The sequence below is a fragment of the Ferrovibrio xuzhouensis genome, from assembly GCF_042648965.1.
GTDB classification, from domain to species: Bacteria; Pseudomonadota; Alphaproteobacteria; order Ferrovibrionales; family Ferrovibrionaceae; genus Ferrovibrio; species Ferrovibrio xuzhouensis.
In genome coordinates this window covers 164728-220134 of the sequence record NZ_JBHRYJ010000003.1, presented here as the reverse complement: position 1 = coordinate 220134, position 55407 = coordinate 164728, and the positions used below count along the sequence as shown (strand labels likewise).

Here is a 55407-nt window from a genome sequence, read left to right as displayed (position 1 = left end):
AATTCCCGGTCGTTGCCGGCGTCGCCTGGGATCCGGTCATCGCCGACTGGCAGGGCTTCCGCGAACACACGCTGAATGCCGGCGTGTTCGGCCGCAACAACGAGGCGGCGCTGAAGCTGATGGACCGCGCCGGTTGGAAATAGGGCCGGTTGGAAATAGCCGGTTGGAAATAGCCGGCTGGAAATAGCCAGCCGGGACCCGTCCGGCGCAATCAGTCGCGGCGGGCCAGCACCATGAAGCAGGGCACCGGCTGGCCCATTTCCTCGCGGCCCTGGGTATCGTCCCAGCGCACCACGCTGTAGCCGGCCTGCTGCAGGGCGGCGCGCACATAGGCGGCGTCATGCTGGTAGCGGCCGGTCGGGCCGAGGCGATAGCCCTCCGCCGGCCCGGGGACAGACCCGGCACCCGGCATGGCCTCGACGGTGAAGCCGAGCAGGCCGCCCGTCGCCGTCTTGCCGGCCAGCGCCGCAAAGGCGGCGTCGAGCGCGCCGAAATAGCAGAATACGTCGGCGGCGACGGCGAGGTTGTAGCGGTCCGGCGTGCCTGTGAGGAAGGCGCCAAGCTCGGCCTGTTGCAGATCATCATACAGGCCGCGGGCCTGGGCCTTCGCCAGCATGCCGCCGCTGAGGTCGACGCCGACCAGCCGGCGCGCCACCGGCTTCAGGTACGGCGCGCAGAGCCCGGTGCCGCAGCCGGCATCGAGAATGGCGAGATCGCGGCGGTCCGGCATCGCTTCCAGTGCCATGGCGCAGAGGCGTTCGGGGACCTGGTAGCCGAGACCGGCCAGCACTTCCTCGAACTGGCCGGCGAAGCGGTCGAAGGTTTCCCGTACATAGTCGTCGCCGGCCCGTTCGGGCGGCTGCTCGCCCAGCACCGCGGCGGCCATATGCTGGGCGGTGGCATTGTCGGGATAGGTCTGCCGCCACCATTGCGCCAGACCGCGCGCGGTGTCGGCCTTGCCCTCGCGCACCAGCCCGTAGAGCATCTCGCCCATGGTGTAATGCAGCATCACCTCGTCGGGCCAGGACTTCAGCGCCCGCACCGTGACTTCGGCGCCTTCGTCGAAGCGACCGGTGCGATACAGGCAGAGCGACAGGTTGCGCAGGGCATGGAGGTGCTCGGGCGCCAGCGCCAGTGCGCGGTGGCAGGCCGCCATCGCCTCGGCATAATCCTGCTGTTCGGCCAGCACGCCGGACAGATTGACGAAGGCATCGGCGAAGCGCGGTTCGATGGTGGTCGCCTGACGGTAGGCGGCAACCGCCTCGGCCGCCATCTTCTTGTCGCGGCAGGCATTGCCGAGGCTGAAATAGGCCTGGGCATAATTGGCATGCAGCGCGATCGCCTTCTGGAACTGCGCGATGGCGCCATCGATGTCGCCGGCCTGGCGCAGGCCGACACCGAGGTTGAAGTTCAACAGCGCATCGCCCGGCTGGTGGACGAGGCCGTTGCGATAGACTTCGATCGCCTGGCTGACGCGGTCGATGCGCAGGTAGGTGTTGCCGAGATGCACATAGCCGTCCGAGGCATCGGGGGCGGCCTGGATGACGCGCTTGTAGGCCTTGGCGGCGGCGCGCAGATCACCGAGCCGGGTGCGGACCTGGCCGAGGCCGAACCAGGGCTCGGGGCGGTTCGGAAACTGGCGGACCAGATCCTCCAGCATCTGCACGGCGGCCTGGCCGTTGCCCTGGTCGAGCAGGGCGAAGGCCACCTGCACCGGGTCCTTGCTGACACCGGCCTGCTGCAGCAGCGCATCGCTCAGGGGATTCGTCATCATACCGTTCCTGTCAGTCGCCCATTCTATCACTCACGGGGGCGTGACCGTATCGCCGCGCGGTGCAGCCAGATTACGGGAATCAGGCTGACCGCCACAATGATCACGGAGCCCGTCGAGGCCTCGGCGAGTCGCTCATCACTGGCCAGTTGGTAGACCCGGACGGCCAGCGTGTCAAAATCGAAGGGCCGGACGATCAGGGTGGCCGGCAGTTCCTTCAGTACCTCGACGAAAACCAGCATCGCCGCCGTCAGCAGGCTGCCGCGCAGCATCGGCACATGCACCCGGCGGATCACGCCGAAGGGCGTCTCGCCGAGCACCCGGGCGGCATGATCGAGGCTGCCGCGGATCCGCTGCAGCCCGCCATCCGTGGCATTGAAGGCCACGGCAAGGAAGCGCACCAGATAGGCATAGAACAGGGCGATCACGCTGCCGCTCAGCAGCAGGCCGCTCGAAATGCCGAAATGGGCCGTCAGCCAGCCGTCCAGCGCCTGATCGAAGGCGGCGAGCGGCAGCAGGACGCCGATGGCGATCACCGAACCGGGTACGGCGTAGCCCATGGTGGCGAGCTGGATCAGCCAGCCCATGGCCGGTCGCCGCACCAGCCGTTCGGCATAGGCCAGTGCCAGCGCGACGACGACCAGCAGCGCCATGGCGCCGCCGGCCAGCCAGAAGCTGTTGCCGGTATAGCCGGCCAGCCGCATGAACCCCGACGGATCGCCGTCGCGCAGTGCCAGCCACAGCAGCCAGCCCGCCGGCGCGACGAAGCCGGCCAGCACCGGCAGGGCGCAGGCGAGCATGGCGAGCATGGCCGGCAGCGGCGCCAGCGGCTTCGGTGCCAGCGGCCGCTGGCGCGCCGAGGTATGGTGGAAGCGGCGCGCCCGCCGGCTGGCCCTCTCCAGCATCACGGCGGCCAGCACGAAGACCAGCAGCACGGCGGCAAGCTGGGCGGCGGCGACGGCGTCGCCCATGCCGAACCAGGTGCGGTAGATCGCGGTGGTGAAGGTCGGCACGCCGAAATAGCTGACGGCGCCGAATTCGGCCAGCGTCTCCATCAGCACCAGCGCCAGACCGCCGGCGATCATCGGCCGCGCCAGCGGCAGGGCGATGCGGCGGAAGCGGCGCCAGGGCCCCAGCCCCAAGGTGCGGCCGACCTCGAGCACGCAGACCGACTGGTCGATGAAGGCGGCGCGCGCCAGCATGAAGACATAGGGAAAGAAGGCGAAGGTCAGCAGGAAGATGGCGCCGCCGAGCGAGAGGACGTCGGGGAACCAGTAATCGCCGCGCTGCCAGCCGAACAGCCCGCGCAGGCCAGCCTGTACCGGCCCGGCGAACTGCAGCAGGTCGCCGTAGACGAAGGCCGTCACGTAGCTCGGCATCGCCAGCGGCAGGAACAATGCCCAGGACAGCCAGCGGCGGCCGGGGAATTCCGTCATGGTGACGAGCCAGGCACAGCCGGTGCCGATCACCAGCGTGCCGGCGCCGACGCCGGCCATCAGCATGGCGGTATTGGCGATCATCTCGGGCAATACCGTGGCGATCAGATGCTGCCAGACGCCGGCGGCCGGCCGGAACAGGTTCACGAGGATGGCAAGGACCGGGGCGCCGATCGCCAGCGACAGCAGCACGGCAAAGCCGGTCCACAGCAGGCGCTGGTGGTTGCGGCTGGCGGCTGCGGTCGATGACGGTGCCGGCGAAGGCGGAAAAGCGGGATGATCGTTTACGGCCATGGCTGCCTGCGGGATACCGGCCCTGCTTAACGTATTTGCAAGCGAGTCGCAAATCCCGCCGGTGGCATGCCCGGGATGTGACCGTTGCCCGGCAAGACTGGATTGCCGCCGGCGCCCGGCTTTCTCTATGCTGGGGAGGGCAGGAGAGACAGGAATGACGCAGGCATTGCCGGGCGAACAGGCGCACAAGCCGACAATGGCGCAGTTGCGCTATCTTCATCGTGGCCTGCGCCAGCCCGGTGGCAAGTTGCCGCTGTTCGACGAGCATGGCCAGCAGATCAGCCCGCAGACCATCCAGTCCTGTATCCGCGCCGGCTGGGCCGAACCCTGGTTCGAGAACCCGATCAAGCCGGAGTGGCTGGTCTGCAAGCTGACCCCGGCCGGCCGTGCGCTCCTGGACATCCCCGTGTAGAAATTCCGTGTAGCAGAGTATCCGATGACCCGTTGTCCCGTGCATTACCGACCGCTGCTGGCGGCCGGTCTCGTTTCCGCCTTCGCGCTGGCTTGGCCCGGTGTGTCGCAGGCGACGCCCGGCGACCAGTTTTCCCAGCCGATCGAACGGCCGCAGACGCCGCTGCCCGATCTGGATGCCGTGCGCCAGCGCGCCGGCGCCGGCGACCGCGAGGCGCAGTTCCAGCTCGGGCTGGCCAATCAGCTTGGCATCGGCCTGCCGCGCAATCTGGTGCTGGCGCGCGACTGGTTCGGCAAGGCGGCGGCGCAGGACCAGCCGCGCGCCATGGCGGCGCTGGGTTTCATGCTGCTGATCGGGCAGGGCGGGCCGGTCGATCTGGACCAGGCGGAGCGCCTGCTGCGCCGGGCCGGGGACCTCGGCGAGCCGACCGCCTATGCCAATCTTGCCGAACTGCTGCTGGCCCGCGAGGGTGGCGGCAGCACGGCGGATGACCGGGCTGCGGCCGAGGCCATGCTGGAAAAGGCCGTCGCCGCCGGCGCCATCAATGCCAGCTACCGGCTCGGCCGCCTGCTGTTCGAGGGCACGGTGTTCAGGCAGGACCGGACGCGCGGCCGCCAATTGCTCGAAAAGGCCGCCGCCGCCGGCAATCCCTACGCGCAGACCTATCTTGCCGACCTCTATGCGCTGGGCACCATCCTGAAACCTGACCCCAGGCAGGCTTTCGCCCTGGCACAGGCCGCCGCCAAGGCTGGCCTGGCCGAAGGCGTCAACGAGCTCGCCGTGCTGTACTGGAGCGGCATCGGTACGGCCAAGGACGTGCCACGGGCGGCGACCCTGTTCGACGAGGCCGGCAAGCTCGGCGACCCGAACGGCTGGTACAATCTGGCGCTGATGCACCAGCAGGGCGTTCTCGGCCGGCCCGACCTGACGGCGGCCCGCCGGTTCGCGGGCCAGGCGGCCGAGGCCGGCCTGCCCGTGGCCAGCGCCCTGTATGGCCAGATGCTGCAGCAGGGCACCGGCGGCCCGGCCGATCCGGCCGGCGCGGTGCCGTTCCTGCGCCAGGCCGCCGCGGCCGGCGTTGCCAACGCCCAGAATTTCCTGGCGCTGGCGCTGTTCAACGGCGAGGGCGTGCCGGCCGACAAGGCCGCCGCCATGACCTGGTGGGAAAAGGCGGTGGCGCAGAAACACGGCCCGGCCACCAACAACTTCGTGCTGCATCTGGCAGCCGGTGACGGTGGCCGTCCGGCCGATCCGGCCCGGGCCCGCAAGCTGCTGACCGCCATGGCCGAGAGCGGCTATGCCGGGTCGCAGTTTCGGCTCGGTGTCTGGTACGAGCAGGCCTGGTTCGGCACGCCGCGCAACCTCGATACGGCCGAGGCGTGGTATCGCCGGGCCGCCGAGGCCGGCCATGCCGGGGCAGCCTACAAGTACGCCAGCTATCTCGAAGCCGGCCGGCCCGGCATGCCACCCGATGCGGCCAAGGCGCTGCAGTGGTACCGGACGGCCGCCGAACGCGGCAGTGCGCCGGCGCAGTTCGAGACGGCCCGGATGCTGTTCAACGGCGAAGGGGCGCCGGCCGACCAGGCGGCGGCTCTGACATGGCTGCGGCGGTCGGCCGGGCAGGGCTTTCCGCAGGCGCTGTTCGTGATGGGCGACCTGCTCTATCGCGGGGACGGCATGGCGGCCGATCCGGCTGCCGCTTGGGCCTATCTGCGGCTGGCCGAACAGGCCGGGTTTGCCGAGGCGGCCGGTAACCGGCAGGTGGTCGAAGGACAGCTCGACCCGGCGGCCCGCCAGCGCGCCATACAGGTATTGAAGACCGTGGTGGCGGCATTCCATCGGGAGGAAAAAGACGAATGACAACGATGATCATCGCGGCCCTGATCTGGGTGCTGCTGCATGTCGTGGTGGCCGGTCCGCTGCGCCCGGCGCTGGTCGGACGGCTCGGGCTGCCGGCCTACCGGGGGTTGTTCTCGGTGCTCAGCGCGGTCTGCCTGGGCGGGCTGATCTGGGCTTACCAGTCGGCCCCCTACATGGAATTCTGGCCCTCCGCCGGCTGGGTCTCGGCCGTGCCGGTGGTCGTCATGCCGGTCGCCCTGCTGCTGCTGGTCGGTGGCCTGCGGCCGACCAACCCGACCCTTGCCGGGCCGGACATGGTGCTGAAGGGTGAACTGCCGGTCACCGGCTTCACCAGGATCACCCGGCATCCGATGCTCTGGGCGTTCGTGCTCTGGGCGGCCTCACACATGATCGCCAACGGGGATGCCGCCACCCTGCTGCTGGCCGGCGCTGTGCTGGTGACCGCGCTGAACGGGATGGTTTCCATAGACCGCAAGCGTGCCGCCGAATTCGGCGAGGCATGGCAGAGGTTTAAAGGTAAAACCTCGATCATTCCGTTTGCCGCGGCGGCGGCCGGACGCATCCGGCTGCGGTTCAGCGATATCGGCTGGCTTAATATTCTTGCTGCAGCAGCGCTTTACGCGATTATACTGTGGGCGCATGCCAGCCTGTTCGGCGTGCCAGCCTATCACCCAGCATAGCTCAAAATGAAGTTTATGTTTCACGTATTTTTCTAATAAAATCATGATATTAATCAGTATATATAACCTTATTTCGAGGATCTGATGGCGCGCCGTGCCGGCGGACGTTTCGTGGCCTGGTTCCGTCCCGACCGGCAGGCCGGCAGCGGTGGGCTGCAGGCCCAGCTTTACGGGGCGATCAGGCGCGCCGTGCTGGCGGGCGAGCTGGTCCCCGGCGAACGCCTGCCGTCGAGCCGCAGCCTGGCTGCCGACCTCGGGCTGGGGCGCAATACGGTCACCGCCGCCTGCGACCGGCTGGTCGCCGAGGGCTATCTGGAGGGCCGCCGCGGCGCCGGCCTGTTCGTCGCCGCCGACCTGCCGGCGGATGGCGTGTCAGGCCTGCCGGCCCGGGCCGCCGGCCCGGCCGGTCAGCCTCGCGTAAAAGTAGAGTCGCCGCCGGCGCCTTTGCCGCTGACTCCCGGGGTGCCGGCGCTCGGCGACTTCCCGCTGGAGACCTGGCGGCGGCTGACCGGGCAGGTGCTGCGGCGGCAGGGCAGCGCCCTGCTGGGCTTCGGCAGCCCGGCCGGCCTGCCGGCCCTGCGCCATGCCCTGGCCGAATACCTGACGGCCACCCGGGGGCTGGTCTGCGGGGCCGAACAGATCGTCGTGGTCTCCGGCGCCCAGCAGGCTCTCGACCTGGCCGGCCGGCTGCTGCTGCGGCCGGGCGATGGCGTGGTGATGGAGGATCCCGGTTATCCGGCGGCACGGGCCGCGTTCACCGCATTGGGCGCCCGGCTGCAGCCGCTGGCGGTCGACGGGCAGGGGCTCGATCCGGCGCAGCTGGCGGCCCTGTCGCCGGCGCCCCGGCTGGCGATGCTGACGCCGTCGCACCAGTTCCCGCTCGGCATGACCCTGCCGCTGGCCCGCCGGCTCGCGCTGCTGCAGCTGGCCCGCGACCGCGACCTCTATCTGGTCGAGGATGATTACGACTGCGAATACCGCTATGCCGGTCCGCCGCTGCAGGCCCTGCAGGGCCTCGATGGCGACGGCCGGGTGCTCTATGTCGGCACCTTCAGCAAGGTGCTGTTTCCCGGCCTGCGGCTTGGCTATCTGGTGCTGCCGCCCGGCCTGGTCGGCCGCCTGCTGGCCCTGAAGCGGGTCGCCGACGGCTTCGCGCCGCTGATGTCGCAGGCGGTGCTGGCGGCCTTCATCACCGAGGGCCATCTCGCCCAGCATGTCCGCCGCATGCGCATGCTGTACCGGCGCCGGCGGGCCGTCCTGCAGGACGCGCTGCAGCAGCAGGCCGCCGGCCTGCTGGCGCCGCGGTCCTCCGAGGCAGGCTTGCATCTGGTGGCGGATTTCACCGACGGGCGCGACGACGCCGCCGCGGCGGCACAGGCCGCCGCCGCCGGTCTCGGCGTCACGCCGCTGTCGCGCTATGCCATCGATTGCCGGCTCAGCGGCCTGCTGATCGGGTTCGCCGGCGACCGCGAGGCGGCGATCCCGGCCGCGGTTCAGCGCCTGGTCAACGCCCTCAGATAGGCCGGCAGCGGCGTGCCCGGCGCGAGCAGGGGATCGGCTTCCGGGGTGCCGTAGCCCTGCGCCAGCGGCAGGACGCCGGCCCAGACCGGCAGGGTCATGTCCTCTTCATCGTCCTTCGGCGGGCCGCGGCGGATTTTCGCCGAGGCCTCGTCGAGCGGCATGCGCAGCACCATGGTGCCCTTGGCCTCCTGTTTGTTCGGTGCGCGGATTTCGGCCCAGCGGCCGGGCGCCAGATGCTCGGTGAAGGTCCGCAGCGCGGCGATCTTGGCCGTATCATCCAGTTTTTCGAAGCGGCCAAAGGCCACCACCGACCGGTAGTTCATCGAATGGTGGAAGGCCGAGCGGGCCAGCACCAGGCCGTCCAGCAGGGTGACGGTGACGCAGGCGGGTAGGCCCCCGGCCAGGGCCAGGGCCATGCGGCTCTTGGTCGAGCCGTGGATATACAGATGCTCGCCCTCGCGCCAGCAAGCGGTCGGGATCACCACCGGCTGGCCGTCCTGGATGAAGCCGACATGGCAGAGCCATGCCGCATCGAGGATGGCGTGGATGGTGTCGGCGTCGTAATGGCCGCGGTCGGGCACGCGCTTGACCCGGCTGCGCCGGCTGGCCGGGGTGGCGGTTGTCTTGCTTTGCGGGGATGGCAATGTGGACATGGGACCTCCTGTGCCGCCCGGATAGGCGATTTCAGGTCCCTGAATAAGCGCCAGAACTGTGCAAAGTGATGGAGCCAGATAGGCAGGGCCCATCGGTTTACCTGCCGCAAGCCCCGTGCTACAGGCGTTTCTCCAACACGTATCGGAGCATGGGGACGGTGGACAGCCTGCTGATGCTGGTCAAGGGGGCCTTGGCGGGCTTTGTGATTGCCGCCCCGGTCGGCCCGGTGGGTGTGCTGTGCATCCAGCGGACCCTGCATGAGGGCCGTCTCAGCGGCCTGACCTCGGGTCTTGGCGCCGCCTTCGCCGATGCCTTCTACGGCTGCATCGCCGCTTTCGGTCTCAGTCTGGTGTCGCACTGGCTGGAGTCCCATGAGCTGATCTTCCGGCTCGGCGGCGGCCTGTTCCTGCTGTTCATGGCCTCGCGCATGCTGCGGGTGGCATTGCAGCCCACGCCGGAGACCATCATGCCGGTGCTGCGCCACGAGAGCCTGCCCGGCCATTTCATGTCGACCTTCCTGCTGACCGCGACCAATCCGATCACCATCGTCGCCTTTCTCGGCATCTTCGCGTTTTTCGGTATTGGCGCCTTCGGCCTGTCGAATGCCATGGCGGCCTGGCTGGTCGCCGGCGTCTTTGCCGGCTCGTCGATCTGGTGGCTGTCGCTGGCGGGGCTGGCCGGGGCCTATCGCCATCGCCTCGGCAATGGCGGCCTGCGCTGGATCAATGGGGTTTCCGGCGTGCTGATCCTGGCCTTCGGGCTGTATGGCATCGGCAGCGTGCTTTGGGCCTGGAGTGGATTGTGACTGGGAGTGGATTATGACGGACCAGCGGATGGCTTTGCCGCCCATCGAACTGACCCCGAAAGACCTGTCGTCCTGGCGCACCGGCAATCGCGGTGTCGATTACGTCCACACCTTCGATTCCGGCCGCCCGGGACCGCATGTGATCGTCAATGCGCTGACCCACGGCAACGAGTTCTGCGGCATGATCGCCGTGACCCATCTGCTGGAACAGGGCATCCGCCCGCTGCGCGGCAAGCTGACCCTGTCGTTTGCCAATGTCGAAGCCTACCAGCGGTTCGATGCGGCGACGCCGTTTGATTCGCGTTTCGTCGAGCGTGACTTCAACCGCCTGTGGGATGCCGCCACCCTGGACGGGCCGGACCAGACCGCCGACGCGCGGCGGGCCCGGGCCCTGCGTCCTATCTATGCCGAGGCGGATGCCCTGCTGGACATCCACTCGACCACCTATGCCGTGCCGCCGATGCTGATCCACGAACCGTTGGACAAGATGCAGCCGCTGGCGCGGCATCTGCATTCGCCGCTGCATCATGTGCTGCTGGCCGGCGTCAAGCATCCGGGCCGGCCGCTGATCCAGTATGGTGCCTTCAGCGATCCGCAGGCCACACCGGTGGCGCTGGTGGTGGAATGCGGCCAGCATTTCGCCGCGTCCAGTGGCGCACTGGCGGTTGGCGTGACCATGCGGTTCCTCGATTTCTTCGGCATGATTCCGCGCGATCTTGCAGCGCAGCATCCGGCAGATCCGGGGATGCCGAAGCGGTATGAGGTGACGGACGTCCTGGTGGCGAAAACCGACTGCTTCCGGTTTGCCCAGCCGTTCCTCGGCTTCGAGGACGTGGCGGCCGATACGCTGATTGCAACCGACGGCGATGCGGAAATTCGCGCGCCGGCCGGCGGTTGCACCATCATCATGCCGGCGCGCCAGCCCACGAAAGGGCGCGACGTCGTGTCTCTGGCACGGCGTCTGCAGTAATCGCCTATACCGGGATAACTGCCGGCGGATTTCGCCATTGAACTGCCTGCATGGCGGGCAGCACGGCACTTTTTTTGGCATGATGATTTTTGCGACAAGTTCTAGACGCGCCGTGCGGCCGCAGCCTATGATCCGCCCCTGATGCGGCGTGTCCGGGGGACGCAACTGCATTATCCGGCTCGCAAAATCACGAGCCATCTGATCGTTCGGGAGAAGGATAAGGGGACGATGAAACGAAGCAGTTTCTTGAAGGCGACGCTGATTGCCGCGGTCGCTACGGTCGCATTGCTCGGCGCGCAGCCGGGCTCGGCCAAGACATTTACCTGGGCGAATGACGGTGACGTCAGTTCGATGGATCCTTATGCCCGCCAGGAAACCTTCCTGCTCAGCTTCATGGCGAATGTCTACGAGCCGCTGGCCCGTCGCGATCGCAACCTGAAGCTCGAGCCGGCGCTGGCCACGAAGTGGACCCAGGTCAATCCGACCCTGTGGCGCTTTGACCTGCGCAAAAACGTGAAGTTCCAGGGTGGCGAGCCGTTCACTGCCGATGACGTGCTGTTCTCCTTCGAGCGCGCCCGCGGCAAGGGCTCGAACGTCGGCAGCAACTTCACCTCGGTCGGCGAAATCCGCAAAGTCGACGACTTCACCGTCGAAGTCGCGACCAAGTATCCCGACCCGCTGGTGGTCGATAAGCTGGCGCAGATCGGCATCATGTCGAAGAGCTGGGCGGAGAAGAACAACGCCGTCAATTGCGCCGACATGACCAAGAACGAAGAGAACTATGCCACGCGCAATGCGAATGGCACGGGTCCCTTCAAGATCACCGACCGCGAGCCCGACGTGAAGACCGTCCTCGAAGCCTACAAGGGCTGGTGGGACAAGCCGGAGCACAATGTCGACAAGGTCATCTTCCAGCGCATCGCCAACGACGCCACCCGCGTCGCCGCGCTGCTGTCGGGCGAGATCGACATGATCTACACGGTCCCGCCGCAGGACACGGACCGCATTGCCAAGAGCAAGGGGCTGCGCGTTCTCGAAGGGCCGGAGACCCGCGTGGTGTTCCTCGGCTTCAACCAGCAGTCGACTGAACTGCCGGAGTCGAACGTCAAGGGCAAGAACCCGTTCAAGGACAAGCGCGTGCGCGAGGCCTTCTACCGGGCGATCGACGTCGAGGCGATCAAGCGCACCGTGATGCGTGGCCAGTCCAAGCCGACCGCGCTGATGATCGGCCAGGGCCTGAACGGCTACGACAAGGCCATGGACGTCCGGCCGAAGTACGACCCGGCTCTGTCGAAGAAGCTGCTGGCCGAGGCCGGCTATCCGAACGGCTTCGAGACCGGCATGGACTGCCCGAACGACCGCTACGTCAAGGACGCGGCGATCTGCCAGGCTGCCGTGTCGATGCTGGCCAAGATCGGCATCAAGGTCGACCTGCTGGCGCAGACCCGTTCGAAGTACTTCGCCAAGATCCTGCGCACCCAGTCGGATCTGGCCAAGCCGCCGAACACCAGCTTCTACATGCTGGGCTGGTCGCCGGGCGCGACCTATGACGTGCATAACGTCTTCGAGTCGATCATCGAGACCCCGGACCCGAAGTCCGGCAAGGGCCAGTACAACTCGGGTGGCTATTCGAACGCGAAGTTCGACGAGCTGACCGACAAGATCGGCCAGGAGACCGACGTTGCGAAGCGTACCGCGATGATCAAGGAAGCCACCAAGATCTACATGGACGACTACGCCTACATCCCGCTGCACCAGCAGGTTCTGGTCTGGGCCGCGAAGGACAACGTCGACCTGTTCCAGCCGGCCGACAACTACTTCCCCCTGCGTTACGTCAAGGTGAAGTAAGTCAGCCCTGTGCATAACGGACGGCCCGGACCGCAGGTCCGGGCCGTACCCGTTCAGGACCACGCCCCATGATTGCTTTCATTGCACGACGCATCATCCAGGCCGCACTCGTGATGCTGGCTGTTGCGTTCATCGCCTTCTCCATGTTCAGTTTTGTCGGCGATCCGGTCCGGAATATCGTCAGCCAGGACGCGACCCTTGAGCAGATCAAGGAGGTTCGCAAAAACCTCGGCCTCGACGATCCGATGCCGGTGCGCTTCGGCCGTTTCGTTGTCAATGCCGTGCAGGGCAACTTCGGCCTCAGCTACCGCACCACGGAACCGGTCGGCAAGATGATCGCCCAGCGCCTGCCGGCCACGCTTGAGCTCAGCATCGTCGCCGCCATCTTCGCGCTGGTTGCCGGCATACCGATGGGTGTCTTTGCCGGCCTGTATCCGCAAAGCTGGCTCAGCCGCCTGATGATGACGGTCTCGCTGATCGGCGTGTCGCTGCCGACCTTCCTGATCGGCATCCTGCTCATCTACATTTTCGCCGTGCTGCTCGGCTGGCTGCCATCCTTCGGCCGCGGCGAGGTGGTGCGGCTCGGCTTCTGGTCGACCGGCCTGCTCACCATCGACGGCCTGAAAGCCCTGATCCTGCCGGCGATCACGCTCGGCCTGTTCCAGCTCACCCTGATCATGCGCCTGGTGCGTGCCGAGATGCTGGAGGTGCTGCGTGCCGACTATATCAAGTTCGCCCGCGCCCGCGGCCTGTCCAACCGCGCGGTGCATTTCGGCCATGCGCTGAAGAACACCCTGGTGCCGGTGATCACCATCACCGGCCTGCAGCTCGGCTCGATCATCGCCTTCGCCATCATCACCGAGACGGTGTTCTCGTGGCCCGGCGTCGGCCTGCTGTTCCTGCAGTCGGTGCTGTATGCCGATATCCCGGTGATGGCCAGCTATCTCGTGCTGATCGGCCTCGTGTTCGTTGTTATCAACCTGATCGTCGACCTGCTGTATTTCGTGGTGGATCCGCGCCTGCGCATGCAGTCCGGCCGGGCGGGGGGGCGCTGATGTCCGGTCTTGCTGCAACCTGGAACCGCATCGCGGACAGCGATTTGTTCTACAGCTTCACCCGCTCCAAGCTGGTGATGCTGTCGGCGCTGATCACGGTGATCTTCTTTGCCGCCGCCTATGGCGCGCCGCTGTTCGCACCGCATAATCCCTTCGACCTCGCCTCGCTGAACCTGTCGGACGGCTTCAAGCCGCCGTTCTGGGAGGAGGGCGGCGACCTGACCTTCCTGTTCGGTACCGACGACCAGGGCCGCGACATCCTGTCGACCATCATGTATGGCGCGCGCACCTCGCTCAGCGTCGGCTTCCTGGCCGTCATCTTCGCCATGGTGCTCGGGATCGGGCTCGGCCTGATCGCCGGTTATCTCGGCGGCGCGGTCGATTCCTTCATCATGCGCGTTGCCGACGTGCAGCTGTCTTTCCCGGCGATCCTGATCGCGATGCTGGTCGACGGTGTCACCCGCAGCGTGCTGGGCTCCGACAAGCACAGCGAGGCGGCGCTGACCGTGCTGATCGTCTCGATCGGATTGAGTTACTGGGTGCAGTATGCCCGCACGGTGCGCGGCTCGGTGCTGGTCGAGAAGAACAAGGAATATGTGCAGGCTGCCCGGGTGATCGGCCTGCCGGGGCCGCTGATCGCGATCCGCCATGTGCTGCCCAACGTGATGGGGCCGGTGCTGGTGATCGCCACGATCAACCTGGCGCTCGCGGTGATCACCGAGGCGACGCTCAGCTTCCTCGGTGTCGGCCTGCCGCCGACCCAGCCGTCGCTGGGCACCCTGATCAACACCGGCCAGCAGTTCCTGCTGTCGGGCGAATGGTGGATCACCATCTTCCCCGGCGGCGCCCTGGCCATCCTGGTGCTGTCGGTCAACCTGCTGGGTGACTGGCTGCGCGATGCGCTCAATCCCAAGCTCCGGTAATCGCATGACCAGTCCGAAGCTGCTTGAAGTCCGCAACCTGCGCGTCGAGTTCCCGACCCGGCGCGGCACCCTGGTCGCCGTCGACGACGTCTCGCTGGAGATTTCCGCCGGCGAGGTGCTCGGCGTGGTGGGCGAGTCCGGTGCCGGCAAGTCGATGACCGGCGCCGCCATCATCGGCCTGCTGGAACCGCCAGGGCGCATCGCCGCCGGCGAGATCCTGCTCGAAGGCAAGCGCATCGACAACCTGCCCTATGCGCAGATGCGCCGTATCCGCGGCCGCCAGATCGGTGCGATCTTCCAGGATCCGCTGACCAGTCTCAATCCGCTCTACCGGGTCAGCGACCAGCTGGTCGAGACCATCCTGACCCATCTGCCGATGAGCCAGGCCGATGCCCGCAAGCGCGCCGTGCAGCTGCTGGCCGATGTCGGCATCCCGTCGCCGGAAGAGCGCGTCAACCATTATCCGCACCAGTTCTCCGGCGGCATGCGCCAGCGTGTGGTGATCGCGCTCGCGCTGGCCGCCGAGCCGAAGCTGATCATCGCCGACGAGCCGACCACCGCACTCGACGTGTCGATCCAGGCCCAGATCATCCAGCTGCTGAAACGGCTGTGCCGCGAACATGGTACGGCGGTGATGCTGGTGACCCACGACATGGGCGTGATCGCCGAGACCGCCGATCGCGTCGCCGTCATGTATGCCGGCCGCATCGCCGAGATCGGGCCGGTGCAGGATGTCATCAAGCATCCGCATCACCCCTATACCTCGGGGCTGATGGGGGCGATTCCCAGCATGGCGCACAAGACCGAGCGGCTGACCCAGATCGATGGCGCGATGCCGCGCCTGAATGCGATACCGAAGGGCTGCGCCTTCAATCCGCGCTGCCCGAAGGTATTCGACCGCTGCTATGTCGACCGTCCGGAGCCGATGCCGGCGGGCAACAGCCAGGTCGCCTGCTGGCTGGTGAAGGAGGGCGCCCATGTCTGAGGCCGGCCAGAAGAAAGTCACCGTGCCGATGCTGGAAGTCACCGGCCTGAAGCGGACCTTCGACGTGTCGGCCCCGTGGCTGAATCGTGTGCTGGAGGGGCGGCCGCGCAGCATCGTGCGCGCGGTCGACGGGGTGAACTTCAGCATCAACAAGGGCGAGACCTTCAGCCTGGTCGGCGAATCCGGCTGCGGCAAGTCGACGGTCGCCCGTCTGATCGTCGGGCTCTATGAACCCAGCGCAGGGTCGGTCAATTTCGAGGGCTATGAAGTCGGCCCGCTGACCGAGCGCAAGAAGCATCGCGACATCCAGGCGCGCATGCAGATGATCTTCCAGGACCCTTATGCCTCGCTGAATCCGCGCTGGCGGGTCGGCGACATCATCGCCGAACCGATCCGCTTCAACGGCAAGATCAAGGGCAAGGCCGAGATCGAGGCCCGCGTCGGCGCCTTGCTCGCCCAAGTCGGCCTGTCACCGCTGGACGCGAAAAAATATCCGCATGAATTCTCCGGTGGCCAGCGGCAGCGCATCTCGATCGCGCGCGCGCTCGCCGGCGAGCCGGAGTTCCTGGTCTGCGACGAGCCGACCTCGGCGCTCGATGTCTCGGTGCAGGCGCAGATCCTCAACCTGATGAAGGACCTGCAGCGCAAGCTGGGTCTGACCTACCTGTTCATCAGCCACAACCTCGCCGTAGTCTATCACGTCTCCGACAAGGTCGGCGTGATGTATCTCGGCCGGCTGGTCGAATGGGCGGATACCGAAAGCCTGTTCGCTTCGCCCAAGCACCCCTACACGCGCATGCTGCTGGATGCGATCCCGGATCTCGATATGACCGGCCGGGCGCGGACGCCGGTGGCCGGCGAGGTGCCGAGCCCGCTCAATCCGCCGTCGGGCTGCAGCTTCCATCCGCGCTGCCCGCTGGCCAACGAGCGCTGCAAGCGCGAAGAGCCGAAGGCGCTGCCGACCGATGGGGGGGCTGCGGCCTGCCACGCGGTGGAAGAGGGGCGTCTGCCGCCGTGGAAGGCGCAAGTCGCGGCCTGAGACAGGCTTTTCGCCGGGCTGTCATCATCCGGGTTGATCTTGTATCGACCCGATTCTCTCCTTACACTTATGCATGACAGGGCTTGCCGGCCATCCGTCCGTATCGGGCGGATCGGCCCGGCAGCGTGACCCGGCAGCGTGAAAGGTCCGGACACCGAAAACAGTCGACGCCAGGAAGAACGATGCCGATAACGGCAGGCACGACCGCCCGGGGGATAACGGCGGCGAGCCATAACGCAGGAGGCCAGGCGATGAGTTACCGCGACATCATGGTGCATCTGACGCTCGATCCGCGTAACGCGGAACGGACACGGTTTGCAATCGGTCTTGCCCGGCGCTTCAACGCCAGGGTCAGCGGTCTCTATACCGTACCGCCGCCGAACGTGCCCTATTACATGGGCGAGTACATCCCCACCGAACTGATCCAGAAGCAGATGGATGAAGCACAGAAAGCCTCGGTCGCGGCGCGCGAGGCCTTTCTCGCCACCTGCAGCGACGCCGGCATCGAGCATCGCTGGCTGGCCAGCGACCTCGCGCCGGTGGAGGCCCTGCGGGTGATGTCGCGCGCCAGCGACCTGGTGATCGTCGGCCAGCCCGATCCGAGTCCGGCCGATCCGGCGACCATTCCCTATGGCACCGATGTGCTGCCGCAGGAACTGGCGCTGCAGGCGGGACGGCCGGTGATGACGCTGCCGCATACCGGCCCGATGGCCGAGGCCGGCCGCCGCATCCTGGTGGCCTGGAACGGCAAGCGCGAGGCCGCCCGTGCGGTACATGATGCGCTGCCGCTGCTGCGCGGCGCCGAGACCGTGCATCTGGTGACGGTGGCGCCCGAGAAGAAGGGGCGCACGCCGATGGCCGAAATCGTCGAGCTGCTGGAACGCCATGGCGTCAAGCTCGAGGGCGCGATCGTCGATGGCGGCGCCCAGAAGGTCGGCGCCGCCCTGCTGTCGGAAGCCAAGGCGCGCAATGCCGACCTGATGGTGATGGGCGCCTTCGGCCATTCGCGGCTGCGCGAGATGGTGTTCGGCGGCGTCACCGAGACGGTGCTGGGCAGCCTCGACCTGCCGGTTCTGCTGAGCAACTGAACCGCGACTGCGCGCCATTTGACGCAGGTCAATGCCGGACCTCCCGGCATGGTGACCATATTCATGCCACGATCTGCTGGCCCGATTGGAGGGCTTCGATCGAACAGGAAAGGCATGAGAACCGCCATGACCTACAAAGATATTCTTGTCCATCTCACCGAAGACCCCCGCAATGTCGCGCGCACCGATGCGGCGCTGGATCTTGCCCGGCGCTTCGGCGCGCATCTGACCGCTCTTTATACCCTGCCGCCGCCGCAGCAGCTTTATTACATGGGCGAATACATTCCGGCCGAGCTGTTCCAGCGTCAGATCGACGATGCGAAGAAAAAGGCCGCTGCGGCGCGCACGGCCTTTGAGGCCGCCGCCGCGAAGCAGGGCGTGCCCAGTGACTGGATCGAGAGCGACCGCCTGCCGGCCGACGCGGCCGCGCATTTCGGCCGCGCCTTCGACCTGATCGTGGTCGGCCAGCCCGATCCGGAGCCGAAAGATCCGTTGGCAGTTCCGCCGGGGGTTGACGTTCTGCCGCACGAGCTGGCCATCCGCGCCGGCCGGCCGATCCTGACCATCCCTTATGCCGGCAAGGCGGGCACCCCCGGCCAGCGCGTGATGGTGGCCTGGAACGGCAGCAAGGAAGCGTCGCGTGCCGTCCATGACGCGATGCCGTTTCTGACGGCCGCGAAGCAGGTGGTGGTCTTCGGCGTCGATCCGGCCAAGGCCCGCGGCACGCCGGGCGCCGAACTCGCCCGCCATCTGGCCCGCCATGATGTGAAGGTGGAAGCCGCACATACGGTTGCCGACGATATCGAGATCGGCGAGGCCCTGCTGTCGGCCACCGCGGATCGCGGCATCGACCTGCTGGTGATGGGTGCCTACGGCCATGCCCGCCTGCGCGAGATGGTGTTCGGTGGCGTCACCGAGACGATCATGCGCAGCATGACCTGCCCCGTCCTGTTCAGTAACTGAGGGCGGCCGCCGCGATGGGATACCGTGACCTGATGCTGCACCTGAGCGGCGGCGATGACGGCAGCACGGCGGAGCGCATCCGTTATGGCGCGGCGCTGGCCGCCCATGGCGGTGCGCATCTGACCGGGCTGTTCACCCGCTTGCCCTTGCCGCTGGCCTCGCATTACGTGCCGCCGGCACTGATCGCCGGACATCGGGCTGAAGTCGACCGGGCCGCGGCCGTCGCGCGGCAGCTGTTCGAGGACAGCCTGCGGCGCCATGGGATCGCCGGCGAATGGATCGAGGCCGAGGGCAGTGCGCTGGACAGCATCCAGCTTTACGGCCGCAGCACGGATCTGGTCATCCTGGGCCAGCCGGTGGCCGCGAAGGCCGATCCGGTGGTTGGACCCGATCACGGCGTCGGGCAACTGACGCAGGATCTGGTCTTTGCGCTTGGCCGTCCGGTGATCCGGCTGCCGCAGGGCGCGGCACCGGTGCAGCGCTTTGGCCGCCTGCTGATCGGCTGGAACGGCAAGAAGGAGGCGACGCGAGCGGTGCATGATGCATTGCCGCTGCTGCGGCTTGCCGACGCGGTGATCGTCGCCTGTGTCGGTACGGCGGGCCTGAAGACCACGCCGGGCAGCGAACTGGCGCGGCATCTGGCACGCCATGACGTTGCCGTCGATCTGGTGGTCTCGCCGGAGCGCGACGGCCGGGCGGGCCCGGAGCTGCTCCAGCTGGCCGCACAGCATGACGCCGACCTGGTTGTCATGGGCGCCTATGGCTACATGCGCTGGCGCGAGCGGATTTTTGGCGGCGCGACCGAGGCCGTGCTCAGGCAGGCCCGCATCCCGGTGCTATTCAGCCATTGATTCCGCTGCCGGCGGCGGTCCGGCCACGACGATCCGGTTGCGGCCGTCTTTCTTGGCACGATAGAGCGCAACGTCGGCGGCACGGGTAAGCCCGGACCAGCTTTCGTCATCACCGGCCAGTGCTGCAGCGCCGATGCTGACGGTCAGGCGCAGCGGCTGTCCATCGACATCGACGGACAGGTTTTCCACGGCTGTCCGGATGCGTTCGGCCAGGCGGGCGGCGCCCTCCTGGTCGGTATCCGGCAGCAGGATGCAGAATTCCTCGCCGCCGGTACGGCCGAGCAGATCCTCGCGCCGCAGGCCGGCCTGCGCCGTTTCGGCAAAGCGGCGCAGCGCCTCGTCGCCGGCGTGATGGCCGTAGCGGTCATTGATCGCCTTGAAATGGTCGAGGTCGAGCAGCAGCAGGGCGAGGGGACGCCGATGCCGCCGGCTGCGGGCAATTTCACGCTCCACGGCTTCTTCGAGCACATGGCGCCGCAAAGCGCCGGTCAGCTGGTCGCGCTGGGCGGTCTCGCGCAGGCGGGCCTGCAGCTTCTGGTTCACCAGCAGCACGGCGGCGAAGACCAGCGCCACCGAGAGTATCGTCAGGATCAGGAATATCCAGCCGGCGATCGGCATGCGGTCGATGGGCCTTGGCTCGGTGCCGGTCCGGATGACGGCGGTCAGCAGCAACAGGTTTCCCGCCGCCTGCAGGCTCATGACGCTGCCGCCGAACAGCTGCGAGAAGCGGGTTTCCGGCAGCACCCGGCGCAATGTGCTGTGTGCCCGCAGGACGGCGAACAGCGACAGCAGGGACAGCAGCAGGATCAGGCGGCTGCGGGTATCCGGCTCGACAAGACTGAAATAAACAAGACCGGCAGCAGCACCGGACAGCAGCAGCAGGCCGGACCGGTAATATGGCCGGCGGCCGAAAAACAGCTCAAGTCCCCACCAGGTCAGCACGTAGCCGGTGACAATGGCGATGTTGGCGGCCGTCACTGACAGCGCCGGCGGCAGGATACCGCGCAGATAGATGGCAATGACGCCGGCGGAAATGGCAACGGCGCCGATGGCCCAGTGACCGATGCCCCTGATATCGCGGTGAACGGCCCACAGGACGCCGAGGATACCGCACTCAAGAATCACCATCAGTACGGCGACAAGGTTGACAGTCGGAAAATCAATCAGCATGGGCCGCTTGGCGAGGTGGAACCCGATAATGCGTCGGCCCGACGGGCCGGGCAACGGTTGGGGGCCGGCTATTTGCCCGTCCGGCCGGGATGCACTATTTTATCGTCCGGAGTCCGATCATGCTTCTTTCCGCTGCCGACAGCCTGCTGCTCGTCGTCGATATCCAGGATCGCCTGCTGCCTGTCATGATGGACGGCGACCGGGTGGTGCAGAACACCGTCCGCCTGCTGCAGGCGGCACAGGCGCTCGACGTCCCGATTCTGCTGACCGAGCAGTACCCCCAGGGCCTCGGCGCCACGGTGGCGCCGGTGCGCGCGGCGGCGGGCGATGCGCCGGTCCTGGCCAAGCGCGATTTCTCGGCCTATGCCGATCCGGCCGTTCGCGCCCATATCGCCGACAGCGACCGGCGGCATGTGGTCATCGCCGGAATCGAGGCACATGTCTGCGTGCTGCAGACCGCCCTGCAGCTCGCGGCCGCCCGCTATCACGTGGTGGTGGTGGCCGATGCCACCTCGTCGCGCCATGCCGACAGCGTGGCCGTGGCGCAGCAGCGCATGGCAGTGGCCGGCGTGACGCTGGTGACCACGGAAATGTGCCTGTTCGAATGGCTCGGCACGGCGGCGCATCCCGCCTTCAAGGCCGTCACTTCCCTGATCAAGTAAAACAAAGGACTGCCGTATGCGCCAGCCGCTGGTTTTTGTTCCCGGGCTGCTGTTGACCGATGATTTCTGGCGCGAACAGGTCGCGCGCCTGTCGGGGGATGCCCAGTGCATTGTGCCGTCGGGGCAGTACCACATGGATAGCGTGGTTGACATGGCGCGGGCCGTGCTGGCCGAGGCGCCGGACCGCTTCGCCCTCTGCGGCCTGTCGATGGGCGGCTATATCTGTCACGAAATCATGCGCCAGGCGCCGGAGCGGGTGATCCGGCTGGCGCTGCTGGACACCTCGGCGCGACCCGATAGTCCGGAGCAGACCAGGACGCGCAGCGGCTTTCTGCAACTGGCGAAGACCGGCCGTTTCAAGGGCATCACGCCGCAGCTCATTCCCTATCTGCTGCATCCGGACAACCAGCAGGACAAGGCGCTGGTTGACCGGCTGATGGCGATGGCGGAAGAGATCGGCCGCGACGGCTATCTGCAGCAGCAGACCGCAATCATGGGCCGACCGGACAGCCGGCCGTTCCTGCCGGGCTACAGGCTGCCGACCCTGGTGCTGTGCGGCCGGGTCGACAAGCTGACGCCGGTCGAGGTGCATGAGGAGATGGCGGCCCTGATTCCAGGTGCCGAACTGACCATCATCGAGGCGGCCGGCCACCTGCCGCCGATGGAAACCCCGGATCAGGTGGCGGAAGCCCTGCGTCGCTGGCTGACCCGCTGAAACGCTGTCGGCGGTGCTGGAACAGCATCATGCGGGTGCCGCCGGCCACCAGCAGCAGGTGGATGGCCGGCACCAGATAGGCGCCCTCGCCGAGCGGACCCTCGGTGAAGCCGCCGCCGGACAGCAGGCCGAGAAAGGCGAGCAGGCTGCGTATTACGGCAATGGCTGCTGCGATGCCGAAGACCGTGGCCAGAAAGGCCTGGCTGTGGAACAGCGCGTCCCGCATGTCGTGCAGCAGGATAAAGCAGGTGGCGCCGGTGAAGAGGGCGACGGCAAGCGAGTTGATGCCGACGCGCATGCCGGGCTGTGGTGCTGCCAGTGTGAACCAGACCAGCGCCACGATATAGACCGACAGGACGGCGATGGTCGGCCACCATAGTGGCGGCCGCCGGAGAAAACGCGCATAGCCGATCAGCAGCAGCATGTAGGACAGCACAAAAGCCGCACTGCCGATCAGCGCCACCACCGGATCATGCTGTGGCGGACGGACCACCATTACGACGGTGCTGGCCATCGTCAGCATATAGGCCGGTGCCCAGAATTGCGGGCCTTGTCCTTCGGGATGCTTCACGACCAAGGTCAGCATCGCCGTCGTGCCGCACAGCATGATGACGATTGCCAGCGCCGCCACCAGGGAAAAGCCGTCGGGGCCGGCTTCCATCATGGCATCGCCGTTCCGTGCCGGCTCAGACGTCGATGTCGGTGGCGAAGGCAGCGCGTTCCTGGATGAACTGGAATCGCAGCTCTGCCTTGCGGCCCATCAGCCGTTCGACCAGATCGTCGGCTTCGCGCACCTCGTCGACCGGAACCTGCACGCGCAGCAGCGTGCGGTTCTTCGGGCTCATGGTGGTTTCTTTCAGCTGGGCCGGCGGCATCTCGCCAAGGCCCTTGAAGCGGCTGATCTCGACCTTGCGACCCTTGAACTCGGTGGCGATCAGGCTGTCCTTGTCGGCATCGTCCATCGCATAGGCGGTTTTGCCGCCGGCGCTGATGCGGTAGAGCGGCGGCTGCGCCAGATAGAGATGGCCATGCTCGATCAGCTTCGGCATCTCGCGGAAGAAGAACGTCATCAGCAGCGAGGCGATATGGGCGCCGTCGACATCGGCATCGGTCATGATGATGACCTTGTCGTAGCGCAGGTCCTCGGCACGATACTTGCTGCCGAGGCCGCAGCCGAGCGCCTGCACCAGGTCGCTGAGTTCCTGGTTGGCGGCAAGCTTGCCCGAGCCGGCCGAGGCGACGTTGAGGATCTTGCCGCGCAAGGGCAGCACCGCCTGGATACGGCGGTCGCGCGCCTGCTTGGCCGAGCCGCCGGCGCTGTCGCCCTCGACGATGAAGATCTCCGAGCCGTTGGCAGCCTCGTCGGCGCAGTCGGCCAGCTTGCCGGGCAGGCGCAGCTTGCGGGTCGCCGACTTGCGGCTGACGTCCTTTTCCGCGCGGCGGCGCAGGCGGTCTTCCGCACGCTCGATGATATGGGCGAGCAGGGTATTGGCCTGCTGCGGTGCGCCGGCCAGCCAGTGATCGAAATGATCCTTGATTGCCTGTTCGACCAGCTTCTGCGCCTCGACGGTGACCAGCCTGTCCTTGGTCTGGCCCTGGAACTGCGGGTCCTTGATGAACACCGACAGCATCGCCGCGCCGCCGCCGACAATATCGTCTGCAGTGATCTGCGAGGCCTTCTTGGTGTTGGTCAGCTCGGCATAATCCTTGAAGCCGCGCAGCAGGGCGGTGCGGAAGCCGGCCTCGTGGGTACCGCCTTCCGGCGTGGTTACCGTGTTGCAGTAAGAGTTGAGCCAGCCCTCGTCGATCTCCTGCGGCCAGTGGATCGCCCATTCGACCTGGCCGCGTTCGCCGCCAAGCTGGGCACGACCGGCGAAGGGCACCGGCGTCACCGTGCTCTGGCCTTCGAGCTGGGCCGAAAGATAGTCCTGCAGGCCGCCGGGGAAATGCAGCACAGCCTCGGTCGGCGTCTCGTCGCCGGCGGGGATCAGTTCGGCGGCGCAGGACCAGTGGATCTTCACGCCCGGATAGAGATAGGCCTTCGAGCGCGCCATCTTGAACAGCCGGGCGGCACGGAAATGCGCACCCTTGCCGAAGATCTGCTCGTCGGGGTGGAAGACCACCGTGGTGCCGCGGCGGTTCGGCGTCGCGCCGACCTTTTCCAGCTTGGACTGCGGCGTGCCGCGCGAATAATGCTGGCGCCACAGTTCGCGGTCGCGAGCAACCTCGACCACCAGCCGGTCGGACAGCGCGTTGACCACCGAAATGCCGACGCCGTGCAGGCCGCCGGCGGTGGAATAGACCTTGGAGGAAAACTTGCCGCCGGAGTGCAGCGTGGTGAGGATCACCTCCAGCGCCGACTTGTCCTTGAATTTCGGATGCCGGTCGATCGGGATGCCGCGGCCGTTGTCCATGACCCGCAGGCTGCCATCGGCCTGAAACTCGACCTCGATACGGTCGGCATGGCCGGCCACGGCCTCGTCCATGGAATTATCGAGCACCTCGGCAAACAAATGGTGCAGGGCACGTTCGTCGGTGCCGCCGATATACATGCCGGGGCGGCGGCGGACCGGCTCGAGGCCTTCGAGAACCTCGATGTCCTTGGCGGTGTAATCGGACCCTGCCTTGGTCCCGGACTGGAACAAGTCGTTCATTCTGCTCACGGAATCGGATTAAGGGGTGACGGATTTGGTGGCCACAGTATACTGTGGCGGGGTTTCTGGAAACAACCAACATATGGTACCAAGATGACTGTTCCCGACACCGTCGGCGGTGGCGCCATGCTGTCCCCGGCGGAGCGTGGCGAGCCGGTGATCCGCTCGGCACCGATGCCCGCCGACATGAACGGTAACGGCGACATTTTCGGCGGCTGGGTGCTCAGCCAGATGGATATCGCCGGCGGCATTATCGCCGCGCGCCGCGCCCAGGGTCGCGTGGTCACCGTGGCGGTCGACGCGATGACCTTCCACCAGCCGATCAAGGTCGGCGACATCGTCTCGATCTACGGCCGGGTGATTCGGGTCGGCCGCAGTTCGATGGCGGTGAAGATGGAGACCATCGTGGCGCGCCGGCTCGACCCCACCGAGATCAAGGTCACCGAAGGCGTCTACACCTACGTGGCGATCGACGAACACGGCCGGCCGCGGCCGGTGCCGCAGGGATAGAGGGCGGCATGGCGGACGGCACCGAACATCGCGGCGAAGGGCATTGGGCGGCCGACGAGATCGTCGCGCCGGCGTTGCTGGCCCTGAAGGCCGTCTATGACGAGGTGCGCGGCAACGCGCTGCTCGCCGCCTATTCGGCCTTGCCGCCGGTCGAGACCCTGCCGGGGCTGGCCGATCTCGCCATGGTGGAGGTCGATGCCGACCGCCGCTTTCCCTACCAGGCGATGGGCGAGGGCTATCGCCGCACGGCGGCGATCGGGGGCAGCGGCCTGCAGCCGGGGCCGGACGGCCGTACCTTTGAGACCCGGCCGGTGATCCGCCAGCATTTCGGCCTGGCGCTCAGCGAGGCGCGGCCGTTCCATGTCAGCGTCACCCGCTGGGACGGGCCGAAGATCCTGCAGTTCGATCGCCTCATCCTGCCGCTCGACGATGGCCGCGGCGAGATCACCCACCTGCTGGTGGGCGAGGTCTTCCTGCGCGTCGCCAAGGATGCCTGATTCTATCAATTAAACCAGTCAGTTGAGATCGTATGTGGAGTTGGCGTGGATTCTTGGCTTGACATTCAACGAAAAGGTTGAGTATTGGGGTCCATGCTCGAAACAACCCAACTCGACCACACCCTGCTGGCGCTGGCCGACCCGACCCGGCGGGCCATCCTGCAACGGCTGTCGGACAGCGGCGGCGAGGCGCGGGTGACGGACCTGGCCGCGCCTTTCCAGATGTCGCTGAATGCCGTCTCCAAGCATATCCAGCTGCTGGAACGCGCCGACCTGGTGCGCCGGCGCAAACAGGGGCGGGAGCATCTGCTGAGTTTCAACCCGGAGCCGCTGACCCGCGCCGAGCAGTGGATCGCCGAACGCAAGGCCGTCTGGGAACGGCGGCTCGACGCACTCGGCGATTTCCTGGCTGCGACCAAGCCCGAAGACGAAGGAAAGACACCATGACCCTGCAGAGGACAACGGCTGCTGCGTATCGCGTCATCCATGCCGAATTCACCATCGAGCGCGTCTACGATGCCGCGCCGGCGCGTGTCTATGCCGCCTTCGCCGATGTCGAGACCAAGCAGCGCTGGAGTTTCTGCCACAGCGAATGGCCGGTCGAGCATGTGCTGGATTTCCGCCCCGGCGGGCGCGAGACCATCCGCACCGGCCCGCCAGGCGGTATCGTGCATCTGTGCGATGCGCTCTATCACGATACCGTGCCGGCCGAGCGCATCATCTATTCCTACGCCATGCATCTGGATGCGCAGCGGATTTCGGTTTCGCTGGTGACCGTGCAACTGCAGGCCGAAGGCAGCGGCCGGACCCGGCTGACGCTCACCGAACAAGGCGCCTATCTGGACGACTGGACCGATGTGAAGGGGCGGGAAGAGGGCATGCGCCTCGGCCTCGACAACCTGGCTGAGGACCTGCGCCGCCCGCAGGCCGCCTGAAATATCCCCGATCCTCCGCTTTGAACAGAGAGAACCGAGACCATGAGCAAGCCCGCCGCCTCCGCCTCCACCAGCTTCCAGCGCATCGCCAGGCACGCCACTTTCACCATCGAGCGTGTCTACGACGCGTCGCCGTCGCGCGTGTTCGCCGCCTTCGCCGACGATGGTGCCAAGCTGAAATGGTTCGGTGGTCCCGATGGCTGGGTGAAGACGGCACGCGAATTCGATTTCCGGGTCGGCGGCCGCGAATACCACAGCGGCGGCCCGGCCGGTGGCCAGCAGCACGTCTTCGACGCGCATTATTACGACATCATTCCGAACGAGCGCATCGTCTATGCCTACGAGATGTATCTCGATACCACGCGCATCTCGGTGTCGCTGACCACCGTCGAGCTGAAACCCGAAGGCACGAAGACGCGGCTGACCTTCACCGAGCAGGGTGTCTTCCTCGACGATTTCGACGGCGCCAAAGGTCGCGAGGAGGGCAGCGCCTGGCTGCTCGACAAGCTGGGGCAGTCGCTGTAACGAGACAATCTTTGTCGCGTCAGATGCGGGCGACGCCCGACAGATGGTCTTTGCGCAGTTCCGCCAGTGGAACCGGGCCATCGGTCGTCTCGGCAACGGCAGGGCCCATCAGCAGGGTGAAACCGGCGGCCATGCCGATCTCCAGCATGTCCTTGTCGCGAATGTCGAACAGTGCGCTTTCCATCTGATAGGAGCGCACCCGTTGGGCAAACAGGGCCAGCGTCTCCGCTCGTTTCCGTAGAGGAATCTCCGCCGGACCGCAGGTCGTCGAGAACGCATGTACGCCTGCCGATCCATAGAGGTCGACCAGCTTCGGATCGGGCGGGATGCGCAGCGACTGCTTGTTGGACAGCGGCTGCAGATAGGACAGCAGGTCGGAAATCCGGCCGGTTGGCGTGCCGGCGGGAGTGCCGATGATGCTGAACGCCAGGTACTTGTACAATCCGGCGGGAATTTCGTGCAGGCGCTGGAGATAGACGTTGCGGGTTTTCGCCGTCACCAGGATTTCGTAATGGACCGGGATAACGATCAGTCCCTTGACACTGTTTCCCACCATCCGCTGCAGCCCCAGTGCGGCGCTCAGCAGCGCGTAACGATCCAGATGCAGGCGAAGTTCTTCGGGGTCCGGCGCAAAAGGGTCGTCGTCGAGCGATGCATCGTTCCCGTCATGCAGGACGCAGACTTGGAAAGCCGTGAATTCACGCCGCCTGGCATTGAAAATGGGATAGAAACGGGCACTGCATTCCTTCAGATAGGCGGCCACGCTTTTGCGCTGGAACAGCGATGCCATTGACTGGTCCAGATCGGTCAGGTCGGGGCCAGTGCCGGTCAACGGAGTCGCGCCGGCTCGTTCCTGCGCTGAGAGGCCCGCTTCATCGAACAGCAGGACGTTATCGGCCTCTTCGACCGGCATGCCGGTCTCGACATAGGCCAGCAGATCATCCAGCGTGGCGATCTTCTGCATCAACATGCTGCGGTCGACTTCCGCCACCCGTGACTTGACGGTGACGTCATGGCCGGAAGGGATTTCGCCAATGATGGCGCGCTGGGCTTCGCGCGCGATGGCTTCGGCCTTGACCTCTGCCTGATGGGTCGGCAGCCGCGTGAAGAGGACCAGGAAACGTTCGTCGTCGATCCGGTAATATGCGTCAGTGGGTTCTAGATAACGCTTAAAAATACCCTCGACGATACGATGAATGACGTCCCGGCGCTGATCCCAGTCATCGCCAAGCACCTCGCGGATGTATTCCAGGCCAACGAGCTGCAGCGTGCCGGCCTGAAGACGCGCCGGCAACGGGACTTCGGAACGGCGAATCTCGGCCAGTGCGGGGGAACGTTCCGCTACCCGGGACTTCGTGGCCGGATGGGCCGCCGGCTCGTGACGGCCGAGCAGGGTGTCGGCAACCTTCTGCAGGGTCGACCTGGAGGCGCGGTTCGACGGGGGATCGTTGTCAGTCATTTCTGCAACAGGAGGCCATACCCGGGCACCTGTTTTCAACAGTTTTGCGACAGGCGGTTGGCAAGCGACGCCATGCCGTGTCTGGACGACAGCCTACGGAGTGATCGGTGGCGGTTCGGTGGTGTTGTTTTTCGTCAGGCAGAACCGGAGTATAATCAACTGCGGTTTGATCCCTTGATCCGAGTCGCCTTCGTTCAAGAAATGACGCGGCTCGGTGTGTACATGCTCCCATGCTGCTGACCATCCTCGACTACACCGGCACCTTCGTCTTCGCCCTGTCGGGCGCTGCCGCCGGCGTGCGCCAGCGGCTCGACCTGTTCGGCGTGCTGGTGCTCAGCTTCGCGGCCGCCTCGGCCGGCGGTATCCTGCGCGACCTGCTGATCGGCGCGCTGCCGCCGGCGGCGATCCGCGACTGGGCCTATCCGGCGCTGGCCGGTGTTGCCGGGCTGCTGGTGTTCTTCTGCTTTCCGCTGGTGCATCGCCTGCGCCATCCGGTGCAGGTCTTCGATGCGGCAGGGCTGGCGCTGTTCGCCGTGCTGGGCACCCAGAAGGCGCTGCTGTTCGACATCAATCCGCTGGCGGCGGCGATGCTCGGCATCATGAGCGGCATCGGCGGCGGCATGCTGCGCGACGTGCTGCTGGCGCAGGTACCGCAGGTATTGAAGGCCGAGGTCTATGCGGTGGCGGCGCTGGCTGGTGCGGCGGTGGTGGTGGCCGCCGATGCGCTGGGCCTGCCGCCGGTGGCGGGCGTCGCGGCCGGCGGCCTGCTGTGTTTCGTCATCCGGCTGCTGGCGATCCGCTATGGCTGGCGCATCATGACAGCGCGCTGGCCCGGAACGGGCGATGGCAACGACTGACTGCCGGGCTGCTGCAACCATCTCTGCTGCACCATGCCTGCTGCAGCCGTCCCGGCGGTGGAGCGGAATGCAGCAATGCGCCGCGGTTTTCATGATACCCTGCGATAGCCCGGTGAGACGGATGTGTGTCCGCCACCGGACGAGTCATGGCGGCGCCAGTCTTGTACTGCCATGACCGACGCAGCTAGGCATCGAGCAGCCACCGCACCAGAGGATCGCGACCAATGCATGATGGGGCCTGTCCGACCACGGGTCCGAACCGGGTTTTTATCCGGTTCTGGCAATGTGCCGCGGGCTTCTGGCGCGATCCGACCACCGGTGTAGCTAGGGGCTTGATTGCCATTCTTGTCGTCGCCCCGATTCTGGAGCTGCTGGTGCAGTATCGGCTGAATGTCTGGACCCGCGATTTCTTCGACGCGCTGGAGCGCAAGGACGGTACGATGATCGGCCGCCAGGTTCTGGTATTCGCGCCGCTTGCCGTTGCCGGTGTTGCTGTGGCGATCACCGGGGTATGGAGCCGCATGAAGGCGCAACGCCAGTGGCGGGAATGGCTGAGCCGGCAGCTGATCGACCGGTGGCTTTCGAATGGCGGCTATCGCCAGATGGTCTTGCGGCTCGATGGTGATCTCAATCCGGAATACCGCATCGCCGAGGATGCGCGGGTGGCGACCGATGCCCCGATTGATCTCGGCATCGGCCTGCTGTCGTCCCTGTTGACCGTACTTACCTTCATCGGGGTGCTCTGGAGTGTTGGTGGCGATTTCGATGCGCGCCGCCTGGGGCACGACATTGTCATTCCCGGCTATCTCGTGCTGGGTGCTGTCGCGTATGCGGCATTCACCACGGCTGGCATGCTCGTTATTGGGCGCCGCATGGTGCAGGTATTCGAAGGCAAGAACAATGCCGAGGCTGAACTGAGGCATTCGGCTACCCGGTTGCGCGAAAATGCGCTGCTGGATGACAATTCGATAAACCGTGATGCGTTATGGAGCGCACTGGAGCTCGTCATCGCCCGGTGGCGCGATCTGGCCTGGCAACTGATGCAGACGACCCTGATTGCACGTGGCAGCCTGTTGTTGTCGCCGGTTGTCGCACTCGCCTTTTGCGCGCCGAAATATCTTGCCGGCACCATGACGCTCGGCGAGGTGACGCAGGCGTCGGCGGCCTTCGTCATCGTGCAGGCGGCGTTTAGCTGGCTGGTGGACAATTATCCGCGTCTGGCCGAATGGGCGTCTTCGGCCAATCGCGTGGGGTCTCTGCTGGTAACGCTCGACGGGATCACTCCATCGTTGCCGCCGTCAGGTGTTGCCAGCGGACCTGACAGCGGGAAGGAAGCCGGAGCCCCACACGGGTGACGGACTCCGCCTTTAAATGCCACGGTTCCCGCGATCACTCCGCGCCGGAAACGCCGGTAGGGATCGCGGTTGTGGCACGGACCGCATACTGCGTGTCATCTTGCAGGCGCAGCGGCTAAAGGCTGAGGCCCGTATGGCTGACCCCTGATGGCGGCGCAGGCCAGGCTGCCGGAATAGTCAGGACCAGCCGCCGGGCTGCATCTGGCCCTGCAGGGCGGTGACTTCGACGCCCACATGCATGCCGATATAGTCGGCGGTGGCGCCGGTGAAGCTGCCGTCGACCGGTGGCAACTGCGTGATGTCGCGCGCGACGGCGACCGGCACCAGGTTGTCGCTGCCATAGCTGCGGTTGGTCGGATCGAAGGCAACCCATCCGGCCCCCGGCAGGTAGATCTCGACCCAGGCATGGGTCGAGCCCGGCGCCGGGCCCGCGGCTGCCTGACCGGCCTGATCCGGACGGGGCAGATCGAGGCCGGGCAGGTAGACATAGCCGGACACCAGCCGGGCGCCGAAGCCGAGCCAGCGCACCGCCTCGGCCAGCAGCACGGCAAGGTCGCGGCACGAGCCCCAGCCGCGGCGCAGGGTTTCCATCGGCGTCTGGGTGCCCTCGGCATCGCGGCTCTGGTAGAACACCCAGTCGGCGATGCCGGCATTGAGGTCGCGCAGCAGCGACAGCGTGTCGGTCGGATGGGCCGCGACGAAGGCCTGCGCCCAAGCCTGCAGTTCGCCCTGCGGGTCCTGGTGCTGCGGCCGGGCCAGCGGGCCGAGGTCGTTCCACTCGCTGTCGGTATAGCGGAAAGGGTAGCGACCGGCCCGGCCGGCAAGCTGCGGCGGCGGTCCGGCCAGGATGTCGACGCGCACGTGACTGTCGATGGTCAGGCAATCGGCGGCCCACAGCGGCATCGCCGTGGCGATGGCATTGCCGTAGACGTCATCGCTCCAGCTGACCAGGCTCGGTGGCGCGGTCTCCACCGCAAACGACAGCAACCGCAGTGTCGGGCTTTCGCGCGGCCGCAGCATCAGGCGGTGCGGGCCGAGGCTGACCGGCCGGTGATACAGATAGGTGGTGCGGTGGTGGATGCCGAGCAGCATTCAGGCCTGCCGGTCGGCGTGCTGCGCGGCTTCCAGTTCGTCCGGATTGACGGTAACGAGCTGCTGCATGGAACTGCTGCCTCCGATGGCCGGCAGGTGCAGCAGTGTCGCCGTGCGGTGAAACGCCTGGAACGAGACGCCGGCGATTTCGTCTTCTTCGGTGATGACGAGATAGCGGCCGGCCGGCAGTGGCTTGTCCAGCACACTGAGGCTGAAGGGATGCAGGAAGGTGATGGTGGTCTCCGTGCTGCGGGCGGACATGTGAACCAGCCTTTCTCCGGTGCAAACGCCATTGCCCGGCAGCGGACATCGGCAGGCCCGGTGCCGGCAGCGAACGGTCTGTTTTTCCGGAATCGCTCTTTCACCATCTTCTGCCCCGCGGAAGCGGACGGCAAGGGTATTCTGAATCGCGCCGGAAACAGCCATCTTCGGCAGGGCATCTGTGCCAGGAATTGGCAGTCTTTGCCGGCCGGACCTGCTATGCTTGCGATTCAGGGGCAGTGGGGCAACGGATGTCATGACCATGCTGCGAATCGCCGGACTTCTCCTGTTTGCCCTGCTGTTTGCTGCGCCGCTGGCCATTGCGCAGAGCGCAACGCCGGTTGGCGTGTGGCAGGATGACAGCGGCCGCATCCAGGTGCAGATCGCCCCCTGCGGCGAATTCCTCTGTGGCACCCTGTTGTGGTTCAGATGGCCGAATGACGATCAGGGACTGCCGGTCGTCGACCTGAAGAACAGGGATCCCGGCCTGCGCGGCCGCCCATTGCTTGGGCTCGTCATTCTCTATGGTTTGCGCCGCACCGGTGAGCGGACCTGGGAGGATGGCAAGATCTACAATCCGGAGGATGGCGCGAACTATCACGCAAACATGTCGATCAACGATGACGGCAGCCTGCGGGTGCGGGCTTATGGCCTGCTGCCGATCTTCGGCAGGACCAGAGTCTGGCGCCGTATCCGCTGATCCCGGCAAGAGCGGCCCTGCTGCAGCCGAAGCGCCGCGCCACAAATTCGCCCGCTTTCCGTGATCATTCTGTGACCGGTAAAACAGCGGTAAGGATTTCGGTTAAATCTGGTAGTCGAGTTGCAGGCGAAGAGGGTTCGGCGTGCCATACGGGGCGAGGGGATCTGTCGGCAGACGGCTGCGGGTCGCGCTATGGGCAACCATGGTGTTGGCTGGTGGAACGGCGCTGTGCGGCGGGATGACGCCGGCGCAGGCCGGTCCGCTTGACCTGGCCGCACCGCTGCTCGGCCCCTGTCCGCTGTTTCCCGGCCCCGGCGATCCGGTCTATTGCAGTGCTGTGCTGCCGCCACCGGCCGCTGACACACCGGCGCCGGCCGTCCTGCAGGTGCCGCCGGCCGCCGTGGTCGAGGTGGTGCCGGACATCGCCTGGCGCGACATCGATCCCTACGCCATCGTGTTTCCGGCCGGCGCCCTGCCCGAGCTTTCGCCGGTGTCGCGATTGAGCGGTATCGATGCTGCGGGTGATGGCCTCGGCCTGACCGTGTCGCGCAGCGATGACGCCAGCGGCCTGCTGAGCGCGGCCTATGACGTGCCGGTTCGCGGCGACCTCCAGGTCCACAGCCACAGTGCGCTGAGCCAGGCGCCCGATGCCGACAACAGTGCGGATGTGCAGACCTATGATGCCAGCAGCGGCCTCAGCGTGGTCTATGCAGCCATACCTGGCGTGACGCTGGCGGTGGAACCGGATGTCTCGGTGAACTGGGGCGACGCGATGGCTGGCCAGACCCGTGTCGGTGTCGGCAACCGGCTGTCGACCAATCTGACGCGCAACCTGTCGGTTACGCTGTCGGCGGGCTATGACAGCTTCTTCTTTGCCGAGGATCCGCTGCAGAATTACCGTGCCCTGCAACAGCGCATTGCCACGACCTGGGGCCGGCCAGGCGGCTGGCAGTTCGGCCTGTCGGCCAGCAGCAGCAGCGAATGGAGCATTTACGAGGAGCGCCGGGTGATCTCGCCGGGTGTCTTCGTCACCATGCCGCTGGCCAGCGACGTCAGCCTGACCACGCGCAACGACTTCGGTATCACCCGCAGCAATCCCTATGACAGCGACACTGCGGCGCGGGATGATTACCGCAACACCTTCGGCGTGCAGGCGGTGTGGAAGCCGGCCGTGCTGGCCGGTCACGGGCTGCGCGTGATGGCGGATTATTCGCTCAGCTATGATACCGCACTGGCCGCCGATTCCGGCCTCGGCAACGACGTCAGCCTGTATGATACGGCCGCGCGGCTGGCGGTGGCCCTGCGTTTCTGATCTGCACGAACCCGCCGATCCGTGTGACCCAGTGCGTCAGCTTTTTTTCTCTTCCAGCTCGGTAATATCGCCCTCGGTGAAGAGGTAATCCTTCATCTGCCTGGCGAAATCCTCGTCGTTGCGGCGCAGCCATTCCAGCACCATCGCCGCATGTTCGATTTCCTCGCGCATGTTGTGCAGCAGGACCGCCTTCAGCGCCTTGTCCTCGCAGTCGTCGGCGCGCTGGCGGTACCAGTCGGCGGCCTCGAGCTCTTCCATCAGCGAGACGATGGCATGATGCATCGCCAGGGTCTTCTTGCTCAGGCGTTCGCGCGGGGCATGCAGATGTTCGCTCGACATGGGGGTTCCTCTGGTTTTTCTGTTTTGCCGGTCGGGGTGGGATGCTCCCGAGGCTAGGTCCGGCAGATGGCAGAAAAGAGGCAGGAAACCGTCGGCGTTGTGTCGCCTGGGATATGTCAGAACGCCAGCGTCTCGCCGATCTTCATGATACCGGCCTCATGCGGCGCATAGCCGGCCGCGGCGGCGGCGCGGGCCAGCCGCTCCGGCGCCTCGAACTGCGGCTCGTCGGCCAGCACGACGGTGCCCCAATGCATGCCGATCAGGCGCTTCGCACCGATGTCGCGGGCGATGGCGACGGCTTCTTCGGGCGTCGCGTGGCTCGCCTGCATGATGATGCGCGGCTCATAGGCGCCGATGCCAACCAGCGCGAGGTCGATGGGGCCGAGGCGTTGGCCCATCTCGCGGAACACCGCGCCATGGGCCGTATCGCCGGAAAAATACAACTGGCGGCCATCAGCCTTTGATGTGACGACAAAGCCGGCCCAGAGCGTGCGGTTGGTGTCGCGCAAGCCGCGCCGCGAGAAATGCACGGCCGGCGTGGCCGTCACCGTCACCCCGGCATGGTCGATGCTGTCGTACCAGTCGAGTTCGTCGATATGGGCATAGCCGCGCTGGCGGAAAAAGCCGCCGAGGCCGAGCGGCACGACGACCCGGAGACGATCCTTGCCGGGCAGCGCGGCAACGGTGGCGGCATCGAGATGGTCGTAGTGGTTGTGACTGACCAGCAGCAGGTCGAGCGGCGGCAGGTCGGTGACGCCGAGCGCCGGCGGCACATAGCGACGCGGCCCGAAGCGGCCCGGCCCGGCATTGGCCGAGAGATACGGATCGGTCAGCAGGGTGACGCCATTGATGCGCATCAGGAAGGCGACATGGCCGAGCCAGGTCAGCCGGTCGTGATTGCCGAGCCGCGCCATGCCGGCCCGCACCTCTGCCGGCGACAGCACATGGCCTGCGGGGGGCACGGTCAGATGGCCGCGCTTGCGCGTCATGCGCCACAGGAACGGCAGCATGTCGCCCAGGCCGGCATTGCGTGCCGGGCTGCCAGAGGGATTGCGGAAGCGTCCGTCCGGACCGTGATGGGCCGGCCGGCTGGTCGCTTTCTGGAGGGGCGGTCGGGCCATGCGCTTCTGCTTTCTGGGTCTGATCCCTGTTTCCTGCAGGTTACTATGGTTGCAGGCCATCGCAGCGACCGCGGTCACAGTGCCCCCGGGTTGCTGGCTTGACAGAGCAGGCTGAGGCCGGCTATTCCGGCAGCAGATGTCCGCGGTGTCCTGCCGCGTGGCCGTAAGCGTTAACGTCACTCAACGCACCTGGTCCTGCCGCCCTGATTCCGCCTGCCGTGCAGGCGGTGTTGCGATGGCAGGCGACCCGTCTAGGTGCTTTTGATGACCGCTCAGGCTTCCCCCGTATCTTCCGCCAGCGCCGCCGTTTCCTCGGACCCGAAGGCCGTGCTGCTGCGGCTGCTGCCCTTCGTCGCCATCGTCTTCCTCGGCATGCTGGCAATCGGCATTCCGCTGCCGGTGCTGCCCGCCCAGGTGCATGGCACGCTCGGCTTCGGCACCATCATGGTCGGCTGGGTGATCGGCATCCAGTCGATTGCCACCGTGCTGACCCGGCAATATGCCGGCACCACCTGCGACCGTCGCGGCGTGAAGACCGCGGTGCTGCTCGGCCTGCCGATGGCCACGCTGGCCGGCTGCCTCTATCTCGTTTCGGCACTGGCGCCGGTCGGCGCCAATGCCAGCCTCGCCATCCTGCTGGCCGGACGGCTGCTGCTCGGCTGCGCCGAAAGCCTGTTCCTCACCGGCACCATGACCTGGGCGATTGCCACGGTGGGCGTGCAGAATACCGGCCGCGTCATGGCCTGGCAGGGCATCGCCATCTTCGGTGCCACCGGGCTGGGTGCGCCGCTCGGCCTGTGGCTGCTGAACGCTTACGGCTTCGTGGCTGCCGCCGGCGTGGCGGCCGCCGTGCCGCTGCCGGCACTGGCGATTGCACTGCTGCGCAAGGGCATCGCACCGATGCCGGCCGGGCCGCGCGTCGCTTTCTATCGTGTCATCGGCCTGATCTGGCAGCCGGGCCTGGTGCTCGGCCTCGGCGCCATGTCGTTCGGCGCGCTGGCCGCTTTCGTGACACTGTATTACGGCGCCCATGGCTGGCCGGGGGCCGGCCTGGCGCTCAGCGGCTTTGCCGGCGGCTACATCCTGGTGCGACTGTTCTTCGCCGGCCTGCCGGACCGTCATGGCGGCACCAGGGTCGGGCTGGTCTCGCTGGCGATCCAGGCGGCCGGGCAGGGGCTGATGTTCATGGCGGCGACGCCGCTGGTCGCCTTCGCCGGCGCCACCGTTACCGGCATCGGCTTTTCGCTGGTCTTCCCGGCCATGGGCGTCGAGGCGATCCGCCGCGTCGCGCCGCAGAGTCGCGGCATTGCCGTCGGCGGCTTCATTGCCTTCTTCGACCTCGCGGTCGGTGTCGCCGGCCCGGCCATGGGGCTGGTCGCCGACGGCTTCGGCTATCCGTCGGTGTTCCTCACCTGCGCGGTGGCGGCACTGATTGCCATGGTGCTGGCCGCGACCCTGAAGCCGGCTGCCGCCTAGAGGGTTACAGCCGGTAGTCCGGCTCCTCGCGGTCGAGGCGACGGCGCATGCTGTCGAGATGGCTGCGCGCCGAGCTGCCGTCGCCTTCGCGCATCTGCCGCGCGGTCAGCTCGGCGATTTCTTTTGGCACCGGCAGCAGCTTGCGGCCGGTGCTCTCGGCGATGCATTGCACCTGGCAGGCGCGCTCAAGGTAATAGAGGTCGTCCCAGGTGCTGGCGATATTGTCGCCCAGTACCATCACGCCATGGTGTTTCATGAAGACGATATCGGCATCGCCGATGGCACCGGCGATGCGGTCGCCCTCACTGGTGTCAAGCGCCAGCCCGTTGTAGCTGGCATCGACGGCGACGCGGCCCCAGAATTTCAGCGCTGTCTGGCCGGCGAAGATCAGCGGCGGACCGTCCGTCATGCTGAGCGCCGTGGCATGAGGCATATGAGTGTGCAAGGCGACGCGGGCGCGCGGCAGTGCCTTGTGCAGCCGGCCGTGGATATAGAAAGCCGTTGCCTCCGGCGCACCGTCGCCGGCCACGACGTTGCCGTCGAAATCGCAGACCAGCAGGTTCGAGGCGGTCACCTCGCTGAAGGCATAGCCATAGGCGTTGACCAGAAACAGGTCGTCGTAGCCCGGCAGCATGGCCGAGAAATGGTTGCAGATGCCCTCATGCAGGCCGAGCCGTGCCGCCATGCGGAAACAGGCAGCGAGATCGATGCGGGCCTGGCGCACGCTCTCGCTGTCAAGCGGCGGGCGATTCGGCAGGTCCCGCGGCGCCGTGGCACCCGAGGGTGATGTCGTGCCGGCGGTGGCGGTGAAGACGTGGGCCATGAATGCTTCTCTCCCTGCCGGTTGCGCGGTTACTGGCGCCAGAACGAGCGGCTGAACGGAATGATCAGGATCAGGATTTCCAGCCGGCCAGCCAGCATGCCGATCGCCATCATCCACTTCGCCGCATCGGGGATGCTCTGGTACGTGCAACAGGGGCCGACATTGGGGCCGAGCGCGGGACCGACGCCGCCCAGCGCCGTGGCGGCGGACCCCAGGCTTTCGATGAAGCCCATGCCGGTGGCGGTGAGGCCGAGCGACAGCAGGAAGAAACTGGACATGTAGATGAAGAAATAGTTGGCGACGCCCGAGCGTGCGAGATCGGGTACTGTTTCGCCATTGAAGGTGACGCGGAAGGTGCCATGCGGAAACACCTGGCGACGGATCTGCACCCGCAGCATCTGCACCAGGGTGAGCAGGCGGAACATCTTGATGCCGCCGGCAGTGGATCCGGTGCAGCCGCCGGCCAGCATGCCGAGCAGCATCACCAGCTCCGGGAAACCGCCCCACTGGGCATAGTCCGGAGAGGTGAAGCCGGTGCAGGTGATGATCGAGACGAAGGCGAAGCTGGCCTGGCGGAGCGCGGTGGAAAAACCGGCGCCGTTATGGACCATCTGCCACAGGGTCAGGGCCACCACGGCGCCGGCGATGATGCCGAGGAACAGCCGCACCTGGCTGTCGCGGACCAGCGGGCCGGGCTGGCCGTGCAGTGCCTGCAGGTGGAGTACGAAGGGCATCGCGCTCAGCGCCATGAAGACGACGCTGATCCATTCGATGGCCGGACTGTGGAAATAGCCGATGCTGGCGTCGTGGGACGAGAAGCCGCCGGTGGCCACCGCGGCCATGGCGTGGCCGATGGCGTCGAACACATTCATGCCGGCAAGCCAGTAGCTGAAGGCGCAGAGCGCGGTCAGGCCGATGTAGATCAGGCCGATCTGGGTGATCACCTCGGTTATGCGTGGCAGAAACTTGCCCGATTGCGCCGAGAGATCGAGGCTGAACAGCTGCAGGCCGCCGATGCGCAGGAACGGCAGCAGCAGCACGGCGATGGTGACCACGCCGAAGCCGCCGAACCAGACGAGCAGGAAACGCCACAGCAGCAGGCCGCGCGGCGCCTCGTCAAGGCCGACGATCACCGTCGAGCCGGTGGCGGTCAGGCCCGACATCACCTCGAAGATCGCATCGGTCAGGCTGAGCTGGAACTGCGACAGCATCAGCGGGACGGCGCTGCACAGGGCGACGGTCAGCCAGGCGGCCGGCACCGCCAGCATGGTCTCCTGCACCGTCATCTCGGTATCCTGGCTGCGCGTGGCGATGGCCACCGTGACGCCGACGAACAGGGTACCGAGCGCGCAGAGCAAAAAGATGCGGTAATCGGAATTGCCGTCGACCAGGTCGAGCAGGGTGGGGGCCAGCATCGCCACGCCGAAACAGCAGACGATGACGCTGACGAAATACAGGATCGGCCCGAGGGTGACTGGGCCCCGCCGCAGTTGCGGCTGGGTGACGACGGCGGTGCTCATGGCGGCGGAGTGTGGTCTTGCGCCCGCCGGGAATCAAGAGGGCCTTCGCGCTTGACAGGCCGGGGAATCCGGTCCGCAGCAGTGGCCCGCACAAAAGAAAAGGCCCCGCCGGCAGGAAACCGGCGGGGCCCATTGGACTGCACAGCCGAAACCGTGAGCCCAGGGAAGTTCGTCTTGGGAGGTACCTAGACGGAGTAGTACATGGAGAACTCGATCGGGTGCGGGGTGTGTTCGAAGTTGTACACCTCCTCCCACTTGAGCTCCATGTAGGCGTCGATGAAGTCGTCGGTGAACACGCCGCCGGTCTTCAGGAAGGCGCGATCGGCATCCAGGCTCTCAAGCGCCTCGCGGAGGCTGCCGCAGACCTGCGGAACGTTCTTCAGTTCCTCGGGCGGCAGTTCGTAGAGGTTCTTGTCCATCGGGTCGCCCGGATGGATCTTGTTCTTGATGCCGTCGAGGCCGGCCATCAGCATGGCGGCATAGGCCAGATACGGGTTGGCACCCGGATCGGGGAAGCGGACCTCGACGCGCTTCGCCTTCTCGCCGGCACCGAACGGGATGCGGCAGGACGCCGAGCGGTTGCGCGACGAATAGGCCAGCAGCACCGGAGCCTCGAAGCCGGGGATCAGGCGCTTGTAGCTGTTGGTCAGCGGGTTGGTGAAGGCATTCAGCGCCTTGGCATGCTTGATGATGCCGCCGATGTAGTACAGCGCCATGTCGCTGAGGCCGGCATACTTGTTGCCGGCGAACAGCGGCTTGCCCGCCTTCCACAGCGACTGGTGGACGTGCATGCCCGAACCGTTGTCGCCCTTGACCGGCTTCGGCATGAAGGTCGCGGTCTTGCCCCAGGCATGGGCGACGTTGTGGACGCAGTACTTGTAGATCTGCATGCCGTCGGCGCACTTCAGCAGGGTGTCGAACTTCACGCCCAGCTCATGCTGGCTGTTCGCCACCTCGTGGTGGTGCTTTTCGACCGCCACGCCCATCGAGGCGATGGTCGACAGCATTTCCGAGCGCAGGTCGCCGCCCTGGTCGAGCGGGGCGACCGGGAAGTAGCCGCCCTTGATCGGGGCGCGATGGCCCATGTTGCCGCCTTCGTAGACCTTGCCCGAGTTGTAGGCGCCCTCGACGTCGTCCATGTAGACGAAGGTCTCGTTCATCGAGGTCTTGTAACGGACGTCGTCGAACACGAAGAACTCGGCTTCCGGGCCGAAATAGGCGGTGTCGGCGATCTTGGCCGACTTGATGTAGGCCTGCGCCGCCTTGGCGATGCCGCGCGGGCAGCGGTTGTAGGGGGTGCCTTCACCGGGGTTCAGCACGTCGCAGAACAGCACGGCGGTGGTCTGGGCGGCGAACGGGTCGAAGGTCAGGCTGTCGAGGTCGGGCATCAGCAGCATGTCGGACTCGTTGATCGCCTTCCAGCCGGCAATCGACGAACCGTCGAACATGATGCCTTCCTTCAGGGCGTCCTCATCGCACATGCCGATGTCGAAAGCGACGTGCTGCCACTTGCCGCGCGGGTCGGTAAAGCGGAAGTCGACGTACTTGGTCTCGGCTTCCTTCAGTTTCTTGACTACAGATTTTGCATCAGCCATGGCTGTTTTCCTGCTGCTTCTTCCCTGGGTTGAAGATACTCACGGAGAGTCGTGAAAGGCGGGGGAGACTCTGCCCGCCGTCAGACCGCTTCCGCACCCTTTTCGCCGGTGCGGATGCGGATGACCTCTTCGACGGTCGAAATGAAGATCTTGCCGTCGCCGATGCGCCCGGTGCGGGCCGCCTGGGTGATGGCCTCGACGGCCTTCTCGACCATGCCGTCATCCAGCACGACCTCGATCTTTACCTTCGGCAGGAAGTCGACGACATATTCGGCGCCGCGATAGAGCTCGGTATGGCCCTTCTGGCGGCCGAAGCCCTTGGCTTCGGTCACGGTCAGGCCCTGCAGGCCGATCTCGTGCAGCGCTTCCTTCACTTCGTCCAGTTTGAACGGCTTGATGATGGCTTCGATTTTTTTCATTGGGTCCTACAACGCTTTGGTCGATAAGGGGTTGCCCGATTTGGATGTCCGCCTTGTTTATGCATGGTGCATGCCAGTCTTAATCGGGCCTTAACCCGCTGGATTCCCGCCGAGGCAGAACTCCTGTGGGTATCTTTCGCGGGGCTATTGAGCAGGAAATAAGCGAAATGAGCAAACATTAGGCAGAAAAATGCCTAATGTTTCTGCTTCCGTCCCGCCAGAAAGCCCGCAATCCTTTGCAGCGCCTCGGAAATCGCCTCATCCGAGGCCGCGAAGCTGAGTCGCACGTAGCCCTCACCATGACGGCCAAAGCTGGTGCCGGCAATGGTGGCGACGCCGGCTTCTTCCAGCAGGCCGTCCTGGATCTGGCGGGCATTGAGCCCGGTGCCGGTGATATTGGGGAAGGCGTAGAAGGCGCCCTCGGGACGGATGCAGCTGATGCCGGCGATCTGGTTCAGCCCGGCGACGCAGAGGTCGCGGCGGCGGCGGAAGGCCTGGCGCATGGTCTCGACCGCATCCTGCGGGCCGGTCAGGGCGGCGATGCCGGCGAACTGGGTGGCGGCGTTGACGCAGGAATGGGTGTTGATGGCCAGCCGCGTGGCGATCTCGGCCAGCTTCTGCGGCCAGAGGCCCCAGCCGAGCCGCCAGCCGGTCATCGCATAGGTCTTCGACCAGCCTTCGAGGATGATCAGCCGGTCCTGCAACTGGTCGAGATAGGGAATGAGGCTGGCATAGGTGCCGTCGCCGTCCAGCACCAGCCGCGAATAGATCTCGTCGGCCATCAGCACGACATTTGGGAAACGCTGTAGCCCTTCCGCCAGCTTTTTCACTTCCTCGGCCGGGGCGACGCCGCCGGTCGGGTTGGCCGGCGAATTGACGATCAGCAGCCGGGTGGCCGGCGTGATCCGGGCCAGCAGGTCGTCGGCGCGGAAGGCGAAGCCGTCCTTTTCCAACAGCGGATAGCCGCAGGCCTTGGCACCGGTGTAGTTGACTAAGCTCTCGTAGATCGGGAAGCCGGGGTCGGGATACATGATCTCGGCGCCGGGCTCGCCGAACATCTCGATGGCGGTGGCCATGGTCACCTTGCCGCCGGGCACGATGACGATGCGGTCGGGCGAGACTGTCTTGCCATAGCGCGCGGCAATCTCGGCGCAGACCGCCTCGCGCAACGGCAGGATGCCATTGGCCGGCGTGTAGCCGTGATGGCCGTCGCGCAGCGCCTTGATGGCGGCCTCGACCACATGGGGCGGGGTGGGGAAGTCGGGCTGGCCGATGCCGAGATTGATGACGGATTTACCCTGGGCCTCCAGCGCCTTGGCGCGGGCCAGCACTTCGAAGGCACTTTCGGTGCCCAGTCGCGACATACGCGCTGCAATCTGCATTCCGGGTCCTCCCTGGTCCGGCGATTTAAGGCATGGCGGCAGGGCGCCGCAAGGGTCGCCGGCCTAGCTTTTCACCATGGCCTGTGCGGCCTTGGCGGCCCGGACCAGACAGTCGATGAAGCCGGCCATCGGCGGCGAGGGCGGATGCAGCCGCGAATAGTAGATGCAGGTGCGCAGCACGATGCGGGGCCGGAACGGCCGTGCCACCACGCCGGGAAAGATGCCCTGCGTCAGCATCAGCGGATTCATCAGCCCGACGCCGAGGTTCTGCTGCACCAAGCTGCAGACGCCGATGGCATTGGCGGCGACGATCTGCGGCGGCCGGGCGACGCGGGCCTGCTGGAACATCGCCGCGATCAGATGCGTGGTCGCCGAACTGTCGGGCAGGCCGATCAGGGTTTCGTCGGCGAGGTCGGCCGGACGGATGAAGGGGCGGCCGGCCAGCCGGTGCTGTTTCGGCAGGGCGGCGACCAGGGTGGTCTCGCAGACATCGCGCACGGTGCAGAGCTGCACCACGCGGGCATCGATCTCCTGCACCGGCGGGGTACCGATGCCGATATCGACCTCGTTACCGGCCACCTTGTCGAGCAGGCCGAGCGTGCTGTCGATCTGGATCTCTATGCGGATGCCGGGCCAGGCGGCGCGGAAGCGCTCGATCGCCAGCGGCACGATGGAGACCAGTGCCGGTCCGGCGACGCCGAGCACGATCTGGCCGATGTCGCCGCCGCGCAGTTCCAGCGCCACGCGGCGGGCGCGGTCGAGATGGTCGAGCGCGCGCTGGGCAAACGGCAACAGGCGCTCGGCCTCCTGGGTCGGCGTGAGGCGGCCCTTGACCAGCCGGAACAGTGAAAGCCCGGTTTCCTGCTCCAGCACCTTCAGGCTCTTGCTCACCGCGGCCTGCGAAACGCCAAGCGTATCAGCCGCTTCCGCCATGTTGCGACTGAGCGCCATGGTCAGGAAGATCTCGAAATGGCGGGCGGTGACGGCTTCGAGCGGCATGGAAATATCGTGGTTTTTCAAGCGGTAGGACTTAACTTTAAGTTAAGTCTATTTTGATTGAGGTTGCAACGTCATCGGGCTTTCATGATCGGGCCGACGGTATTGAGTCGCTGGCAGCGTGTTCATCGCGCAGCCGTGGCCTCCGGGGACGGCGGTACAGGAGGGATCCATGGCAATGGCACTGGAAGACGGTTCGCAGGCGGCAGGCAGCAGCCTCGCGCAGGACATGAAGGGCCTGATCGGCCGCTATACCGACAAGACCTTCGACTGGGACGCCTTTCCCGCCAGCCGCGATTTCCCCGATCTGGCGCGCTGCCAGATGCGTTACATCGGCGGCGGCGGCTCGCCCAAGGTGAATGACCCGGCGACCCTGCCGGCCGGCAAGTTCACTTTCAGCATGGTGCACCAGCCGCCGGGCAAGTTCGCCGCCTCGCATTCCCATGAGGTCGTCGAGCATTTCCTGATCCTCGAGGGCGTGCTGACTGTCGGCTGGGTCTGGGGCGACGAGGTGATCGAGGCCAAGCTGGCGCCGGGCGACCTGGTGCTGAACAAGCTCGGCCGCCCGCATGGTTTCCGCAATGACGGCGTCGAGCCGGTGCTGATGCAGATCACGGTGGGCAGCGGCAAGCCGCAGCCGCCGGTCTATGTCTGCCATCCGCGCGACAAGGGTATCGAGGCGGCGCGCCGGTTTGGCGCCGGCGCCGGGCCCGACAAGATCATCCCGTTCAATCCCGACAGCAGCGACTTCCGCCAGCGCGAGTTGGCCCAGTATCTGGTGCGCTATCGCGATCGCGTGCCGGTCTGGCACAAGGCCGGCTTCGCCAGCATGACCTATATCGGCGAGCAGGCCGCGCCGCCGCAGCATTACCGCATGGAGATGATCCATCTGTCGAAAGGCGCCGGTATCAAGGCCTACAGCCGCGACGTCGAGGATGTCTATTTCGTGCTCGACGGCACCGTCACCGTGGGCTGGGAAGAGAACGGCAAGACGGTCGAGCAGCGCCTCGGCACCCGCGACCTGATCTTCAATCCGGCCGGCCGCGCGCATTATTTCCGCAATGACGGCCCTGCCGATGCGCGTTTCACCATGGTGGTCGGCTCGCCGGCGCCGGAAACCGTGGCCTTCACCGCGGCATGACGGAGATGCCCGACCTGCGCGGCCACGAGCTGACGCCGCGCCTGCTGAATACCGCGGCCGGCAGGATTTCGTATCTCGAGGCCGGCAGCGGCACCCCGCTGGTGCTGCTGCATGGCATCGGCTCGGCGGCGCGGGCCTTCCGCGACCAGTTGGCCGCATTGTCCGCCGGCTACCGGGTCACCGCCTGGGATGCGCCGGGCTATGGCGACAGCACCAATCTGCCGATGCCGCAGCCCGGCGCTGGCGACTATGCCGCGGCACTGGCGGCCTTCCTCGATGCGTTGGGCGTGCAGAGCTGCCATCTGCTTGGCCACTCGCTTGGTGCCCTGGTGGCGGCACGCTTCGCCGCCGCATATCCGCAGCGGGTGCGGTCACTGACCCTGGCCAGTATCGCTGTCGGCAATGCGCACCTGTCGGACACCGAGCGGCAGGATTTCATCACACAGCGTCTGGCTGACCTGATCGCCATGGGTCCACGCGCCATGGCTGAAAAGCGCGGCCCGCGCCTGCTGGGTCCGCAGGCGACGCCCGCGATGATCGCCCGCGTGGTCGATACCATGGGATCGGTGCGGCCCGATGGTTACACCCAGGCGGTGAACATGCTGGCCACCGGCGACGTGAAGGCCGATGTGGCGCGCTTCGCCGCAAGCCTGCCGCTGCAGATCATCTACGGCAGCGATGATGTGATCACGCCGCCGGAGCGCAACCGCGCCGTCGTCGCCCTGCGCCCGCAGGCGCCGGTCCATGAGATCGCCGGTGCCGGCCATGCCGTCTATCTGGAGAAGCCGGAAGCTTTCAACGCGGCGCTGGGCGGCTTCATTGCCGGGCTGTCCCCAGCCGGGGAGGGGCGATCATGATGTCGCGCGCGTCGGTTGCCCTGTCCGGCCTGCTGACCCTGCTGGCCCTTTTGGTGCTGTGGCAGGCAGTGTCGGTGATCTTCGATATCCCGGCCTATATCGTGCCGGCGCCGCTGGCGGTCCTCAAGGAGATCGCGCTCAAGCCGGGCTTCTACATCGAGCAGGCGGCCGTCACCCTGCGCTCGACCCTGCTCGGGTTCCTGCTGGCGACGGTCCTTGGGTTGCTGTTCGGCACCATCACTGCCTACTCGCGGCTGTTCCGCCTGACGCTCTATCCGCTGATCCTGCTGCTGCAGGGCGTGCCCAAGGTGGCGCTGGCGCCGGTACTGATCATTTTCCTCGGCTTCGGCCTGAAGTTCCAGGTGGTGGTGATCGCCTCGGTCGCCTTCTTCCCCGTCGTGGTCAATGCCGTGATGGGGCTGACCACGGTGGACCGCGACCTGATCATGCTGTCGCGCGTGCTGCGCACGCCGCGGCTGAGGGAATTCTGGATGATCGGTCTGCCGCATGCGGCGCCATCGGTCTTCTCCGGCATGAAGGTGGCCATGACCCTGTCGGTGATCGGTGCCGTGGTCGCCGAATTCGTCTCCAGCGAGGCCGGCCTCGGCCATGCCCTGATGATCGCCAATTCCGAGTTCAATACCGCGATGTCGTTCGCGGCCATCCTGCTGCTGTCACTGATGTCGTTCGCGTTGTTCGGCCTGATCCGGCTGATCGAATGGCGGGCGGTGCCATGGGCCGAGGATGCCGCCGTCGACCGCACTGCCGGATAAACCGCTGACCCAGCCCCAGCCCGACCAGCCAAGGAGAACCGCCATGACCGATACCCGCAAGATTTCCCGCCGCAGCTTCGGCCGCATGGCTGCCGGTCTGGCCGCCGGTGCCGCAGGCGCCGCCGCCCTGCCGGGGCTGTCGCGCACCGCCCGCGCCCAGGGCAAGAAGGCCGTCACCTTCCTGCTCGACGTGAAACCCTATTCCAAGCATGCGCTGTTCTATGCGGCCCTCGACAATGGCTATTTCGCCAAACGCGGCCTCGACGTCACCTTCAATTCGGGCAAGGGCTCGGCCGACGTTGCCCAGAAGGTGGCCGGCAAGGGGGCAGAGTTCGGTTTCGTCGACGCCGGCACCGCCGTGCTGGCGCGCGGCCGCGGCATGCCGGTCAAGCTGACCAGCATGGTGCACTACCAGAACATGATGACGGTGGTCAGCCTGCGCGAGCCGCCGTTGAAGACGCCGAAGGATCTCGAGGGCCTGAAGATCGCCGCCAATGCCGGCGACGCGGTGCGCACCGCGCTCGGTGCCGTCGCCAAGATCAACGGCATCGATTACAACAAGATCGAATTCGTCACCGTCGAGACCACCAACAAGCGCCCGCTGCTGTTCGCCGGCCAGGTCGATGCCTGCTGCGACTATGCCGTCAACGTGCCGATCTACGAGGCGGCGGCGAAGAAGATGGGCAAGCATGCCTCGCAGGTGCTGTTCTCGGATTTCGGCGTCGACGTCTACAGCAACGGCATGCTGACCCGCGACGACCTGCTGAAGGACGACCCGAAGCTGGTGAAGGACTTCAACGACGCCATGGTCGAGGCGATGATCTTCGCCATCGACAACCGCGACGATGCCGTGAAGATCTTCCTCAAGCATAACCCCCAGCTCGACCCGGATCTGACCCGCGCCGGCCTCGATGTTGCCATCGCGCATCTGGTGGTGCCGGAAGTGCACCAGCATGGCATCGGCCCGATGTCGAAGGACAAGATGGCGCGCACCATCGAGATCATGAAGGGCTATTTCGATCTGGCCGGCAATGTCGCGGCGGACGACATCTACACCAACAGCTTTGTCACGGCCGGGCAGAAGCCAAAGTCGGTATGACGGTGCAGCAGGACATCCAGATACCGGCCATCGAGATCGCGGGGCTGGCCAAGCGCTACGCCTCGCGGTCCGGCGGCACCGTGGCTTTGCGCGATGTCAGCCTGACGGTTGGGCGGCATGAATTCGTCTGCATTGTCGGCCCCAGCGGCTGCGGCAAGTCGACCCTGCTGAAGATCATTTCCGGCATCGAGCCGCCGAGCGACGGGCTGGTCCGCCGCTTCGGCGAGGTCGTCACCGAGCCGACGCCGGACATCGGCATGGTGTTCCAGGCGCCGGTACTGATGAAATGGCGCACGGTGCTCGATAACGTGCTGTTCCCGATCGATGCGCTGGGGCTGAAGCGCCGGGACTATATCGACAAGGCGCAGGCCCTGCTGAAGCTGGCAGGCCTTGAGGCCTTTGCGAAATCCTGGCCGCGCCAGCTGTCGGGTGGCATGCAGCAGCGCGTCGCGCTGTGCCGGGCGCTGATCTACGACCCGCCGTTTCTCTTGATGGACGAGCCGTTCGGCGCGCTGGATGCGCTCACCCGCGACCAGATGAATGTCGAACTGATGCGCATCTGGAGCGAAACGAAGAAGGCGACCCTGCTGATCACCCATAGTGTCGCCGAGGCGGTGTTCCTCGCCGACCGCGTGCTGGTGATGAGCGGCCGGCCCGGTACCATCCTGGAAGACATCCGTATCGACCTGCCGCGGCCGCGCCATACCGGCATGCGCACCGAGGCGGCATTCATGGAGCATGTCCGCCATATCAGCAGCCTGCTCGGCGTGCATGACTGAACGGCTGCGCCAGACAATTTCGCATCTGCAGCACGACCTCTACCGATTGCTCGGGGGCCGGCATCGCCGTATACGGTAAAACCCCGGCAGCGCCGGGCCCTGTGCAGGAACCGGAACGAGGATCGACCCATGCTGATGGATGTACGCACCTATACGTGCCGCCCGGGCACCATCAAGGCCCATCTGGAAATCTACGAGAAGTATGGCCTCGCGCCGCAGAAGCGCCATCTCGGCGAGCCGCTGGCCTACCTGATCACCGAGACCGGGCCGATCAACACCTACATCCATATCTGGGTCTATGACAGCGCCGCCGACCGCGAGACGAAGCGCGCCGCCATGCAGGCCGATCCCGACTGGCAGGCCTATCTGAAGAAGAGCGCCGAGGCCGGCTACCTGATCAATCAGGAAAACCGCCTGATGACCCCGGCCGCCTTCGCACCGATCAAGCGCTGACCGCAAGGGAGTATCGCAGACCATGAAACGCAGTGGCGGCCAGATTCTTGTGGAGCAGCTTCGGCTGCATGGCGTGGACACCATGTTCGGCGTGCCCGGCGAGAGTTTTCTGGCCGTGCTCGACGCCCTGCATGACCACACCAACCACATGAAGTTCGTGATCTGCCGCCAGGAAGGCGGCGCCGCCATGATGGCCGATGCCTATGGCAAGACCACGGGCCGGCCTGGCATCTGCATGGTCACCCGCGGCCCCGGCGCCACCAACGCTTCGGCCGGCGTGCATGTCGCCTATCAGGATTCGACGCCGATGATCCTGTTCATCGGCCAGGTCGGCCGCGACATGATCGAGCGCGAGGCCTTCCAGGAAATCGACTATCGCCGCATGTTCGGCCAGATGGCCAAATGGGTGGCGCAGATCGACGACGCTGCCCGCATCCCGGAATTCATCGCCCGCGCCTTCTCGGTGGCCATGTCGGGCCGCCGCGGGCCCGTCGTGCTGGCCCTGCCGGAAGACATGCTGACCGATGTGGTCGACTGCATGGACGGCCGGCCGGTGCAGCCGGTCGAGGCCTATCCGGCCCCGGCCCAGATGGCGCAGCTGAAAGCCATGCTGCAGGCCGCCGAACGTCCGCTGATGATCGTCGGTGGCAGCGGCTGGAGCGAGGATGTGCGCAGCCAGGTGCAGGCCTGGGCGGAAGCCTCGGAAATCCCGGTCGGCGCGGTGTTCCGCCGCCAGGATTACCTCGACAACGACTGGCCGGGGTATGTCGGCGATGTCGGCATCGGCATCAACCCGAAGCTGCAGCAGCGCGTCAAGGAAGCCGACCTCCTGCTGGTGATGGGCTCCAAGCTCGGCGAGATGGCCACCGGCGGCTACACCATGATCGACATCCCGGTGCCCGGGCAGACCATCGTGCATGTGCATGCCGGCGCTGAGGAATTGAACCGTGTCTATTCGGCGACCCTGGCGATCAATGCCTCGAACGCCGCCTTCGTCGCAGCGCTGGCCGCGATGGGGCCGGTGCAGGGGAAGGGCAGCCGGGCCGCGGCCGTGAAGCAGGCGCGCGCCGAGTATGAGGCCTGGCAGAAGCCCGGCACTTCGCCGGGTCCGGTGCAGATGGGCAGCATCATCCAGTGGCTCGACGCCAACCTGCCGGAGGATGCCGTCTTCACCAACGGCGCCGGCAATTATGCCACCTGGGTGCATCGCTTCCACCGTTACCGTCGCCACAGCGGCCAGCTGGCGCCGACCTCGGGCTCGATGGGCTATGGCGTGCCGGCGGCGGTTGCCGCCAAGATCATCAACCCTGAGCGTACCGTGGTGGCCTTCGCCGGTGACGGCTGCTTCATGATGACCGGGCAGGAATTCGCCACCGCCATCCAGTATGGCGCCAATATCATCGTCGTGGTGGTCAACAACGGCATGTATGGTACCATCCGCATGCACCAGGAGCGCGAATATCCTGCGCGCATCAGCGGCACCACGCTGGTCAATCCGGATTTTGCCGCGCTGGCGCGCGCCTATGGCGGCCATGGCGAGACGGTGGAAAAGACGGAAGATTTCGCCGAAGCCTTCAGGCGCGCGCAGGCCAGCAACAAGCCGGCGATCATCGAGATCAAGCTCGACCCGGAAGCCCTGACCCCGCGGGCCTCCTTGAGTGAGATCCGCGCCGCCGGCATCAAGGCCAAGGCGCACCACAGCGACCGGTAATGACCAAGAGCGTCAGATGACGGATAGGGCTGTCAGCGCGCTATTGGGCCTGCTGCTAGTGTTGATGGTTGGCTGGGCGGCAGATAGTCAGGCGAAGCCGCGTCGTGCGGATTGTATCACAGGCTATGACCTCGACTGGTCATCCGTATCGGAAGAACGACATGATGTGTTGAGGCAGATGAGTGATTTGCTCAGAGGCTCAGGTTGGCCGGCCGGTACGTCAATGGGCGGTGTTATGTTCCAAGACGATTGGTCTCGGATTTATTTTCAGTTCTCCGAGAATTGTGACCGTAAGTGGGAGCAGTCCGAAGGTTTCTTCCACGCCTGGTTCGCGAAAGGTATTCGTCTACCGGAGCATCATCGTATTGCCGAGCCTATTCAGCCATCGCCAAACACGATTGATCTTGTCGGTCCACATTGGCGCGACTGATATAGCCGCTACTCCGCCGCCACCACCGTATTGATCACATGATCCATGCCGGCCAGTTCCTCGCGGGGCAGGTGGCAGGCGATGCGGTGGCCGGTGGCGAAACGCTGCTCGGGCGGTTCCTGCGTGTCGCAGATATCGCCGATCTTGCGGTGGCAGCGGCCGGCGAAGGGACAGCCGGGCGGGCGGTCGAGCACGCTGGGCGGCTTGCCTTCCAGCACGATGCGCTTGGACTTCACGCTCGGGTCGGCCACCGGTACAGCGGAGAGCAACGCCTCGGTATAGGGGTGATAGGGCGGGGCGAAGACATCGCCGACCCGGCCGTATTCCATGATCTTGCCGAGATACATCACGGCGACGCGATCGGCGAGATAACGCACCACCGACAGGTCATGGCTGATGAACAGCAGTGTCGTCTGCCGTTCGGTCTGCAGTTCGGCCAGCAGGTTGATGATGGCGGCCTGCACCGAGACATCGAGCGCCGAGACCGGTTCGTCGGCGATGATCACCTCCGGGCTGCCGGCCAGCGCACGCGCGATGGCGACGCGCTGCTTCTGGCCGCCGGAGAGCTGACGCGGCTTGCGGCGGGCGAATTCGGCCGGCAGGTTGACCGATTTCAGCAGCGCCTTGACCTTCGCCTTTAGTTTTTCGCCGTCGAGATTGGCGAACTGGCGCAGCGGCCGCTCCAGCGTATAGCCGATGGTATGACTGGGGTTGAGCGTCGAATCCGGGTTCTGGAACACCATCTGCAGGCGGCGGATCACCTCGTCGGGGCGTTTCGCGACGCCCATGTCGGTGAGATCGATCTCGTCGAGCGCGACCTTGCCGCCGGTCGCGGTCTCAAGGCCGGTCAGCACTTTCGCCAGAGTCGACTTGCCACAGCCGCTCTCGCCGACGATGGCGAGCGTCTCGCCGCGCCGGGCGCGCAGGCTGATACCGTCGAGGGCCTTTACCTGCACCGTCTCGTTGCCGATGAAGCCCATGCCAGCGGACTGGTCGTAGTATTTGCGCAGGTCGTCGATTTCCAGCAGCGGCTCGGCGGCAGCCGCGGCGCGTTCGGCGGCTTCCTCCGGATTGACTGTCTGCTGCGGGGCCGGCAGCTCGAACTGGCGGGCGCAGCGCACACGGTGGCGCTGCGAGTCCGGCGCCAGACCCATCGGGATGGTATCGGAGGTACACAGTCCCTCGCGCTTGAATTCGCAGCGCGTGGCGAAGACGCAGCCGGGCGGGCGGTTGCGCGGCACGGTGACCGAACCGCGGATCGGCACCAGCGGCGCGGAATGCTTGTCGGCATCGAGTGTCGGCAGGCAGCTCAGCAGGCCACGGGTGTAGGGATGACGCGGATCGCGGAAGACCTCCCTGATCGGGCCTTCCTCGACCAGCTCGCCGGCATAGAGCACGCCGATGCGGTCGCAGATGCGCACCACGGTGCCGAGATTGTGGCTGATGAAGACGATCGAGGTCTTGTGCTTGCGGCGCAGGGTGGCGATCAGGTCGAGCACGGCGGCCTCGACGGTTACGTCAAGACCGGTGGTCGGCTCGTCCATGATCAGCAGGGCCGGTTTGGCCATCAGCGCCATGGCGATCACCACGCGCTGCTGCTGGCCGCCAGAGAGTTGGTGCGGGTAGCGCGCCATGATCGAGGCCGGATCGGGCAGGTTGACCTCGTCCAGCATGGTCAGCGCGCGGTCGTAAGCTTGCTGCCGGCTGGCACCGTCATGATAGACCGGCACTTCCATCAGTTGTTCGCCGACGGTCATGGTCGGGTTCAGGCTCGACATCGGGTCCTGATAGACCATGGCCATGCGGTTGCCGCGCAGGCGACGCAGCGCATCGGCGTCGAGCTCATAGAGATCGCGGCCCTCAAAGAGTACCCGGCCGTTCATGATGCGGCCGGCACCGCCGAGGTAGCGCATGATGGCATAGCCGATGGTCGACTTGCCGCAGCCGCTTTCGCCGACCAGGCCGATCGCTTCGCCGGGGTAGAGTTTTAGGTCGAGGCCGGGCACCACGTTGATCTCGCCGGCGCGGGTGAAATACGAGATGCGCAGGCTGTCCAGTTCGAGGACGGGCTCACGGATGGCGGGGGCGGATCTGGTCTGGTCAGTCACGCAGCGATATCTCCCTCAGGCCGTCGGCCAGCAGGTTGAGGCCGAGCACCAGCGACGAGATGGCGATGCAGGGCAGCACCGTCATGTAGGGGAAGGCGAGCGCCATCGAGCGGGCCTGGTTGACCATGCCGCCCCAGTCGGGATCGGGCGGCGGCAGGCCAAGGCCGAGAAAGCCGAGCACGCCGATGGTGATGGTCACATAGCCCATGCGCAGGCAGGCATCGACGATCAGCGGGCCGCGGGCATTGGGCAGGATCTCGACGAACATGATGTACCAGCCGCTCTCGCCGCGCATCTGGGCGGCGGCGACATAGTCACGTTCGCGGATTTCCAACACCAGGCCGCGCACGATGCGCATGATGCCGGGTGCCGAGGCGAAGGTGACGGCCAGCACGATGTTGATGCCCGATGCGCCGATGGTGGCGATGATCACCACGTAGAGCACGAGGATCGGAAACGACAGGATGATGTCGCCGATGCGGGACAGCACCTCGTCGAGCCAGCCGCGGTAATAGCCGGCCGCCAGTCCCATCAGGATGCCGAGCGCATAGGCGCAGGCGGTGGCGACAAAACCATAGAACAGCACGGTGCGCGAGCCCCAGATGATGCGCGAGAGGATGTCGCGGCCGAGGTTGTCGCTGCCGAGCCAGAAGGTGCCGCGCCCGGCGGCATAGGCCGTACCCGGCCGGGCGAAGGGCTGCAGGGTGGCGTTCGGGTCGAAGGGCGCCAGCAGTGGGGCGAAGACCGCGACGATTACCCAGAACAGGATGATGGCGACGCCAGTCATGGCGATCGGGCTCTCACGCAGCAGGGCGATCATGCGGAAGAAACGCATCAGCCGGGGCGGCAGCAGGGGCCGGGCAGTCTGGTCGGTAGCGCTCATTGCAGCCGGATCCGCGGATTGAGATAAGTGTAGCCGATATCGGCCAGCGTCTGGGTGGTCACCGCCACCAGCACGGCGACCATGGCACAGCCCTGGATCAGGTAGATGTCCTGATTCAGTGAGGCTTCCAGCAGCAGGGCGCCGAATCCCTTGTAGGCGAAGAAGAATTCGACGACGACGACGCCCGACAGCAGCCAGTTGATCTGCAGCATGATCACGGTGAACGGCGGGATCAGTGCATTGCGCAGGCCATGGCGAATGATGACCCGGTGGAAAGGCAAACCCTTGAGAAACGCCGTGCGGATATAGGGCGAGATCATTACCTCGGCCATCGAAGCCCGCGTCATGCGGGTGACATAGCCGATGTCGTAGAGCACCAGCACCATGACCGGCAGGACGAGCTGCATCGGATCGAAGCCCGACGACATCGCCGAGGTGCCGGGCAGCACATGCAGGCCGAACACGAAAATGGCGGCGAGGAACACCGCGCTGGCGAATTCCGGGATCGAGGTGGTGATGATACTGGTCACCGAAATGGCGCGGTCGAGCCGCGAGCCCTCGCGCATGCCGGCCAGCACGCCGAGCAGCAGTGACATCGGGATCAGCACGGCGAAGGTCCAGAAGGCGAGGATCGCCGTGTTCCACAGCCGCGGCCACAGTACCTCGCCGACCGGCACCTTGAAGCGGATACTCTCGCCGAAATCGCCGGTCACTACATGGCCGAGCCAGGTAAGGTAACGCTGCCACAGCGGGTCGAGATAGCCATGCGCGGCCATCCACAGCTGGCGCTGTTCCTCGCTGCTGTAGGGGCCGAGCACCTTGACGGCGACCGAGCCGGGGTCGAATTCAAGCAGCAGGAAGACGAGCATCGACACCGCCAGCATGGTGAGGACGGTGATGCCGAGGCGTCGCAGTACGAAATGCAGCACGGGTCCGGTTCCTTGCTGTTATGCCCCCGGAAAGCATGCGGGGCGGCCATGCCGCCCCGCGCTACCTGTGGATCAGCCGATCCAGACTTTGTTGTAATGGTGCTCGAAGGCCGGATGGGCATAGATGCCATGCACCTTCTTGCCGGCGCTGACGAAGACCGAGCGCCACAGCGACTGCACCATCACGGCGTCGTCCTGCAGAATCTTCTCCAGCTTGGCCATATAGGGGCGACGCTCGTTGGGATCGAGCTTGGTGCCGGCCTCGTCGAGCAGCTTGTCGAACTCCGGATTGGAATAGGACGACTCGTTCCACGGCACGTTGCTGCGGTAGGCGAGGTTGAGCACCTGCACGCCGAGCGGTCGATGCGTCCAGTTGGTGAAACCGAACGGCGTCGTGGTCCAGCGGTCCCAGTAGGTGCCGCCGGGCATGACGTTGATCTGCAAAGTGATACCGGCCGGGCGCACCATTTCGGCAATCGCCTTGCAGGCATTCTGCTCCCAGGTCGGATTGGCGACGCAGTCGATGCGGATTTCCAGCCCGTCGGCGAAGCCCGCCTCGGCCAGCAGCTTCTTGGCCTTGTCGTAGTCCTGCTTCTGCTTCGGCAGCTTGGCGTATTCCGGATGGATCGGCGAGACATGATGGTCTTCCGCCGGTGCGCCATAGTTGCCATACAGCAGGGTCTTCAGCCGGTCGTGGTCGATGCAGGCCTGGAT

The 55407-nt window shown here is 66.0% G+C and carries 56 protein-coding genes (2 of these 56 cut by a window edge); 35 read left to right on the top strand and 21 right to left on the bottom strand.

From position 1 onward, the window contains the following. Positions 1-143, top strand: partial view of a Fe(3+) ABC transporter substrate-binding protein gene (locus ACFOOQ_RS14775; protein ID WP_379728021.1) — the 3' end only. The gene continues 907 nt to the left of window position 1, outside the view; 143 of the gene's 1050 nt are visible here — the last part of the coding sequence; its start codon lies beyond the left edge, outside the window; its stop codon occupies positions 141-143. A 68-nt stretch (positions 144-211) separates the two neighbouring features. On the opposite strand, the gene ACFOOQ_RS14770 is transcribed toward ACFOOQ_RS14775, so the two are convergent. Then, positions 212-1771, bottom strand: a complete 1560-nt coding sequence (locus tag ACFOOQ_RS14770) for a tetratricopeptide repeat protein (protein WP_379728019.1) — start codon at positions 1769-1771, stop codon at positions 212-214. 29 nt (positions 1772-1800) lie between these two features. Beyond that, positions 1801-3501 carry an ABC transporter permease gene (locus ACFOOQ_RS14765; RefSeq protein ID WP_379728017.1) on the bottom strand — a complete coding sequence of 567 codons (1701 nt, stop codon included), beginning with the start codon at positions 3499-3501 and terminating at the stop codon, positions 1801-1803. Between the two features lie 154 nt (positions 3502-3655). On the opposite strand from ACFOOQ_RS14765, the gene ACFOOQ_RS14760 reads away from it, so the two are divergent. The 4 genes from ACFOOQ_RS14760 to pdxR all read left to right on the top strand — a co-directional run bounded on the left by ACFOOQ_RS14760 (position 3656) and on the right by pdxR (position 7974). Next, positions 3656-3913: a hypothetical protein gene (locus ACFOOQ_RS14760; protein WP_379728015.1), complete on the top strand. Its 258-nt coding sequence runs from the start codon at positions 3656-3658 to the stop codon at positions 3911-3913. 24 nt (positions 3914-3937) lie between these two features. Further along, entirely contained in the window at positions 3938-5773 is a 1836-nt protein-coding gene (locus ACFOOQ_RS14755; RefSeq protein ID WP_379728013.1) for a tetratricopeptide repeat protein, read from the top strand. After that, on the top strand, positions 5770-6453 hold the full coding sequence (locus ACFOOQ_RS14750) for an NnrU family protein (protein WP_379728011.1): 684 nt from the start codon (positions 5770-5772) through the stop codon (positions 6451-6453). Before ACFOOQ_RS14755 ends, ACFOOQ_RS14750 begins: the two co-directional genes overlap by 4 nt. 84 nt (positions 6454-6537) lie before the next feature. Next, complete coding sequence (gene pdxR, locus ACFOOQ_RS14745; protein WP_379728009.1) at positions 6538-7974, top strand: MocR-like pyridoxine biosynthesis transcription factor PdxR; 1437 nt, start codon at positions 6538-6540, stop codon at positions 7972-7974. Here the strand turns inward: pdxR and ACFOOQ_RS14740 are convergent. Further along, on the bottom strand, positions 7947-8627 hold the full coding sequence (locus tag ACFOOQ_RS14740; RefSeq protein ID WP_379728007.1) for a pyridoxamine 5'-phosphate oxidase family protein: 681 nt from the start codon (positions 8625-8627) through the stop codon (positions 7947-7949). The genes pdxR and ACFOOQ_RS14740 overlap by 28 nt on opposite strands. A gap of 158 nt (positions 8628-8785) precedes the next feature. Between ACFOOQ_RS14740 and ACFOOQ_RS14735 the strand changes: the two genes are divergently transcribed. The 10 genes from ACFOOQ_RS14735 to ACFOOQ_RS14690 all read left to right on the top strand — a co-directional run bounded on the left by ACFOOQ_RS14735 (position 8786) and on the right by ACFOOQ_RS14690 (position 19155). After that, the gene (locus tag ACFOOQ_RS14735) at positions 8786-9433 is read left to right on the top strand and encodes a LysE family translocator (protein WP_379728005.1); all 648 of its coding nucleotides are present in this window, start codon (positions 8786-8788) and stop codon (positions 9431-9433) included. A gap of 13 nt (positions 9434-9446) precedes the next feature. Continuing rightward, the gene (locus ACFOOQ_RS14730) at positions 9447-10403 is read left to right on the top strand and encodes a succinylglutamate desuccinylase/aspartoacylase domain-containing protein (RefSeq protein WP_379728003.1); all 957 of its coding nucleotides are present in this window, start codon (positions 9447-9449) and stop codon (positions 10401-10403) included. 228 nt (positions 10404-10631) lie between these two features. After that, positions 10632-12251: an ABC transporter substrate-binding protein gene (locus ACFOOQ_RS14725; protein ID WP_379728001.1), complete on the top strand. Its 1620-nt coding sequence runs from the start codon at positions 10632-10634 to the stop codon at positions 12249-12251. A 68-nt stretch (positions 12252-12319) separates the two neighbouring features. Further along, positions 12320-13306: an ABC transporter permease gene (locus tag ACFOOQ_RS14720; protein ID WP_379727999.1), complete on the top strand. Its 987-nt coding sequence runs from the start codon at positions 12320-12322 to the stop codon at positions 13304-13306. After that, a complete protein-coding gene (locus ACFOOQ_RS14715; protein WP_379727997.1) occupies positions 13306-14229 on the top strand; it encodes an ABC transporter permease in 924 nt (307 codons plus the stop codon). Before ACFOOQ_RS14720 ends, ACFOOQ_RS14715 begins: the two co-directional genes overlap by 1 nt. A gap of 4 nt (positions 14230-14233) precedes the next feature. Beyond that, a complete protein-coding gene (locus ACFOOQ_RS14710) occupies positions 14234-15214 on the top strand; it encodes an ABC transporter ATP-binding protein (protein ID WP_379727995.1) in 981 nt (326 codons plus the stop codon). Continuing rightward, complete coding sequence (locus tag ACFOOQ_RS14705; protein ID WP_379727993.1) at positions 15207-16253, top strand: ABC transporter ATP-binding protein; 1047 nt, start codon at positions 15207-15209, stop codon at positions 16251-16253. Before ACFOOQ_RS14710 ends, ACFOOQ_RS14705 begins: the two co-directional genes overlap by 8 nt. A 251-nt stretch (positions 16254-16504) precedes the next feature. After that, positions 16505-17341 (top strand): universal stress protein, encoded by an 837-nt coding sequence (locus ACFOOQ_RS14700; protein WP_379727991.1) that lies wholly within the window; start codon positions 16505-16507, stop codon positions 17339-17341. Positions 17342-17467: 126 nt separating this feature from the next. After that, the gene (locus tag ACFOOQ_RS14695; protein ID WP_379727989.1) at positions 17468-18304 is read left to right on the top strand and encodes a universal stress protein; all 837 of its coding nucleotides are present in this window, start codon (positions 17468-17470) and stop codon (positions 18302-18304) included. A 32-nt stretch (positions 18305-18336) separates the two neighbouring features. Beyond that, on the top strand, positions 18337-19155 hold the full coding sequence (locus ACFOOQ_RS14690) for a universal stress protein (RefSeq protein WP_379727987.1): 819 nt from the start codon (positions 18337-18339) through the stop codon (positions 19153-19155). On the opposite strand, the gene ACFOOQ_RS14685 is transcribed toward ACFOOQ_RS14690, so the two are convergent. After that, on the bottom strand, positions 19141-20325 hold the full coding sequence (locus ACFOOQ_RS14685) for a GGDEF domain-containing protein (protein ID WP_379727985.1): 1185 nt from the start codon (positions 20323-20325) through the stop codon (positions 19141-19143). The genes ACFOOQ_RS14690 and ACFOOQ_RS14685 overlap by 15 nt on opposite strands. A gap of 119 nt (positions 20326-20444) precedes the next feature. Between ACFOOQ_RS14685 and ACFOOQ_RS14680 the strand changes: the two genes are divergently transcribed. Together ACFOOQ_RS14680 and ACFOOQ_RS14675 are read left to right on the top strand one after the other, a co-directional pair. Beyond that, entirely contained in the window at positions 20445-20987 is a 543-nt protein-coding gene (locus ACFOOQ_RS14680; protein ID WP_379727983.1) for a hydrolase, read from the top strand. A 16-nt stretch (positions 20988-21003) separates the two neighbouring features. Then, on the top strand, positions 21004-21702 hold the full coding sequence (locus ACFOOQ_RS14675) for an alpha/beta fold hydrolase (RefSeq protein WP_379727981.1): 699 nt from the start codon (positions 21004-21006) through the stop codon (positions 21700-21702). On the opposite strand, the gene ACFOOQ_RS14670 is transcribed toward ACFOOQ_RS14675, so the two are convergent. Together ACFOOQ_RS14670 and parE are read right to left on the bottom strand one after the other, a co-directional pair. Further along, on the bottom strand, positions 21620-22366 hold the full coding sequence (locus ACFOOQ_RS14670; protein WP_379727979.1) for a hypothetical protein: 747 nt from the start codon (positions 22364-22366) through the stop codon (positions 21620-21622). The genes ACFOOQ_RS14675 and ACFOOQ_RS14670 overlap by 83 nt on opposite strands. A 22-nt stretch (positions 22367-22388) precedes the next feature. After that, positions 22389-24356 carry a DNA topoisomerase IV subunit B gene (parE, locus tag ACFOOQ_RS14665; protein ID WP_379727977.1) on the bottom strand — a complete coding sequence of 656 codons (1968 nt, stop codon included), beginning with the start codon at positions 24354-24356 and terminating at the stop codon, positions 22389-22391. A gap of 93 nt (positions 24357-24449) precedes the next feature. On the opposite strand from parE, the gene ACFOOQ_RS14660 reads away from it, so the two are divergent. The 5 genes from ACFOOQ_RS14660 (at position 24450) to ACFOOQ_RS14640 (ending at position 26823) form a co-directional block, all read left to right on the top strand. After that, positions 24450-24866 (top strand): acyl-CoA thioesterase, encoded by a 417-nt coding sequence (locus tag ACFOOQ_RS14660; protein ID WP_379727975.1) that lies wholly within the window; start codon positions 24450-24452, stop codon positions 24864-24866. 8 nt (positions 24867-24874) lie between these two features. Continuing rightward, positions 24875-25363, top strand: coding sequence for a hypothetical protein (locus ACFOOQ_RS14655; RefSeq protein ID WP_379727973.1), 489 nt, complete (start codon positions 24875-24877; stop codon positions 25361-25363). Between the two features lie 93 nt (positions 25364-25456). Continuing rightward, positions 25457-25810, top strand: a complete 354-nt coding sequence (locus tag ACFOOQ_RS14650) for an ArsR/SmtB family transcription factor (RefSeq protein WP_379727971.1) — start codon at positions 25457-25459, stop codon at positions 25808-25810. Beyond that, complete coding sequence (locus ACFOOQ_RS14645) at positions 25807-26298, top strand: SRPBCC family protein (protein ID WP_379727969.1); 492 nt, start codon at positions 25807-25809, stop codon at positions 26296-26298. The genes ACFOOQ_RS14650 and ACFOOQ_RS14645 overlap by 4 nt, the downstream gene beginning before the upstream one ends. A 42-nt stretch (positions 26299-26340) precedes the next feature. Further along, positions 26341-26823 (top strand): SRPBCC family protein, encoded by a 483-nt coding sequence (locus ACFOOQ_RS14640; RefSeq protein WP_379727967.1) that lies wholly within the window; start codon positions 26341-26343, stop codon positions 26821-26823. A 19-nt stretch (positions 26824-26842) separates the two neighbouring features. Here the strand turns inward: ACFOOQ_RS14640 and ACFOOQ_RS14635 are convergent, their stop codons facing one another. Continuing rightward, entirely contained in the window at positions 26843-28282 is a 1440-nt protein-coding gene (locus ACFOOQ_RS14635; protein ID WP_379727965.1) for a hypothetical protein, read from the bottom strand. Positions 28283-28512: 230 nt separating this feature from the next. On the opposite strand from ACFOOQ_RS14635, the gene ACFOOQ_RS14630 reads away from it, so the two are divergent. Then, positions 28513-29139, top strand: a complete 627-nt coding sequence (locus ACFOOQ_RS14630; RefSeq protein ID WP_379727963.1) for a trimeric intracellular cation channel family protein — start codon at positions 28513-28515, stop codon at positions 29137-29139. A 224-nt stretch (positions 29140-29363) separates the two neighbouring features. Beyond that, positions 29364-30494, top strand: coding sequence for an SbmA/BacA-like family transporter (locus ACFOOQ_RS14625; protein ID WP_379727961.1), 1131 nt, complete (start codon positions 29364-29366; stop codon positions 30492-30494). 177 nt (positions 30495-30671) lie between these two features. Here ACFOOQ_RS14625 and ACFOOQ_RS14620 read toward each other — a convergent pair whose 3' ends face one another. Further along, entirely contained in the window at positions 30672-31586 is a 915-nt protein-coding gene (locus ACFOOQ_RS14620) for a transglutaminase family protein (protein WP_379727959.1), read from the bottom strand. After that, positions 31587-31847 (bottom strand): hypothetical protein, encoded by a 261-nt coding sequence (locus ACFOOQ_RS14615; protein ID WP_379727957.1) that lies wholly within the window; start codon positions 31845-31847, stop codon positions 31587-31589. 262 nt (positions 31848-32109) lie between these two features. On the opposite strand from ACFOOQ_RS14615, the gene ACFOOQ_RS14610 reads away from it, so the two are divergent. Then, positions 32110-32547, top strand: coding sequence for a DUF2147 domain-containing protein (locus ACFOOQ_RS14610; RefSeq protein ID WP_379727955.1), 438 nt, complete (start codon positions 32110-32112; stop codon positions 32545-32547). A 202-nt stretch (positions 32548-32749) separates the two neighbouring features. Further along, positions 32750-33859 carry a hypothetical protein gene (locus ACFOOQ_RS14605; protein WP_379727953.1) on the top strand — a complete coding sequence of 370 codons (1110 nt, stop codon included), beginning with the start codon at positions 32750-32752 and terminating at the stop codon, positions 33857-33859. A gap of 36 nt (positions 33860-33895) precedes the next feature. On the opposite strand, the gene ACFOOQ_RS14600 is transcribed toward ACFOOQ_RS14605, so the two are convergent. Next, positions 33896-34198 (bottom strand): ferritin family protein, encoded by a 303-nt coding sequence (locus ACFOOQ_RS14600; RefSeq protein WP_379727951.1) that lies wholly within the window; start codon positions 34196-34198, stop codon positions 33896-33898. Between the two features lie 116 nt (positions 34199-34314). Beyond that, a complete protein-coding gene (locus tag ACFOOQ_RS14595) occupies positions 34315-35319 on the bottom strand; it encodes an MBL fold metallo-hydrolase (protein WP_379727949.1) in 1005 nt (334 codons plus the stop codon). Between the two features lie 264 nt (positions 35320-35583). Here ACFOOQ_RS14595 and ACFOOQ_RS14590 point away from each other — a divergent pair, with 264 nt between their 5' ends. After that, positions 35584-36795: an MFS transporter gene (locus tag ACFOOQ_RS14590; protein WP_379727947.1), complete on the top strand. Its 1212-nt coding sequence runs from the start codon at positions 35584-35586 to the stop codon at positions 36793-36795. Positions 36796-36799: 4 nt separating this feature from the next. On the opposite strand, the gene ACFOOQ_RS14585 is transcribed toward ACFOOQ_RS14590, so the two are convergent. The 6 genes from ACFOOQ_RS14585 to ACFOOQ_RS14560 form a co-directional block, all read right to left on the bottom strand. After that, complete coding sequence (locus ACFOOQ_RS14585; protein WP_379727945.1) at positions 36800-37618, bottom strand: aldolase; 819 nt, start codon at positions 37616-37618, stop codon at positions 36800-36802. Positions 37619-37647: 29 nt separating this feature from the next. Continuing rightward, positions 37648-39138 carry a TrkH family potassium uptake protein gene (locus tag ACFOOQ_RS14580; protein WP_379727943.1) on the bottom strand — a complete coding sequence of 497 codons (1491 nt, stop codon included), beginning with the start codon at positions 39136-39138 and terminating at the stop codon, positions 37648-37650. Positions 39139-39323: 185 nt separating this feature from the next. Continuing rightward, entirely contained in the window at positions 39324-40733 is a 1410-nt protein-coding gene (gene glnA, locus ACFOOQ_RS14575) for a type I glutamate--ammonia ligase (protein ID WP_379727941.1), read from the bottom strand. Between the two features lie 80 nt (positions 40734-40813). Further along, on the bottom strand, positions 40814-41152 hold the full coding sequence (locus ACFOOQ_RS14570; protein WP_379727939.1) for a P-II family nitrogen regulator: 339 nt from the start codon (positions 41150-41152) through the stop codon (positions 40814-40816). Positions 41153-41346: 194 nt separating this feature from the next. Next, entirely contained in the window at positions 41347-42534 is a 1188-nt protein-coding gene (locus tag ACFOOQ_RS14565) for a pyridoxal phosphate-dependent aminotransferase (protein ID WP_379727937.1), read from the bottom strand. A gap of 63 nt (positions 42535-42597) precedes the next feature. Beyond that, a complete protein-coding gene (locus ACFOOQ_RS14560; protein ID WP_379727935.1) occupies positions 42598-43533 on the bottom strand; it encodes a LysR family transcriptional regulator in 936 nt (311 codons plus the stop codon). Between the two features lie 169 nt (positions 43534-43702). Here ACFOOQ_RS14560 and ACFOOQ_RS14555 point away from each other — a divergent pair, with 169 nt between their 5' ends. From ACFOOQ_RS14555 to ACFOOQ_RS14520, 8 genes are all read left to right on the top strand, one after another. Beyond that, positions 43703-44671 (top strand): cupin domain-containing protein, encoded by a 969-nt coding sequence (locus ACFOOQ_RS14555; RefSeq protein ID WP_379727933.1) that lies wholly within the window; start codon positions 43703-43705, stop codon positions 44669-44671. Between the two features lie 5 nt (positions 44672-44676). Beyond that, entirely contained in the window at positions 44677-45528 is an 852-nt protein-coding gene (locus ACFOOQ_RS14550; protein ID WP_379727931.1) for an alpha/beta fold hydrolase, read from the top strand. Then, entirely contained in the window at positions 45525-46301 is a 777-nt protein-coding gene (locus tag ACFOOQ_RS14545) for an ABC transporter permease (RefSeq protein ID WP_379727929.1), read from the top strand. Before ACFOOQ_RS14550 ends, ACFOOQ_RS14545 begins: the two co-directional genes overlap by 4 nt. 43 nt (positions 46302-46344) lie before the next feature. Then, positions 46345-47400: an ABC transporter substrate-binding protein gene (locus ACFOOQ_RS14540; protein WP_379727927.1), complete on the top strand. Its 1056-nt coding sequence runs from the start codon at positions 46345-46347 to the stop codon at positions 47398-47400. Beyond that, the gene (locus ACFOOQ_RS14535) at positions 47397-48179 is read left to right on the top strand and encodes an ABC transporter ATP-binding protein (RefSeq protein WP_379727925.1); all 783 of its coding nucleotides are present in this window, start codon (positions 47397-47399) and stop codon (positions 48177-48179) included. The genes ACFOOQ_RS14540 and ACFOOQ_RS14535 overlap by 4 nt, the downstream gene beginning before the upstream one ends. Before the next feature lie 129 nt (positions 48180-48308). Further along, positions 48309-48632 (top strand): NIPSNAP family protein, encoded by a 324-nt coding sequence (locus ACFOOQ_RS14530; protein ID WP_379727923.1) that lies wholly within the window; start codon positions 48309-48311, stop codon positions 48630-48632. A 22-nt stretch (positions 48633-48654) separates the two neighbouring features. Continuing rightward, a complete protein-coding gene (locus tag ACFOOQ_RS14525) occupies positions 48655-50343 on the top strand; it encodes a thiamine pyrophosphate-binding protein (protein WP_379727919.1) in 1689 nt (562 codons plus the stop codon). A gap of 16 nt (positions 50344-50359) precedes the next feature. Then, the gene (locus ACFOOQ_RS14520) at positions 50360-50773 is read left to right on the top strand and encodes a hypothetical protein (RefSeq protein WP_379727917.1); all 414 of its coding nucleotides are present in this window, start codon (positions 50360-50362) and stop codon (positions 50771-50773) included. A gap of 8 nt (positions 50774-50781) precedes the next feature. Here ACFOOQ_RS14520 and ACFOOQ_RS14515 read toward each other — a convergent pair whose 3' ends face one another. The 4 genes from ACFOOQ_RS14515 to ACFOOQ_RS14500 all read right to left on the bottom strand — a co-directional run. Further along, entirely contained in the window at positions 50782-52881 is a 2100-nt protein-coding gene (locus ACFOOQ_RS14515; protein ID WP_379727915.1) for an ABC transporter ATP-binding protein, read from the bottom strand. After that, positions 52874-53764 (bottom strand): ABC transporter permease, encoded by an 891-nt coding sequence (locus tag ACFOOQ_RS14510; RefSeq protein ID WP_379727913.1) that lies wholly within the window; start codon positions 53762-53764, stop codon positions 52874-52876. Before ACFOOQ_RS14510 ends, ACFOOQ_RS14515 begins: the two co-directional genes overlap by 8 nt. Next, positions 53761-54693 carry an ABC transporter permease gene (locus ACFOOQ_RS14505; RefSeq protein ID WP_379727911.1) on the bottom strand — a complete coding sequence of 311 codons (933 nt, stop codon included), beginning with the start codon at positions 54691-54693 and terminating at the stop codon, positions 53761-53763. The genes ACFOOQ_RS14510 and ACFOOQ_RS14505 overlap by 4 nt, the downstream gene beginning before the upstream one ends. A gap of 72 nt (positions 54694-54765) precedes the next feature. After that, on the bottom strand, positions 54766-55407 hold the 3' portion of the coding sequence (locus ACFOOQ_RS14500; protein WP_379727909.1) for an ABC transporter substrate-binding protein. The gene runs 1050 nt beyond the window's last position; 642 of the gene's 1692 nt are visible here — the last part of the coding sequence; its start codon lies off the right edge, out of view — the gene reads right to left on this strand; its stop codon occupies positions 54766-54768.

Excerpts from the sequence above, each read along its gene's own strand:
- ACFOOQ_RS14600 (WP_379727951.1), bottom strand. The coding sequence starts at position 34,198 with ATGTCGAGCGAACATCTGCATGCCCCGCGCGAACGCCTGAGCAAGAAG.
- ACFOOQ_RS14565 (WP_379727937.1), bottom strand. The coding sequence starts at position 42,534 with ATGCAGATTGCAGCGCGTATGTCGCGACTGGGCACCGAAAGTGCCTTC.
- ACFOOQ_RS14615 (WP_379727957.1), bottom strand. The coding sequence starts at position 31,847 with ATGTCCGCCCGCAGCACGGAGACCACCATCACCTTCCTGCATCCCTTC.
- pdxR (WP_379728009.1), top strand. The coding sequence starts at position 6,538 with ATGGCGCGCCGTGCCGGCGGACGTTTCGTGGCCTGGTTCCGTCCCGAC.
- ACFOOQ_RS14705 (WP_379727993.1), top strand. The coding sequence starts at position 15,207 with ATGTCTGAGGCCGGCCAGAAGAAAGTCACCGTGCCGATGCTGGAAGTC.
- ACFOOQ_RS14670 (WP_379727979.1), bottom strand. The coding sequence starts at position 22,366 with ATGATGGAAGCCGGCCCCGACGGCTTTTCCCTGGTGGCGGCGCTGGCA.
- ACFOOQ_RS14695 (WP_379727989.1), top strand. The coding sequence starts at position 17,468 with ATGACCTACAAAGATATTCTTGTCCATCTCACCGAAGACCCCCGCAAT.
- ACFOOQ_RS14560 (WP_379727935.1), bottom strand. The coding sequence starts at position 43,533 with ATGCCGCTCGAAGCCGTCACCGCCCGCCATTTCGAGATCTTCCTGACC.
- ACFOOQ_RS14645 (WP_379727969.1), top strand. The coding sequence starts at position 25,807 with ATGACCCTGCAGAGGACAACGGCTGCTGCGTATCGCGTCATCCATGCC.
- ACFOOQ_RS14580 (WP_379727943.1), bottom strand. The coding sequence starts at position 39,138 with ATGAGCACCGCCGTCGTCACCCAGCCGCAACTGCGGCGGGGCCCAGTC.
- ACFOOQ_RS14590 (WP_379727947.1), top strand. The coding sequence starts at position 35,584 with ATGACCGCTCAGGCTTCCCCCGTATCTTCCGCCAGCGCCGCCGTTTCC.
- ACFOOQ_RS14700 (WP_379727991.1), top strand. The coding sequence starts at position 16,505 with ATGAGTTACCGCGACATCATGGTGCATCTGACGCTCGATCCGCGTAAC.
- ACFOOQ_RS14765 (WP_379728017.1), bottom strand. The coding sequence starts at position 3,501 with ATGGCCGTAAACGATCATCCCGCTTTTCCGCCTTCGCCGGCACCGTCA.
- ACFOOQ_RS14570 (WP_379727939.1), bottom strand. The coding sequence starts at position 41,152 with ATGAAAAAAATCGAAGCCATCATCAAGCCGTTCAAACTGGACGAAGTG.
- ACFOOQ_RS14675 (WP_379727981.1), top strand. The coding sequence starts at position 21,004 with ATGCGCCAGCCGCTGGTTTTTGTTCCCGGGCTGCTGTTGACCGATGAT.
- ACFOOQ_RS14660 (WP_379727975.1), top strand. The coding sequence starts at position 24,450 with ATGACTGTTCCCGACACCGTCGGCGGTGGCGCCATGCTGTCCCCGGCG.
- ACFOOQ_RS14655 (WP_379727973.1), top strand. The coding sequence starts at position 24,875 with ATGGCGGACGGCACCGAACATCGCGGCGAAGGGCATTGGGCGGCCGAC.
- ACFOOQ_RS14530 (WP_379727923.1), top strand. The coding sequence starts at position 48,309 with ATGCTGATGGATGTACGCACCTATACGTGCCGCCCGGGCACCATCAAG.
- ACFOOQ_RS14755 (WP_379728013.1), top strand. The coding sequence starts at position 3,938 with ATGACCCGTTGTCCCGTGCATTACCGACCGCTGCTGGCGGCCGGTCTC.
- parE (WP_379727977.1), bottom strand. The coding sequence starts at position 24,356 with ATGAACGACTTGTTCCAGTCCGGGACCAAGGCAGGGTCCGATTACACC.
- ACFOOQ_RS14710 (WP_379727995.1), top strand. The coding sequence starts at position 14,234 with ATGACCAGTCCGAAGCTGCTTGAAGTCCGCAACCTGCGCGTCGAGTTC.
- ACFOOQ_RS14610 (WP_379727955.1), top strand. The coding sequence starts at position 32,110 with ATGCTGCGAATCGCCGGACTTCTCCTGTTTGCCCTGCTGTTTGCTGCG.
- ACFOOQ_RS14630 (WP_379727963.1), top strand. The coding sequence starts at position 28,513 with ATGCTGCTGACCATCCTCGACTACACCGGCACCTTCGTCTTCGCCCTG.
- ACFOOQ_RS14730 (WP_379728003.1), top strand. The coding sequence starts at position 9,447 with ATGACGGACCAGCGGATGGCTTTGCCGCCCATCGAACTGACCCCGAAA.
- ACFOOQ_RS14605 (WP_379727953.1), top strand. The coding sequence starts at position 32,750 with ATGGTGTTGGCTGGTGGAACGGCGCTGTGCGGCGGGATGACGCCGGCG.
- ACFOOQ_RS14555 (WP_379727933.1), top strand. The coding sequence starts at position 43,703 with ATGGCAATGGCACTGGAAGACGGTTCGCAGGCGGCAGGCAGCAGCCTC.
- ACFOOQ_RS14750 (WP_379728011.1), top strand. The coding sequence starts at position 5,770 with ATGACAACGATGATCATCGCGGCCCTGATCTGGGTGCTGCTGCATGTC.
- ACFOOQ_RS14545 (WP_379727929.1), top strand. The coding sequence starts at position 45,525 with ATGATGTCGCGCGCGTCGGTTGCCCTGTCCGGCCTGCTGACCCTGCTG.
- ACFOOQ_RS14690 (WP_379727987.1), top strand. The coding sequence starts at position 18,337 with ATGCTGCACCTGAGCGGCGGCGATGACGGCAGCACGGCGGAGCGCATC.
- ACFOOQ_RS14720 (WP_379727999.1), top strand. The coding sequence starts at position 12,320 with ATGATTGCTTTCATTGCACGACGCATCATCCAGGCCGCACTCGTGATG.
- ACFOOQ_RS14635 (WP_379727965.1), bottom strand. The coding sequence starts at position 28,282 with ATGACTGACAACGATCCCCCGTCGAACCGCGCCTCCAGGTCGACCCTG.
- ACFOOQ_RS14525 (WP_379727919.1), top strand. The coding sequence starts at position 48,655 with ATGAAACGCAGTGGCGGCCAGATTCTTGTGGAGCAGCTTCGGCTGCAT.
- ACFOOQ_RS14680 (WP_379727983.1), top strand. The coding sequence starts at position 20,445 with ATGCTTCTTTCCGCTGCCGACAGCCTGCTGCTCGTCGTCGATATCCAG.
- ACFOOQ_RS14510 (WP_379727913.1), bottom strand. The coding sequence starts at position 53,764 with ATGAGCGCTACCGACCAGACTGCCCGGCCCCTGCTGCCGCCCCGGCTG.
- glnA (WP_379727941.1), bottom strand. The coding sequence starts at position 40,733 with ATGGCTGATGCAAAATCTGTAGTCAAGAAACTGAAGGAAGCCGAGACC.
- ACFOOQ_RS14535 (WP_379727925.1), top strand. The coding sequence starts at position 47,397 with ATGACGGTGCAGCAGGACATCCAGATACCGGCCATCGAGATCGCGGGG.
- ACFOOQ_RS14725 (WP_379728001.1), top strand. The coding sequence starts at position 10,632 with ATGAAACGAAGCAGTTTCTTGAAGGCGACGCTGATTGCCGCGGTCGCT.
- ACFOOQ_RS14520 (WP_379727917.1), top strand. The coding sequence starts at position 50,360 with ATGACGGATAGGGCTGTCAGCGCGCTATTGGGCCTGCTGCTAGTGTTG.
- ACFOOQ_RS14595 (WP_379727949.1), bottom strand. The coding sequence starts at position 35,319 with ATGGCCCGACCGCCCCTCCAGAAAGCGACCAGCCGGCCGGCCCATCAC.
- ACFOOQ_RS14740 (WP_379728007.1), bottom strand. The coding sequence starts at position 8,627 with ATGTCCACATTGCCATCCCCGCAAAGCAAGACAACCGCCACCCCGGCC.
- ACFOOQ_RS14715 (WP_379727997.1), top strand. The coding sequence starts at position 13,306 with ATGTCCGGTCTTGCTGCAACCTGGAACCGCATCGCGGACAGCGATTTG.
- ACFOOQ_RS14585 (WP_379727945.1), bottom strand. The coding sequence starts at position 37,618 with ATGGCCCACGTCTTCACCGCCACCGCCGGCACGACATCACCCTCGGGT.
- ACFOOQ_RS14625 (WP_379727961.1), top strand. The coding sequence starts at position 29,364 with ATGCATGATGGGGCCTGTCCGACCACGGGTCCGAACCGGGTTTTTATC.
- ACFOOQ_RS14540 (WP_379727927.1), top strand. The coding sequence starts at position 46,345 with ATGACCGATACCCGCAAGATTTCCCGCCGCAGCTTCGGCCGCATGGCT.
- ACFOOQ_RS14640 (WP_379727967.1), top strand. The coding sequence starts at position 26,341 with ATGAGCAAGCCCGCCGCCTCCGCCTCCACCAGCTTCCAGCGCATCGCC.
- ACFOOQ_RS14770 (WP_379728019.1), bottom strand. The coding sequence starts at position 1,771 with ATGACGAATCCCCTGAGCGATGCGCTGCTGCAGCAGGCCGGTGTCAGC.
- ACFOOQ_RS14760 (WP_379728015.1), top strand. The coding sequence starts at position 3,656 with ATGACGCAGGCATTGCCGGGCGAACAGGCGCACAAGCCGACAATGGCG.
- ACFOOQ_RS14650 (WP_379727971.1), top strand. The coding sequence starts at position 25,457 with ATGCTCGAAACAACCCAACTCGACCACACCCTGCTGGCGCTGGCCGAC.
- ACFOOQ_RS14620 (WP_379727959.1), bottom strand. The coding sequence starts at position 31,586 with ATGCTGCTCGGCATCCACCACCGCACCACCTATCTGTATCACCGGCCG.
- ACFOOQ_RS14685 (WP_379727985.1), bottom strand. The coding sequence starts at position 20,325 with ATGCTGATTGATTTTCCGACTGTCAACCTTGTCGCCGTACTGATGGTG.
- ACFOOQ_RS14550 (WP_379727931.1), top strand. The coding sequence starts at position 44,677 with ATGCCCGACCTGCGCGGCCACGAGCTGACGCCGCGCCTGCTGAATACC.